Source organism: Falsiroseomonas sp. E2-1-a20 (assembly GCF_051433195.1).
In the GTDB taxonomy this organism is placed as follows: domain Bacteria; phylum Pseudomonadota; class Alphaproteobacteria; order Acetobacterales; family Acetobacteraceae; genus Falsiroseomonas.
The window spans coordinates 54,535-109,608 of the sequence record NZ_JBHMFT010000016.1; the positions used below are offsets into that span (position 1 = coordinate 54,535).

55 protein-coding genes and 2 tRNA genes (2 of these 57 cut by a window edge) are annotated in these 55,074 nt (G+C 71.2%); 31 read left to right on the forward strand and 26 right to left on the reverse strand.

The genetic code is table 11. The features are described 5' to 3' along the window. The 5 genes from ACFHPP_RS19070 to ACFHPP_RS19090 all read right to left on the reverse strand — a co-directional run. Window positions 1–215, reverse strand: the 5' portion of a protein-coding gene (locus tag ACFHPP_RS19070) for a hypothetical protein (RefSeq protein ID WP_437164822.1). The gene continues 82 nt to the left of window position 1, outside the view; the window shows 215 of its 297 coding nt (coding positions 1–215); the start codon lies at window positions 213–215; the stop codon falls past the left edge of the window. Window positions 216–262: 47 nt separating this feature from the next. Then, window positions 263–1,240: a Gfo/Idh/MocA family protein gene (locus tag ACFHPP_RS19075; RefSeq protein ID WP_437164823.1), complete on the reverse strand. Its 978-nt coding sequence runs from the start codon at window positions 1,238–1,240 to the stop codon at window positions 263–265. Between the two features lie 67 nt (window positions 1,241–1,307). Next, window positions 1,308–2,561 carry an MFS transporter gene (locus ACFHPP_RS19080; RefSeq protein WP_437164824.1) on the reverse strand — a complete coding sequence of 418 codons (1,254 nt, stop codon included), beginning with the start codon at window positions 2,559–2,561 and terminating at the stop codon, window positions 1,308–1,310. 13 nt (window positions 2,562–2,574) lie between these two features. Continuing rightward, entirely contained in the window at window positions 2,575–2,964 is a 390-nt protein-coding gene (locus ACFHPP_RS19085) for a hypothetical protein (protein WP_437164825.1), read from the reverse strand. A 24-nt stretch (window positions 2,965–2,988) separates the two neighbouring features. Then, a complete protein-coding gene (locus ACFHPP_RS19090; protein ID WP_437164893.1) occupies window positions 2,989–3,504 on the reverse strand; it encodes a hypothetical protein in 516 nt (171 codons plus the stop codon). Window positions 3,505–3,592: 88 nt separating this feature from the next. Here ACFHPP_RS19090 and ACFHPP_RS19095 point away from each other — a divergent pair, with 88 nt between their 5' ends. Together ACFHPP_RS19095 and ACFHPP_RS19100 are read left to right on the forward strand one after the other, a co-directional pair. Next, window positions 3,593–4,855 (forward strand): amidase, encoded by a 1,263-nt coding sequence (locus ACFHPP_RS19095; protein ID WP_437164826.1) that lies wholly within the window; start codon window positions 3,593–3,595, stop codon window positions 4,853–4,855. Then, complete coding sequence (locus ACFHPP_RS19100) at window positions 4,852–6,369, forward strand: glycosyltransferase (RefSeq protein WP_437164827.1); 1,518 nt, start codon at window positions 4,852–4,854, stop codon at window positions 6,367–6,369. Before ACFHPP_RS19095 ends, ACFHPP_RS19100 begins: the two co-directional genes overlap by 4 nt. 99 nt (window positions 6,370–6,468) lie before the next feature. Here the strand turns inward: ACFHPP_RS19100 and ACFHPP_RS19105 are convergent, their stop codons facing one another. Continuing rightward, complete coding sequence (locus tag ACFHPP_RS19105) at window positions 6,469–7,266, reverse strand: helix-turn-helix domain-containing protein (protein ID WP_437164828.1); 798 nt, start codon at window positions 7,264–7,266, stop codon at window positions 6,469–6,471. Window positions 7,267–7,379: 113 nt separating this feature from the next. Here ACFHPP_RS19105 and ACFHPP_RS19110 point away from each other — a divergent pair, with 113 nt between their 5' ends. Both ACFHPP_RS19110 and ACFHPP_RS19115 read left to right on the forward strand, forming a co-directional pair. Beyond that, a complete protein-coding gene (locus ACFHPP_RS19110; protein WP_437164829.1) occupies window positions 7,380–7,778 on the forward strand; it encodes a hypothetical protein in 399 nt (132 codons plus the stop codon). Next, window positions 7,775–8,584 carry an alpha/beta fold hydrolase gene (locus ACFHPP_RS19115; protein WP_437164830.1) on the forward strand — a complete coding sequence of 270 codons (810 nt, stop codon included), beginning with the start codon at window positions 7,775–7,777 and terminating at the stop codon, window positions 8,582–8,584. Before ACFHPP_RS19110 ends, ACFHPP_RS19115 begins: the two co-directional genes overlap by 4 nt. Here ACFHPP_RS19115 and ACFHPP_RS19120 read toward each other — a convergent pair. The 7 genes from ACFHPP_RS19120 to ACFHPP_RS19150 form a co-directional block, all read right to left on the reverse strand. Beyond that, window positions 8,565–9,770: a class I SAM-dependent methyltransferase gene (locus ACFHPP_RS19120; protein ID WP_437164831.1), complete on the reverse strand. Its 1,206-nt coding sequence runs from the start codon at window positions 9,768–9,770 to the stop codon at window positions 8,565–8,567. The two genes, ACFHPP_RS19115 and ACFHPP_RS19120, sit on opposite strands and share 20 nt — an antisense overlap. Continuing rightward, window positions 9,767–11,434 carry an NTP transferase domain-containing protein gene (locus ACFHPP_RS19125; RefSeq protein WP_437164832.1) on the reverse strand — a complete coding sequence of 556 codons (1,668 nt, stop codon included), beginning with the start codon at window positions 11,432–11,434 and terminating at the stop codon, window positions 9,767–9,769. The genes ACFHPP_RS19120 and ACFHPP_RS19125 overlap by 4 nt, the downstream gene beginning before the upstream one ends. Continuing rightward, a complete protein-coding gene (locus ACFHPP_RS19130; protein WP_437164833.1) occupies window positions 11,431–12,123 on the reverse strand; it encodes an XdhC family protein in 693 nt (230 codons plus the stop codon). Before ACFHPP_RS19130 ends, ACFHPP_RS19125 begins: the two co-directional genes overlap by 4 nt. 118 nt (window positions 12,124–12,241) lie before the next feature. Then, entirely contained in the window at window positions 12,242–12,565 is a 324-nt protein-coding gene (locus tag ACFHPP_RS19135; RefSeq protein WP_437164834.1) for an XdhC family protein, read from the reverse strand. Beyond that, window positions 12,562–13,785 (reverse strand): vWA domain-containing protein, encoded by a 1,224-nt coding sequence (locus ACFHPP_RS19140; protein WP_437164835.1) that lies wholly within the window; start codon window positions 13,783–13,785, stop codon window positions 12,562–12,564. The genes ACFHPP_RS19135 and ACFHPP_RS19140 overlap by 4 nt, the downstream gene beginning before the upstream one ends. After that, the gene (locus ACFHPP_RS19145) at window positions 13,782–14,687 is read right to left on the reverse strand and encodes an AAA family ATPase (RefSeq protein ID WP_437164894.1); all 906 of its coding nucleotides are present in this window, start codon (window positions 14,685–14,687) and stop codon (window positions 13,782–13,784) included. The genes ACFHPP_RS19140 and ACFHPP_RS19145 overlap by 4 nt, the downstream gene beginning before the upstream one ends. 2 nt (window positions 14,688–14,689) lie before the next feature. Continuing rightward, window positions 14,690–15,394 (reverse strand): SRPBCC family protein, encoded by a 705-nt coding sequence (locus ACFHPP_RS19150; protein ID WP_437164836.1) that lies wholly within the window; start codon window positions 15,392–15,394, stop codon window positions 14,690–14,692. A 177-nt stretch (window positions 15,395–15,571) separates the two neighbouring features. Here ACFHPP_RS19150 and ACFHPP_RS19155 point away from each other — a divergent pair, with 177 nt between their 5' ends. The 4 genes from ACFHPP_RS19155 (at window position 15,572) to prpB (ending at window position 19,086) form a co-directional block, all read left to right on the forward strand. Further along, window positions 15,572–16,978: a sodium:proton antiporter gene (locus tag ACFHPP_RS19155; RefSeq protein WP_437164837.1), complete on the forward strand. Its 1,407-nt coding sequence runs from the start codon at window positions 15,572–15,574 to the stop codon at window positions 16,976–16,978. Then, window positions 16,978–17,418, forward strand: a complete 441-nt coding sequence (locus tag ACFHPP_RS19160) for a nucleoside deaminase (protein WP_437164838.1) — start codon at window positions 16,978–16,980, stop codon at window positions 17,416–17,418. Before ACFHPP_RS19155 ends, ACFHPP_RS19160 begins: the two co-directional genes overlap by 1 nt. Window positions 17,419–17,477: 59 nt before the next feature. Beyond that, entirely contained in the window at window positions 17,478–18,053 is a 576-nt protein-coding gene (locus tag ACFHPP_RS19165) for a hypothetical protein (protein WP_437164839.1), read from the forward strand. Between the two features lie 115 nt (window positions 18,054–18,168). Then, window positions 18,169–19,086 (forward strand): methylisocitrate lyase, encoded by a 918-nt coding sequence (prpB, locus tag ACFHPP_RS19170; protein WP_437164840.1) that lies wholly within the window; start codon window positions 18,169–18,171, stop codon window positions 19,084–19,086. 15 nt (window positions 19,087–19,101) lie between these two features. Here the strand turns inward: prpB and ACFHPP_RS19175 are convergent, their stop codons facing one another. From ACFHPP_RS19175 to ACFHPP_RS19190, 4 genes are all read right to left on the reverse strand, one after another. Then, entirely contained in the window at window positions 19,102–19,800 is a 699-nt protein-coding gene (locus ACFHPP_RS19175) for an HAD hydrolase-like protein (protein WP_437164841.1), read from the reverse strand. 112 nt (window positions 19,801–19,912) lie between these two features. Further along, window positions 19,913–20,197 carry an MgtC/SapB family protein gene (locus tag ACFHPP_RS19180; protein WP_437164842.1) on the reverse strand — a complete coding sequence of 95 codons (285 nt, stop codon included), beginning with the start codon at window positions 20,195–20,197 and terminating at the stop codon, window positions 19,913–19,915. 202 nt (window positions 20,198–20,399) lie between these two features. Further along, a tRNA-Asn gene (locus ACFHPP_RS19185) sits at window positions 20,400–20,474 on the reverse strand. A gap of 71 nt (window positions 20,475–20,545) precedes the next feature. Then, window positions 20,546–20,616, reverse strand: a tRNA-Cys gene (locus ACFHPP_RS19190). Window positions 20,617–20,728: 112 nt separating this feature from the next. On the opposite strand from ACFHPP_RS19190, the gene ACFHPP_RS19195 reads away from it, so the two are divergent. The 4 genes from ACFHPP_RS19195 (at window position 20,729) to ACFHPP_RS19210 (ending at window position 26,226) form a co-directional block, all read left to right on the forward strand. Then, the gene (locus ACFHPP_RS19195) at window positions 20,729–21,439 is read left to right on the forward strand and encodes a protein-L-isoaspartate O-methyltransferase family protein (protein WP_437164843.1); all 711 of its coding nucleotides are present in this window, start codon (window positions 20,729–20,731) and stop codon (window positions 21,437–21,439) included. A 70-nt stretch (window positions 21,440–21,509) separates the two neighbouring features. Further along, complete coding sequence (locus ACFHPP_RS19200; RefSeq protein ID WP_437164844.1) at window positions 21,510–22,886, forward strand: TolC family outer membrane protein; 1,377 nt, start codon at window positions 21,510–21,512, stop codon at window positions 22,884–22,886. A gap of 75 nt (window positions 22,887–22,961) precedes the next feature. After that, window positions 22,962–23,480: a DUF2497 domain-containing protein gene (locus ACFHPP_RS19205; protein WP_437164845.1), complete on the forward strand. Its 519-nt coding sequence runs from the start codon at window positions 22,962–22,964 to the stop codon at window positions 23,478–23,480. A gap of 64 nt (window positions 23,481–23,544) precedes the next feature. Further along, window positions 23,545–26,226: a valine--tRNA ligase gene (locus ACFHPP_RS19210; protein WP_437164846.1), complete on the forward strand. Its 2,682-nt coding sequence runs from the start codon at window positions 23,545–23,547 to the stop codon at window positions 26,224–26,226. 9 nt (window positions 26,227–26,235) lie between these two features. On the opposite strand, the gene ACFHPP_RS19215 is transcribed toward ACFHPP_RS19210, so the two are convergent. Next, window positions 26,236–26,805 (reverse strand): Uma2 family endonuclease, encoded by a 570-nt coding sequence (locus tag ACFHPP_RS19215; RefSeq protein ID WP_437164847.1) that lies wholly within the window; start codon window positions 26,803–26,805, stop codon window positions 26,236–26,238. Between the two features lie 58 nt (window positions 26,806–26,863). Next, complete coding sequence (locus ACFHPP_RS19220; RefSeq protein WP_437164848.1) at window positions 26,864–27,352, reverse strand: hypothetical protein; 489 nt, start codon at window positions 27,350–27,352, stop codon at window positions 26,864–26,866. A gap of 151 nt (window positions 27,353–27,503) precedes the next feature. Here ACFHPP_RS19220 and ilvD point away from each other — a divergent pair, with 151 nt between their 5' ends. Together ilvD and ACFHPP_RS19230 are read left to right on the forward strand one after the other, a co-directional pair. Then, window positions 27,504–29,222 carry a dihydroxy-acid dehydratase gene (ilvD, locus tag ACFHPP_RS19225; protein ID WP_437164849.1) on the forward strand — a complete coding sequence of 573 codons (1,719 nt, stop codon included), beginning with the start codon at window positions 27,504–27,506 and terminating at the stop codon, window positions 29,220–29,222. A gap of 126 nt (window positions 29,223–29,348) precedes the next feature. Next, window positions 29,349–29,672, forward strand: a complete 324-nt coding sequence (locus ACFHPP_RS19230) for a hypothetical protein (RefSeq protein WP_437164850.1) — start codon at window positions 29,349–29,351, stop codon at window positions 29,670–29,672. A 3-nt stretch (window positions 29,673–29,675) separates the two neighbouring features. On the opposite strand, the gene ACFHPP_RS19235 is transcribed toward ACFHPP_RS19230, so the two are convergent. Together ACFHPP_RS19235 and ACFHPP_RS19240 are read right to left on the reverse strand one after the other, a co-directional pair. Next, window positions 29,676–30,449 carry an exodeoxyribonuclease III gene (locus ACFHPP_RS19235; protein WP_437164895.1) on the reverse strand — a complete coding sequence of 258 codons (774 nt, stop codon included), beginning with the start codon at window positions 30,447–30,449 and terminating at the stop codon, window positions 29,676–29,678. Window positions 30,450–30,498: 49 nt separating this feature from the next. Beyond that, window positions 30,499–30,846 carry a HesB/IscA family protein gene (locus ACFHPP_RS19240; RefSeq protein ID WP_437164851.1) on the reverse strand — a complete coding sequence of 116 codons (348 nt, stop codon included), beginning with the start codon at window positions 30,844–30,846 and terminating at the stop codon, window positions 30,499–30,501. Window positions 30,847–30,930: 84 nt separating this feature from the next. Between ACFHPP_RS19240 and ACFHPP_RS19245 the strand changes: the two genes are divergently transcribed. The 11 genes from ACFHPP_RS19245 (at window position 30,931) to serS (ending at window position 41,813) form a co-directional block, all read left to right on the forward strand. Beyond that, window positions 30,931–32,100 carry a deoxyguanosinetriphosphate triphosphohydrolase gene (locus ACFHPP_RS19245; protein WP_437164852.1) on the forward strand — a complete coding sequence of 390 codons (1,170 nt, stop codon included), beginning with the start codon at window positions 30,931–30,933 and terminating at the stop codon, window positions 32,098–32,100. A gap of 32 nt (window positions 32,101–32,132) precedes the next feature. Further along, entirely contained in the window at window positions 32,133–33,908 is a 1,776-nt protein-coding gene (gene argS / locus ACFHPP_RS19250; protein WP_437164853.1) for an arginine--tRNA ligase, read from the forward strand. After that, window positions 33,905–34,675: an SPOR domain-containing protein gene (locus ACFHPP_RS19255; RefSeq protein ID WP_437164854.1), complete on the forward strand. Its 771-nt coding sequence runs from the start codon at window positions 33,905–33,907 to the stop codon at window positions 34,673–34,675. The genes argS and ACFHPP_RS19255 overlap by 4 nt, the downstream gene beginning before the upstream one ends. A 1-nt stretch (window position 34,676) precedes the next feature. Then, window positions 34,677–35,693 carry a beta-N-acetylhexosaminidase gene (gene nagZ, locus ACFHPP_RS19260; protein WP_437164855.1) on the forward strand — a complete coding sequence of 339 codons (1,017 nt, stop codon included), beginning with the start codon at window positions 34,677–34,679 and terminating at the stop codon, window positions 35,691–35,693. Beyond that, complete coding sequence (locus ACFHPP_RS19265) at window positions 35,690–36,388, forward strand: site-2 protease family protein (RefSeq protein ID WP_437164856.1); 699 nt, start codon at window positions 35,690–35,692, stop codon at window positions 36,386–36,388. The genes nagZ and ACFHPP_RS19265 overlap by 4 nt, the downstream gene beginning before the upstream one ends. Further along, on the forward strand, window positions 36,385–37,155 hold the full coding sequence (locus ACFHPP_RS19270; RefSeq protein ID WP_437164857.1) for a segregation and condensation protein A: 771 nt from the start codon (window positions 36,385–36,387) through the stop codon (window positions 37,153–37,155). Before ACFHPP_RS19265 ends, ACFHPP_RS19270 begins: the two co-directional genes overlap by 4 nt. Beyond that, a complete protein-coding gene (scpB, locus tag ACFHPP_RS19275; protein ID WP_437164858.1) occupies window positions 37,139–37,765 on the forward strand; it encodes an SMC-Scp complex subunit ScpB in 627 nt (208 codons plus the stop codon). The genes ACFHPP_RS19270 and scpB overlap by 17 nt, the downstream gene beginning before the upstream one ends. Before the next feature lie 163 nt (window positions 37,766–37,928). Beyond that, the gene (locus ACFHPP_RS19280; protein WP_437164859.1) at window positions 37,929–38,996 is read left to right on the forward strand and encodes an ABC transporter ATP-binding protein; all 1,068 of its coding nucleotides are present in this window, start codon (window positions 37,929–37,931) and stop codon (window positions 38,994–38,996) included. A 103-nt stretch (window positions 38,997–39,099) separates the two neighbouring features. Continuing rightward, window positions 39,100–39,642 carry a Sec-independent protein translocase protein TatB gene (tatB, locus tag ACFHPP_RS19285; protein WP_437164860.1) on the forward strand — a complete coding sequence of 181 codons (543 nt, stop codon included), beginning with the start codon at window positions 39,100–39,102 and terminating at the stop codon, window positions 39,640–39,642. An 18-nt stretch (window positions 39,643–39,660) separates the two neighbouring features. Beyond that, window positions 39,661–40,452: a twin-arginine translocase subunit TatC gene (gene tatC / locus ACFHPP_RS19290; RefSeq protein ID WP_430667351.1), complete on the forward strand. Its 792-nt coding sequence runs from the start codon at window positions 39,661–39,663 to the stop codon at window positions 40,450–40,452. An 83-nt stretch (window positions 40,453–40,535) separates the two neighbouring features. Then, window positions 40,536–41,813 (forward strand): serine--tRNA ligase, encoded by a 1,278-nt coding sequence (gene serS / locus ACFHPP_RS19295; protein ID WP_437164861.1) that lies wholly within the window; start codon window positions 40,536–40,538, stop codon window positions 41,811–41,813. Here the strand turns inward: serS and ACFHPP_RS19300 are convergent. Together ACFHPP_RS19300 and ACFHPP_RS19305 are read right to left on the reverse strand one after the other, a co-directional pair. Next, entirely contained in the window at window positions 41,803–44,034 is a 2,232-nt protein-coding gene (locus ACFHPP_RS19300; protein ID WP_437164862.1) for a hypothetical protein, read from the reverse strand. The genes serS and ACFHPP_RS19300 overlap by 11 nt on opposite strands. Before the next feature lie 196 nt (window positions 44,035–44,230). Continuing rightward, window positions 44,231–45,121: an ATP-binding protein gene (locus ACFHPP_RS19305; protein ID WP_437164863.1), complete on the reverse strand. Its 891-nt coding sequence runs from the start codon at window positions 45,119–45,121 to the stop codon at window positions 44,231–44,233. Window positions 45,122–45,226: 105 nt separating this feature from the next. Here ACFHPP_RS19305 and yajC point away from each other — a divergent pair, with 105 nt between their 5' ends. Further along, a complete protein-coding gene (gene yajC, locus ACFHPP_RS19310) occupies window positions 45,227–45,583 on the forward strand; it encodes a preprotein translocase subunit YajC (protein WP_430667355.1) in 357 nt (118 codons plus the stop codon). A 155-nt stretch (window positions 45,584–45,738) separates the two neighbouring features. Here yajC and ACFHPP_RS19315 read toward each other — a convergent pair whose 3' ends face one another. Continuing rightward, window positions 45,739–46,377 (reverse strand): superoxide dismutase, encoded by a 639-nt coding sequence (locus ACFHPP_RS19315; protein WP_437164864.1) that lies wholly within the window; start codon window positions 46,375–46,377, stop codon window positions 45,739–45,741. A 125-nt stretch (window positions 46,378–46,502) separates the two neighbouring features. Between ACFHPP_RS19315 and ACFHPP_RS19320 the strand changes: the two genes are divergently transcribed. Together ACFHPP_RS19320 and ACFHPP_RS19325 are read left to right on the forward strand one after the other, a co-directional pair. Next, window positions 46,503–47,324, forward strand: a complete 822-nt coding sequence (locus ACFHPP_RS19320) for a squalene/phytoene synthase family protein (protein WP_437164865.1) — start codon at window positions 46,503–46,505, stop codon at window positions 47,322–47,324. A 165-nt stretch (window positions 47,325–47,489) separates the two neighbouring features. Continuing rightward, the gene (locus ACFHPP_RS19325; RefSeq protein WP_437164866.1) at window positions 47,490–48,323 is read left to right on the forward strand and encodes a hypothetical protein; all 834 of its coding nucleotides are present in this window, start codon (window positions 47,490–47,492) and stop codon (window positions 48,321–48,323) included. Window positions 48,324–48,329: 6 nt separating this feature from the next. On the opposite strand, the gene uvrA is transcribed toward ACFHPP_RS19325, so the two are convergent. After that, window positions 48,330–51,206 carry an excinuclease ABC subunit UvrA gene (gene uvrA, locus ACFHPP_RS19330; protein ID WP_437164867.1) on the reverse strand — a complete coding sequence of 959 codons (2,877 nt, stop codon included), beginning with the start codon at window positions 51,204–51,206 and terminating at the stop codon, window positions 48,330–48,332. Between the two features lie 192 nt (window positions 51,207–51,398). Here uvrA and ssb point away from each other — a divergent pair, with 192 nt between their 5' ends. Together ssb and ACFHPP_RS19340 are read left to right on the forward strand one after the other, a co-directional pair. Next, window positions 51,399–51,944 (forward strand): single-stranded DNA-binding protein, encoded by a 546-nt coding sequence (ssb, locus tag ACFHPP_RS19335; protein WP_437164868.1) that lies wholly within the window; start codon window positions 51,399–51,401, stop codon window positions 51,942–51,944. A 70-nt stretch (window positions 51,945–52,014) separates the two neighbouring features. Next, window positions 52,015–52,911, forward strand: a complete 897-nt coding sequence (locus ACFHPP_RS19340) for a metal-dependent hydrolase (RefSeq protein WP_437164869.1) — start codon at window positions 52,015–52,017, stop codon at window positions 52,909–52,911. 12 nt (window positions 52,912–52,923) lie between these two features. Here the strand turns inward: ACFHPP_RS19340 and ACFHPP_RS19345 are convergent, their stop codons facing one another. Further along, complete coding sequence (locus ACFHPP_RS19345) at window positions 52,924–53,781, reverse strand: class I SAM-dependent methyltransferase (RefSeq protein ID WP_437164870.1); 858 nt, start codon at window positions 53,779–53,781, stop codon at window positions 52,924–52,926. Between the two features lie 244 nt (window positions 53,782–54,025). On the opposite strand from ACFHPP_RS19345, the gene gyrA reads away from it, so the two are divergent. After that, on the forward strand, window positions 54,026–55,074 hold the start of the coding sequence (gyrA, locus tag ACFHPP_RS19350; RefSeq protein ID WP_437164871.1) for a DNA gyrase subunit A. Its footprint extends 1,738 nt past the window's final position; only the first 1,049 of its 2,787 coding nucleotides appear in the window; the start codon lies at window positions 54,026–54,028; the stop codon falls past the right edge of the window.

Here is a 55,074-nt window from a genome sequence, read left to right on the forward strand (position 1 = left end):
GCCAGTTGGGAGGCCAGTTCGGGCGGCACCGGCCGCCCCCCCAGCATCCGCGCCAGCTCCGCCTCCAGCGCCGCGTGGCTGTCCGTGGCCGTGCAGCCGGTGCCGTATTCGGCGGCGATGTCGGCGGAGGGCGCCTCGAGCCGGAAGGCCTGCGCCGCCGCGGGAAGGGCTGCGGCGGGAAGGCAGGTCAGCAGGGCGCGGCGGTGGGTCGACATGCGCCGAGCCTACCGCAGCACGCGGCCGCTACGCCACCTCGGCGTAGCTACGCCACGACGGCGTAGCTGCTGCCGGATGCCGCGGCACCGATCATCGCCTCGAACACCGCGACGCCGTGGATCGCCTCGGCGACCGGCAGCGGGTAGGCCGGGCCGCCCGCGACGGCGGTCGCGAATGCTGCAAGTTCAGCGGCTTCGATGTCGGTCTTCGGAAAATTCTTCACCCAGGGCTCGCCTTCGCGCGGGGTGAAGCTGAGGCTCTCATGGCCCTGCAATTGCAAGATACCCTCCGTCCCGAACAGCGCGACGCGCCAGAAGGAGGGTGTCAGCGCCAGGGTCGCGAAGTTCAGCGTCGCGCCGCTTTCCAGCTCCGCCAGCATCGCCGTGGTATCGTCGATGGTCTTCGAGACCTGCGCCTTGCTGATGACGGAGACCTGCCGGAAGCGCCCGGCCAGGTGGATGATCATGTCGATCATGTGGATGCCCATGCCGCCCATGCCGCCGAGCGGGCTCTCCGCCCGGTCCGCGCGCCACATGCCGGGCTGGTAGGCGCGGGCGCCGGGGCCGCTGAACTGGCCCTCGACATGCAGCAGGGTGCCGAGCTTGCCCTCGGCCAGCATGAACTTCATCAGCGCGACCGAGGGCAGGAAGCGCCGGTTGTGGCCGAGCGCCATCACCACGCCGGCCTTCTCGCAGGCCGCCACGGCGGCGGCGGCGCTGGCGCGGTCCAGGGTGAAGGGCTTCTCGCAGAACACGTGCTTGCCGGCACGCGCGGCGGCGATCACCTGCTCCGCATGCTGGGCGTGCGGCGTTGCCAGCACCACCGCCTTTACCTCCGGGTCCGCCAGCACGGCGGCGAAATCGGGCAGCAGGCGCAGCTTCTGCTCCCCGGCCCAGGCGCGCGCCTTGTCGGGAGACCGGGTGGTGCCGGCGACGAAGCGGATCGGCGCCCCCTGCTGGCCCTGGACGCTGTTGACCAGCACCTGGCCCCAGCGGCCCATCCCGACGATGGCTGCGTTTAACATTCTGTTCGCTCCCAAAGCATTTTCAAGTCCGGCGGATTCGCCGGACGATTCGGAAAATGCGACTGCATTACCGGCTCGCCGAGGATGCCGGCTCGCCTTCCAATTCGCGTTCCATCCGGCGCAGCCGCGTCAGGCCCCAGGCGAAGACGCCGAGGAACAGCGCCACCGCCACCAGCGTCGGCCATTGCAGCCCGAACAATTCCCCGGCCGCGCCCAGCGACAGCGCGCCGAGCGCCGGGAAGGCGCGGGTGATCAGGCCCCAGAGGCTCAGCATCCGGCCCCGATAGGTCGTGTCCGTCGCGCTCTGGATCAGGGTCTGCACGCTGATGCCGTGGATCGAGGCGGTGCCGCCGATCAGCGCCGCGCAGAGCATGCCGAAGGGGAAGAAGCTGGTGGCGACGAAGCCCACGGTTGCCACCGCCTGCGCCAGCCCGGCGAAGACCGCAAGCCGTGTGGTACCCTCCAGCCGCCCGCGGGACGCCACCCAAAGGCCCGCGACCAGCGCGCCGACGCCGAAGCAGGCGGTCAGGATCGCCAGGCTCTCTGCGCCGCGGCCGAACAGGCGCTCGACGAAAGGCGGCAGGATCTCCTGCACGCCGCGCAGCAGCAGCGCACCCAGCGCGGCATACAGCAGGATCGGGCCGAGGCCCGGATGCCGCGCGGCATAGCGCAGCCCCTCCATCACCTCGCCGAACAGGGAGGCCGAGGCGGGGTGGCCGCGGCGTTCCTTCGGGTCGATCCGCAGCAGGTAGATGGACAGGCAGGCGAACATGTAGCCCACCGCATTGCCCGCAATCGCCGGCACCACGCCCCAGATGGCGATGACCGGGCCGGCGATGGCGGGGCCGATGAAGCGGGCGGTGGCGAAGCACAGCGAATTGGCGGCGACCGCGGCCGGCAGGTCGGCGCGCGCCACGATGCCGGGCATCAGCGTCTGCCGCGCCGGCTGGGCGAAGCTGGCGGCGACGCCGCCCAGCACCTCCAGCACCAGCAGGATGGCGATGGTCATGTGGCCGCTGAAGGTGATGCCGGCGACGAGCGCCGATTGCAGCGCGATGGCCAGTTGCGTCCACATCGCCAGCTTCACCCGGTCCACCCGGTCCGCCATCGCGCCGGCCAGCGGGCTGATGAACACCGCCGGCGCCAGGTCGCAGAACGCCACCATGCCGACCCAGAAGGCGCTGCCCGTCAGTTCCCAGGCGAGCCAGGACACCGCGATGCGCTGCATCCACAGCCCGGTCCAGGCGACCATGGAGCCGGAGAAGAAAAGCCTGGAATCGCGCGTGGCAAGCGCGCGGACGAGGGCGCTGGAGGAAGCCACCCGGGAGGCCGGGTCAGCGCACCCGTCGCGGCGTGGCCGGCGGCGCCCCCGGTGGGGCCGGGGCGGCGGTGGGCGCGGTCGGCGCGCGGCTCAGGCATTCGGCGATCAGCCGGTCGCGGTCGATCTGCGCCGCGCCGCGATCCGATTCGAGCCGGCTGAACGGCGTGACGCCGAGGGTGCCGCGACTCGACTCGGACTCATCCGTCCGCATCAGCTGCCCGCGCTCCCGGTACTGCACCACGCGCGTGGCCTCGGTCCGGCAGGCCTCGTAGCGGCTGTCGCGCTGGCCCTGCGGCACCGGCGCCGGGGCAGCGATCGGTGTCGGCAGATTGCCGGGCAGGGCAATGTTGCAGGCCGCCAACGGCAGGGTGAACAGCAGGAAAATCGGCAGGCGGCGGGGCATGTCGGGAACCTTCGGGGCGGCGGATCAGGCCAGGACGCGGGGGCCCGCCTCGGGTGGGCCGGGCAGGGTGCGTGACAATAGCCCGCGAAGTTCCTCCGCGTCGAACCTGGCCCCGGCATCGAGCGGCTGGGCGGCGGCGGCGCGCAGAAGGGACGGGTGCAATTCCACGCCATCGGCGGTCACCGCGAACAGCCCGGCCATCCAGGCGCTGCGCCCCATCACCTCCACCAGCGCCAGCAGCCGCAGGCACAGCGCCAGGCCGGGCAGCGTCTCGAGCCCGGCGCGGCGGTCCACCGCCTCGGCCCAGGACCGTGCGTCGCGGTCGGCGATGGACAGCACGGTGGCGCTGCCGTCCGAGCGGCGGAACAGCAGGGTGCGCGTCGGCCCCCACTGGCCGGCATGGGCGCGGTCCCGCGCCGCATCCCAGGCGGCGAGCAGGGCCGTAGGCGTGACGGCGGGCAGCGCCTCGGGCGCGACGGGGACGGCGTAGGACAGGCTGCCGTCTTCGGCGGCAGCGACCTGGATCTTGGCATGCGGCATCTTGTTCAATGTGGCATCGCCGCCGCGCCGTGACACCCATCGCGGATGGCATCTTCGCAAAGCGTGCCGGGCATGGCGTGATGCGGCCATGGAACCGAACCGCCTCACCGCCCTCGACGCCGCCCGCGCCATCGCCGCCGGCCGGCTTTCCGCCACCGACCTGATGGAGGCCTGCCTGGCCCGCGCCGCGGAACGCGAAGGGGTGGTGCACGCCTTCGTCCACCTGGACCGCGGCCTGGCCCGCCGCGCCGCGACCCGCGCGCGGCCGGGGCCGCTGTCGGGCCTCCCGTTCGGGGTGAAGGACGTGCTGGATACGGCGGACATGCCGACCGGCTACGGCTCGCCGATCTGGGCCGGGCATCGGCCGCGCGGCGATTCGGCGGTGGTGGCCGCGGCGCGCGCGGCGGGCGCGGTCATCATGGGCAAGACCGTCACCACCGAATTCGCCACCCGCAACCCCGGGCCGACCACCAATCCGCACAACCCCGCGCATACGCCGGGCGGATCCTCCTCCGGCTCCGCCGCCGCGGTCGCGGATTTCATGCTGCCGCTGGCCTTCGGCACGCAGACGGCCGGCAGCATCATCCGCCCCGCCGCCTATTGCGGCGTCGTCGGCTTCAAGCCGAGCTATGGCAGCCTGCATCGTGGCGGCATGAAGGTGTGCTCGGAGGGTCTCGACACCATCGGCGTCATGGCCCGCAGCGTCGCCGATTGCGGGCTCGCGATCGGCGCGATGACCGGGATGCCGATGGACCCGGAGGCGAAGCTTTCCCGCCCGCCGCGCCTCGGCCTCAGCTTCGGCCAGGCGCCGGAGGCCGCGGCGCCGGAGACGGTGGCGCGGCTGCACGAGGTGGCGGAGGCCGCGCGCCGCGCCGGGGCGGAGGTGGTGGAATTCGCCCTGCCGCCGGCGCTGGAGGAGGCCGCCGCGCTGCATGCCCACATGATGAACATGGAGACCCGCCAGGCGCTGGCCTGGGAATGGGCGGTGGCGCGCGCCGAAATCTCCCCGGTGCTGCGGGAGAGGCTGGAGTGGGCGGAGGCGCAGCCGGCCGAGAAGCTGCTTGAATCGCGGGTGGCCGCGAAGGCGGCACGCGCCGCCTTCCTGGATGCGACCCAGGGGCTCGACGCCATATTGACGCCCAGCGCGCCGGCCGAGGCGCCGGAAGGGTTGGGCTATACCGGCGATGCGACCTTCAACCTGCTCTGGACCCTGCTGTGGGGGCCGAACGTGACCATTCCGGCCGGGACCGGCCCGAAAGGACTTCCGCTCGGCGTGCAACTGGTCGGGCGCATCGGCGAGGATGCGGGGCTGCTCGCCACCGCACGTTGGGTACAGGCTGCGATCGGTTGACGGAGGACGTTGCGGCCGAGGCGCTGGGCCGCGCGCGGCACCTGCTGGCCTTGCCCGACCCGGTCGCGGCGATCGCGCCGCTGGAGGCGGCGGCGGCCGCCACCGGCCTGACCCAGGTGGAGGCGCTGCGCGCCCTGGTCCGGCTGCGTACCGGCCTCGGCCAGGATGCGGTGGCCGCGGCGCATGGGCGGACGCTGCTGGCGCTGCGGCCGGAGGATGACCAGGCGCGCTTCCTGCTCGGCCGGTCGCTGCACCTGCTCGGCTGGCCAGACCTGGCGCTGCGCTGCTTCCGCGCCCTGCGCGCGCCGGTGCCGGCCTGGTGGGTTGCGATGACCCACGACGTGGCGGCGGAGCTTTCGGCCGCGCGGCTGGAGGCGTTGGCGGCCTGCCGCGCCTGGCGCCGCGGCCGTCGCGACGCGCAGAAGCTGGCCCGGCTGCTGCTGCGCGCCGGCCATCCGCGCGCGGCCGAGGCGGTGCTGGCCGCACGTCCCGTGGACCAGCGCGGCGACTGGGCGGAGGCGCTGGTCCGGCTGCGCCTGGCGGAGGGCGCACCCGATGCAGAATTGCGCGCCACCCTCCGCCACCCGCCGGCGCTGAACTGGCGGGATGCCCTGGCGGCGGCCCGCATGCTGCTGCAGATCGGCGAGGTGGCCGCAGCGGAAGCCATGCTGGCGACACTTCCGGACCACCTGTCCAGCCCTGCCGGCGCGCTGCTGCGGACCCGGCTGCTGCTGCTGGCCGGCGAGGTGCCGCGCCTGCGGGCCGTCACGGCCGCGGCCTTCGCCGCCAAGCCCTACCGCAGCGACCCGGCGCGGCAGGCGGTGACGGCGCTGGTGCTGGACCGGGCGATCCCGATCTGGCGCGGCCCGGACCCTGCCGCCGGGTCGCCGCTGACCGTGCCACTCGTGCAGTACTGGGACACGCCCGACCCGCCGTCCGATGTGCTGGAGGTGATGGAGAGCTGGGTGCGCCACCACCCCGGCCTGCCCCTGGCGCGTTTCCATGCGGCGAGTGCGCGGGATTTCCTCGCCGGGGTGGGGGCGGAGGCGCTGGCCGCCTTCGAGTCCTGCCGCCACCCCGCCATGCAATCCGACGTGCTGCGCATGGTGTTCCTCGCGCGCCATGGCGGGCTCTGGGCGGATGTGGATGAGCGCTGCCTGCGGCCGGTCTCCGAATGGCTGGCGCGGCTGCCCCGGCTCGGGCTTCTGGCGGCGTTCTCGGATGAGATTCCCTACTACGTCCACAGCTATGTGCTGGCGGCGCCGCCGGGCAGCGGCGTGATGGCGCGGCTGGTCGCGCGGATGCTGCCGCCGCTGGTTGCCGCCGCCCGCCGTGGCCAGCAGGTGCGCATCTGGGAGGCGACGGGGCCGGGGCTTGTAACGCGCGCGGTGGCGGCGGAGGCCGATCCCTCGGCGGTGGCACTGCTCGAGCCCGGGTATTTCCGCGGCTTCGTCGGGGCGGTCGAGGATCTCGGCTACCGGCGCACGGCGGCGGGGAACTGGCGGCTGGCCTAGGGCCGTTTCACCTGCGCCATGCACAGGTGAAACGGCCCTAGCTGTTGATTTGGCGCATTTACCGAGCCGTCAGGCGTATCCGCCTGACTTGAAAATGCTCTAGATGCTCCGCAGCCACGCGGCGGTCTCGGGATCGGCCGGATAGAAGGATTCTATCGCAAGCTCGGACAGGGTGACTTCGGCGGGGTTGCCGAAGACCGTGGTGGTGGACAGCAGCGTCAGCCGCCCGGCCGCAGTTTCCAGCACCAGCGGCACCACGACCCCGCCCGGGATCAGGGCCGGGATGGTCGGCACGGCGCGTGGCGGCGCGGGCAGCGCCTGCAACTCGGCCAGCAGCGCGGCCAGCACCGGATCGCCGCCAGCGTCCACCTGCCGGCGCAGCCGTTCCAGCAGGTGCGACCGCCACTCGACGAAATTGCCGATGCGCGGCGCCAGCCCGCCCGGATGCAGGCTGAGCCGCATGGCGTTCACCGGCGGTGCCAGCAGGGACGGCTCGGCGATCCCGGCCAGCAGCGGCGCCACGGCGGCATTCGTCGCCACGATCTGCCAGTGCCGGTCCACGGCCAGCGCCGGGTTCGGCGCCTGCGCCGCCAGGATCATCTCCAGCGCCTGGCGCGCGCCGGCCATGGCCGGGTCGGCCAGCGGCGCGTCGCGGTAGGCGGGGGCGTAGCCGGCGGCGAGCAGCAGCGTGTTGCGGGCCCGCAGCGGCACGTCGAGCTGTTCCGCCAGGCGCAGCACCATCTCCCGGCTCGGGCTGGCGCGGCCGCTTTCGACGTAGCTGAGGTGCCGGGTCGAGACCTCCGCATCCAAGGCGAGGTCGAGCTGGCTGCGGCGCCGGCGCTGCCGCCATTCGCGCAGCAGCAGGCCGATGGGTGGGGATGGGGCTGGGGCTGACATGGCGCCGATCCTAGCCAGCATGGCGCCGGCTTCCCATGACCTCCGAGGTTATCGCGCGGCGGCCTCGGACGGGTGTTGGTTGGCGGCATCGGAAACCGAAGGAGGACATCCCGATGCCGAATATGCGGATGCTGCGGCTGGCGCTGCTGGCCGATGCGGCGGCCTGCGCCGCCTGCGGCGTGGTGCTGGCGGCCGGCGCCGGCGCGCTGGCCGGCCCGCTTGGCCTGCCGGAGCCGCTGTTGCGCTGGGTTGGCCTTGGGCTGCTGCCCTGGGCGGCCTTCGTCGGCCTGACGGGCTGGGCGGCCAGCCCCTCGCGCCGCGCCGCCTGGGCCATCGTCGCGCTGAACGCGCTCTGGGTGCTGGACAGCCTGCTGCTGGCGGCGGGCGCCTTCGGCCTGGCCCCGACCGGGCTGGGCGTCGCCTTCATCCTGGCCCAGGCCACCCTCGGCGGTGGCTTCGCGGTGGTGCAGACGCTGGCGCTGCGGCCTGTGCAGTCGGAGGGCGTGGCATGATCCGCACCCGCGACGGCGTCGGCCTGTTCCACCGCAGCCTTGGCGCCGGCTCGCCGGTGGTGTTCCTGGCGAGCTGGTCGCTGCCGGGCGACAGCTGGTTCGGACAGATGATGGCGATGCGCGATGCCGGCCGGCGCGCCGTGGCCTATGACCGCCGTGGCCATGGAAGGTCGGAGGACCCCGGCCAGGGTTTCGACTACGACACGCTGGCCGACGACCTCGCCGATGTGCTCGCCGCACTCGACCTGTCGGCGGTCACGCTCGTCGCGATGTCCGGCGCGGCGGGGGAGGCGGTGCGCTACCTGACCCGTCATGGCACCGGGCGCATCGCGCGGCTGGCGCTGGTCGGCCCGACGACGCCGCTGCTGGCGCAGCGCCTGGACAATCCGGCCGGCATCCCGGCCGAGGTTCTTGCCGCGCTGCGGGAGGAATTGCGGCGGGATTTCCCGCTGTGGCTGGCCCGCAACGTGCGGGCCTTCGGAGGCCCGGACGCCTCCGATGCCACGCTGGAGTGGGTGTGCCGGCTGGCGTCCCAAGCCTCGCTGCCGGGGCTTCTGGACTTCCACCGCAACCTGGCGGAGACGGATTTCAGGGCCGAGCTGGCGGCGCTGCGCCTGCCCGTGCTGGTAATCCAGGGCGAAGCCGATGCGACCTGCCCGATCGAGCTGACCGGCCGTCCGACGGCCGCGCTTGTGCCGGGCGCCCGGCTTGTGGAGATTCCGGGCGCGCCGCACGGCCTGATCGTCAGCCACCCGGAGCGCCTGTCCGCCGCGCTGCTGGACTTCGTCAGCCCGGCGGCAGGGTAAGCCGATGCCCGAGGCCGGGTTCGCCGAACCAGCGGACATGCTCCGCCACCAGGTCGATCGAAAGCTCGGCCTCGGGCGGCAGCGTCACGGTCAGGTCGACCTCCGCCACGCCGCCCGGCGGCAGCGGTGCCGTCAGGAAACGGTGGCGCTTCCAGTTGCGGTTGGCGAGGCTGCCGTCCGGCCTGAGCAGCAGCAGGCCGAGGTTGACGCAACCCTTCTCCGAGCCGGAGGGCAGCCAATCCACCTCGCCGGTGTTTTCCAGACGCAGCACCAGCCGCAGGCCGTCGGCGCCAGTTTGCAGCAGGCGGACGCCGATCTGCGCGGCAAGCCCCTCGCGCCGCAGGCTGCTCGGGCGGTCGCTGGCTTCCTGGCCGCGATGCAGCACGAACATCCGGAAACCCTGCAGCACCGGCAGGGCCAGGTCGCGATAGGTGGCGGAAGGTGGCGGCGTGGGCGCGGCGAGCCCCTCCATCTCGTGGCCGTACAATTCCATGAAGCGTCCGAGCGGCAGCATCAGGGGACGGATGCTGAACAGGCCGACCTCGATCCGCGCGAAGCCGCATTCCTGCGCGGCGGCCCAGATGTCCTGGATGCGGATGTCGTTCTCGATCACGCCATGGCGGTGCATCTCGTGCTGCGAACTCTCGGCGCCGGAATGCTGCGGGCCGGGTTCCATGAACACGGCGCGGCCGGTCGGTGCCAGCAGCCGGGCGAAATCCGCCAGCACGCCGCCCTGGTCCGGCACGTGGTGGAACGCCTCGTGGCACAGGATGCGATCGAAACTGCCATCGGGCAGGTCGAGGCGGATGCCGTCATACGGCACGTAGCGCAGCCGCGTCGCCAGCTCCGGCCAGTACCGGGCATCATGCGCGGCGGCGGCCTCCAGCGCGGTGGGGGAAATGTCGGTCGCCACGACCTCGCAGCCCGCCTCGGCCAGCCGGCGGCCGAGCCAGGCGACGCCACAGCCGAACTCCAGCACGCGCAGGCCGGGGAACAGCTCCGCCGCCTCCAGCATCGCGCCCAGCCGGGTCAGGTTGGGACCCACCTTGGCCAGCGGCGCGAAGGGCTTGCGGAAGCTCCAATGGTCCGGCGTGACATCGGCGTGGGAGGCATCGGCGCGGGCGGCGTGTTCCTCCAGCGGCAGGTCCGCGATCAGGCGGCGGACGTCGATCGGTGAGACGCTCATCGCTTGCCGGCGAATTCGGGCAGGCCCTTGAGGCTTTCCGTCGTGTCGAAGTCGCGCAGCACGGCGTCGCTGGCCATCTCCACCTCTACCATCCGCGCCGCGTGCTGGGCCGCCAGGTGGCGCGCGCCGATGTCGCCGGTGATGGTCAGCATCTGCGGCAGGAATTCCCGCGCCCACAGCATCGGGTTGCCCTGCTTGCCCCGGAAGGTCGGCTGCACGATGGCGCGGCGCTCCTCCGGGTCGAAGGCCTGCATCAGGCGGTCCAGCATCGCGGCCGAGACCAGCGGCATGTCGCCGAGGCAGACCATGATGCCCTCGGCTTCCGGCGGCACCGCCGCCAGCCCCGCCTTGAGCGAGGCGGACAGGCCATCCGCGTAGTTTTCCGCATGGGCGAACAGGACCGGCCGGCCGGCCAGTGCTTCCTCGATCCGCTCCCGCTCATGGCCCGTCACGACGATCACCGGCGAGGCATGCGAGGCGAGCACGTTGTCGACCACCCGCAGAATCATCGGGATGCCCTTGTTGTCGGGCACCAGCAGCTTGTTCAGCGGCGCCATGCGGCGGGACCGCCCGGCGGCCAGCACCAGGGCGCAGACGGTACGGGCCCGGCGCGGGGCGCTGGTCAGCGGCGGGGTGCGCGGGGCCTCGGCGCGGGGCAGGGGGCGGGTCTCGATCTCCTTCAGCAGTCCGCCGACTCCCATGCCCATGACGTCCTTCGCCGTCACCTTGCGACCCGCGAAGATGCGGGCGAGCACCCAGTCGAAGCCGTTCAGCTTCGGGCTGCGGGCGCAGCCCGCCAGCACCAGGGCCGGCGTTTCACCGATGCGGCCGAGGCAGATCAGGTTGCCGGGGTCCACCGGCATGCCGAAATGCTCGATTGTGCCGCCGGCGCGGACGATGCCGGCCGGGCCGACATCGCGCCGGTCCACCACGGCGGAGGCGCCGGCGACCAGCAGCAGGTCGGCGCCGGCGCGCTTCAGCCGGGCCAGCGCATCGGCGACCGGGCCTTCCTCATGCCGCACGCGTTCCACCGGTAGCAGCGTGCCGAGCAGGGCGCGGATGCGCGTCTCGGTCGCCTCCACCGCGCCATCCATGACGCTTTCCTTGATGCCGGGCAGTTCCGTCAGCACCAGGCCGACGCTAAGTGGCTGGAACGGATGCACGCCAAGCGCGCCGTTCGTCTTGCGGCCGACGCCGACACCCTTGGCGATCGCCTCCACCACCGCCAGCACGCGGCCAGGGACGGCGAAGGGGATGATCTTGATGGTCGCCAGCATCTCCTTCGTGTCGACCACGCTGTGGTTCGGCAGGGTGGCGATGGTGACGCTTTCGTCGACGGCGTTGATGCGCTCGATCAATGCCGCATCCAGGGTGAACAGGCCGGGGCTTTCGGCGAACAGGTTCACCCGGCCGGTCGCGGCGCGGGACCGGGCGATAAGGGGCGCCATCAGCGCATCGGCGATGCGATCGGCCGCCTCATCCTCCGGCACGTCGCCGGATTCGAGGCGCGCCGTGATGACATCGCGCCGGCCGGCCTCCCGCAGCAGCGTGATGGCGGCCTCGTCCAGCACGGTGCCTTTCTTGATCACGCGCCCGGGCAGGCGGACGGTGTGGGCGAGGATGGCGCCGCGCGCTTCGTCCAGTGGGGTCGGGCCGAAATTCATGATTTGGGAACTTTCGGTCCACGCCGCGCCGCGACGATCTGCGCCATGATGGAGACGGCGATTTCGGGCGCGGTGACGGCGCCGATGTCGAGGCCGACGGGCGCGTGGATTCGTGCCATCTCAGCCTCGGTCAGCCCCGCCTCACCAAGCCGGTCGAGGCGCTTGGCGTGGGTGCGGCGGCTGCCGAGGCAGCCGATGTAGAAGGCGGGGCTGCGCAGCACCACCTCCAGCGCCGGGTCGTCCAGCTTCGGATCGTGCGTCAGGGTGACAACGGCGGTGCGGGTATCCGGCGCCAGCGCGGTCATCGCCTCGTCCGGCCAGTCGCCGGAGATGGCGACGGACTGGCCGAGGCGTTCCTCCGTGGCGAAGGCGCGGCGCGGGTCCACCACCGTCACGGCGAAACCCAGCGTCGCGGCCATCGGCACCAGCGCCTGGGCGATGTGGACGGCGCCGACCACGATCAGGCGCAGCGGCGGGTTCTGCGGCTGGATGAACCAGCTTTCCTCCCCCAGCGCGGCGTTGCGCGCGGCATCGGCCGCCAGCGCCGCCTGCGCCTCGGCGGCCAGCGCCGCCGGCACATCGTCGTCCGGATACAGAAGCTGCGCGCCATCCGGCAGCCGTGTCAGCAGCGCCACCGGGCGCTTCGCGTCGCGGGCGGCCGTCAGGCGGGCCAGAAACTCCGGTGTCATGACTCAAGTACCCCTTGCGGCCGGCAGCGCCGGCCGAGGCCGCGAAGGCGGCCCGCCACCAGTGTGGCGAGCCAAGCCGCCGGAGGCGGCGCCGGGCCCTTGAGGGCATCAAGATGCTTCATCCGAGTTTCTCGACGAAGACCTTCAGCTTGCCGCCGCAGGCCAGCCCGACTTCCCACGCACGGTCGTCGGAGATGCCGAAGTCGAGCAACTGCGGCGCGCCGCTTTCCATGGTCTGCTTCGCCACGTCCGCCACCGCTCCCTCGATGCAGCCGCCGGAGACGCTGCCCTCCATGCGGCCGGAGGCGGTGACCACCAGGCGCGACCCCGCCGGGCGCGGCGAGGAGCCCCAGGTCTCGACCACGGTGGCGATGGCCACCTGCTCGCCTTCCGCGACCCAGCGGGCGGCGGTAGCGAGGATGTCTTCGGACGATGCGCTCATGCCGCGCTCCTCATTCGGCCGGCGCGCGGGTCCGACAGGACGGTGACCAGGTCGCGCAGGCTCGCAAGATTATGCACCGGGCGGAATTCGTCCACATGCGGAAGCATCGCCCGGATGCCCTGGGATTTGGGCTGGAAGGCCGCGTAGCGCAACAGGGGATTGAGCCAGATCAGGCGGCGGCAGGACCTTTGCAGCCGGTCCGTGGCCTCCGCGAGACCGCGCGCCCCTTCGCGGTCCAGCCCATCCGTGATCAGCAGCACCACGGCGCCCTGGCCCAGCACGCGGCGCGACCACAGCCGGTTGAACAGCTCCAGCGAATCGCCGATGCGGGTGCCGCCGGACCAGTCCGGCACGGCATGGGCCACCGCCTCGAACGCCACTTCCGCGTCGCGGTGGCGCAACTGGCGGGTGACGTTGGTCAGGCGCGTGCCGAACAGGAAGGTGTGGACACGCTCGCGGTCATTCGCCACGGCGTGGAGGAAGTGGATCAGGATCTGCGCATAGCGCGCCATGCTGCCGGAGATGTCGCACAGCGCCACCAGCGGCGGCGGGCGCACGATGCGGCGGCGCCGCGCGATGTCCAGGATCTCGCCGCCGGTCCGCAGGCTTTCGCGGGTGGTGGCGCGCAGGTCCCAGGCGGGGCCGGAGGGGTCGGCGCGGAAGCGGCGCGTCGGGCGGGCATCCAGCGGCAGGACCAGCTTGCGGATCTCGCGCTTGGCGTTGGCGAGGTCGGCGGCGGACATCGCCTCGAAATCCATCGCCTGCAGGCGCTCGCGCTCGCTGACGGTGAAGGTCATGTCCACCCGTTCCTCGGGCGGCTTGTCGTCCGGCCGGGGCGGCTTCGGGCGGTCGCCCTGCATCGCCTCCGCCAGGCGGCGCTGCGCCGGGGCGGGCTTGGCGGGCTCCTGCATCCCCTCCATCAGCGCCATGGCGCTGGCGTGGCGGGCGGCGTCGGGGTCGCGCCAGAACATGCCGAAGGCCTGGTCGAACAGCAGGAAGTGCTCGTGGCGGTGGATCATGGTGGCGCGCAGCGCGGCATGGACCTGGGCGCGGTCGCCGAGCTCCACCTGAGTCAGCGCCTCCGCCCCCGCCATGCTCTCGACCGGGCCGACCGGCACGCCGGCGCGACGCAGCAGGCGGCCGAAGGCGAGCAGGTTGAAGGCCAGCGCCGCGCCGGGGGCCGCGGACGGCAGCGACAACGCCGCCTTCGGCGGAATCACGCCGCCGCCTGCTTGGCCTCGGCCACCAGCCGGGCGGCCTCGGCACCGCGGATCTTGGCGATGTCGTCCTGGTATTTCAGCAGCGCGCCGAGCGTCTCATCCACCAGGGTCGGCTCCAGCTCCCGCGCATCGAGCGCCGACAGCGCCGCGGCCCAGTCGATGGTCTCGGCGACGCCGGGCGGCTTGAAGGTGTCCGCGCCGCGCACCGCCTGGACGAAGGCGACCACCTGGGCGGACAGCGCATCGCCGACCTGCGGCGCGCGGATCTTCAGGATGGCCCGTTCGCGGGCGGCGTCGGGGTAGTCCACCCAATGGTACAGGCAGCGGCGGCGGATGGCGTCATGCACCTCCCGCGTCCGGTTCGAGGTGATGATGACCAGCGGTGGCGTTGCCGCCTTCACCGTGCCGAGTTCCGGGATGCTGATCTGGAAGTCCGCCAGGATTTCGAGGAGGAAGGCCTCGAAGGGTTCGTCGGCGCGGTCCAGCTCATCGATCAACAGGACGGCGGGTTCGCCCTCCAGCGCGTCCAGCAGCGGGCGGGATTGCAGGAAGCGGCGGTCGTAGATGCCGCGCTCCAGCGCCTCCCGGTCCCCCGCGCCGCCGCTGGCCTCGGCGAGCCGGATCGCCATGAGCTGGCGGGCGTGGTTCCATTCATAGGCGGCCGACGCCAGGTCCATGCCGTCGTAGCATTGCAGGCGGACCAGGCGGCGCGGCAGCTCGGCGGCCAGGACCTTGGCGATCTCGGTCTTGCCGGTGCCCGGCTCCCCTTCCAGGAACACCGGGCGGTTCATGCGCAGCGCCAGGTGGATGGTGGTGGCGAGCTGGCGATCGGCGACGTAGCCGCCTTCCGCCAGCAGGCGCTGCGTCGCGGCGACGTCGGCCGGTCCGGTTGAGGCGGGCACGCTCACGTCAGGAAGATCAGCGCGAGGACGATCAGCATCGCGCCCAGGCCGAACCAGACCTGGAACGGGAAGCCGAGGAAATCCTGGGTCAGCAGGCGCAGCGGCAGCGGCATCTCGCCCGAGGTCGGGTTCGGCCGGTGCACCGGCCCGCCCGGGGACATGCCCTCCGCGCCGTGCTGGGTCAGCGGCGCGGCGGTGGCGGGTTCGGCCAGGTATTCGGTATCCGTGCCGGAGACGGCGACCGGTTCCGGGTGCTCCGCCAGCGGCGGCGCGACGATGGCGGCGAAGCGGTCGAAGAACTGGTCGGCCATCGACTTCGCGGTGCTGTCGATCAGCCGGGCGCCGAGCTGCGCCATCTTGCCGCCGACCTGGGCGCGCACGGCGTAGCGCAGCACGGTCGCCTCCGGCCCGTCTTCCTCCAGCGCCACGTCGGCGCCGCCCTTGGCGAAGCCCATGGCGCCGCCGGTGCCCTCGCCGGAGATGGTGTAGGAGACCGGCGGGACGATGTTGGACAGCGTGACCTTGCCGCCGAACTTGGCGGACATCGGGCCGAGCTTCATCGACACCTTGGCCTGGAACTGGTCTTCCCCGATCCGTTCCACGCTTTCGCAGCCGGGAATCGCCGCCTGCAGCACCTGGGGATCGTTCAGGGCGTCCCAGACCCGTTCCCGGGGCGCTGCGATGCGCCGTTCGCCGGTCATTTCCATGCGCGAGTTCTCCGCTTTGCGGCGCCGAAGGTAGGCCGGGCGGGGCTTGGCGGGAAGGGCGGGCGGCGGGATCGTGAGGCGACGGGCCGATTTCCTGCCCGCTGGCGGCCCGGTGACGCGGAAAGGGTAAGCGTCTATGGGCTGTTCGTGGTGCTGGCGAAATAAGGACTCCGGGACATGAGGGGGAAGGTTCTGCGCAGCCTTGCCGCGGCGCTGCTGCTGGCGCCGAGCCCGGCGATGGCCGCCGGCGTGCCGGGGGCGCAACTGTCGCTGGCCTGGGGCATTCCCTTCGTCGGCATCCTGCTGTCCATCGCGCTGATGCCGCTGGTGGCCGCGCATCTGTGGCACCACCACTACGGCAAGATCGCCGCGATCTGGGCGGCGCTGTTCCTGCTGCCCTTCGCCGCCACCTTCGGCTTCGATGCGGCCTGGTACGAATTCGCCCATGTCATGGTGCTGGAATACGTGCCCTTCATCGCGCTGCTGCTGGCGCTGTACACGGCGGGCGGCGGGGTGCTGCTGCGCGGCTCGCTGGTGGGCACGCCCACGGTGAACACGGCGCTGCTGGCCATCGGCACCATCCTGGCCAGCATGATGGGCACCACGGGGGCGGCCATGCTGCTGATCCGCCCGGTGCTGCGCGCCAATGCCTTCCGCACCCGCAAGACCCACACCTTCGTCTTCTTCATCTTCCTGGTCGCCAATATCGGCGGCAGCCTGACCCCGGTGGGTGACCCGCCGCTGTATCTCGGCTTCCTGCGCGGCGTGTCCTTCTTCTGGCCTACCACCCACCTGTTCGCCGAATTCGCGACCTGCGCGGTGATCCTGCTTGCGGTCTACTGGCTGCTGGATACGCTGGCCTGGAACCGGGAGAAGCCGGTGCCGCCGGTGATCGCCAAGGAGGCGGTCGGCATCGAGGGTTGGCTGAATGTCTGGCTGGTGCTGGCCATCGTCGCCGTCGTCATCGGCATGGGCTACGTCAAGCTCGGCAGCATGAACGTGCTGGGCCAGGTGATGGAGGTGGAGCGGGTGGTCGGCATCGGCCTGTTCCTCGCCATCACCGGCCTCTCCGTCGCCTTCACCACGCCGGCGCTGCGGGAGGCGAACGGGTTTGCCTGGGGCGCGATCCTGGAAGTCGCCAAACTGTTCGCGGCGATCTTCGTCTGCATGGCCCCGGTGCTGGCCATCCTGCGGGCCGGCAGCCAGGGCGCGGCGGCGGGGCTGGTGGCACTGACCTCCGGCCCGGATGGGGCGCCGATTCCCTGGGTGTACTTCTGGATGAGCGGGGTGCTGTCCAGCTTCCTCGACAATGCGCCGACCTACATCGTGTTCTTCGAATTGGCCGGCGGCGACCCGGTGACGCTGATGGGGCAGGGGGCGCTGACGCTGGCGGCGATATCCTGCGGCGCGGTGTTCATGGGGGCCAATTCCTACATCGGCAACGCGCCGAACTTCATGGTGAAGGCCATCGTCGAGGAGAACGGCGTCCGCATGCCGTCCTTCTTCGCCTATTGCGCTTGGGCGGTGGTGTTCCTGGTGCCGCTGTTCGTGCTGATCACCTTCATCTTCTTCCGGACGCCCTGATGGACGACGCCGGCTTCATGGCGCTGGCCCTGGCGCAGGCGCGGACGGGCTTCGAGGAAGGCGGCGTGCCGGTGGGTGCCGTGCTGGTGGGGGTGGAGGGGCGGCTGCTCGGCGCCGGGCGGAACCGGCGGGTGCAGCAGGGCGACCCGATCGCGCATGGCGAGATGGACTGCCTGCGCCAGGTCGGACGCCGCCCCGGCTATGCCGGCACCACGCTCTACACCACCCTGACGCCTTGCATGATGTGCGCCGGCACCATCGTGCAGTTCGGCATTTCCCGGGTTGTCATCGGTGAGAACCGCAGCTTCGCCGGCAACGAGGATTTCCTTCGGGATCGCGGCGTGCAGGTGACGGTGCTGGATGATCCGGCCTGCGTCGCCCTCATGCAGCGCTTCCAGGCCGAGCGGCCGGAGGTCTGGGCGGAGGATATTGGCGCGTAGATTCGGCAGGCGACGCGACAAAGCTACTGAGGGCCAATCCTGCCGTACGGAGGCAGAAAATGATGGCATGGAACCGGCTTCTCGAGCTGCTCGCTTTCCCGGCTCGCGTCGTGAGCACTATCCTTCGACTTCCGTCCGGTGTCCGGATTGGGCTGCACAGGATTGTTCGGCGCAGCGATACCTACGATGACTTCATGAGCCGCGAGATCAGGTTGAAGGATGACGAGAAGACAAAGGTTCTTTATGACCGCCTCTATGCTGACCTTTCGATCCTGGACACCAAGGGCGGGGCGCTGCTTCAGTTCATCTCCCTGATTGTCACCGTCTTCTCCCTGATCCTCAGCCCCTCGATCGGGCAGACCGGCCGGGTCAGTATTCCCGAGGGTCTGCTGGAGCGGCCCTATACGCAGCTTTTCCTCGTCGTCGGCGCCGCCTTTGCATACGCGTCCGCCGCCGCCGCCTTCGTGGTGATCTGGGTCCGCTGGGCGAGTAGCGACGACGCCCCGGAGAGGCGGGCGCGCCACATCTTCAGGGTTCGCAAGGTGCGGACCCGGGCCTATCGCTGGGCCTGCCGTCTTTCCCTGGCCAGCCTTTCGTGCCTGGTCGTGCACCTGGCACTGGCCAACCTGCCGTGAGCGTTTGGGGGGCCCGGGTGCCGCGAAGTCGCACCCATCGGGTGCCCTTCCCCACATGGTCCGGTGCTCTATACCTGGCGCAGCAATGCGGCCGACCTCCATCCGGAGCCAAGACATGCCCTATGTGATCGCCGACGACCTGCCCGACGCCCCCGCGGGCCAGCGCTTCCGCGCCCTGCTGGACCGGCCGCAGATCCTGCAGATGCCCGGCGCGCATCTCGGCATCGCCGCGCTGCTGGCGAAGGAGGCGGGGTTCGAGGCGCTGTACATGTCGGGCGCCGCCATGTCCGCCACCATGGGCCTGCCCGACCTCGGCATGATCACGGTGGATGACGTGGCCTTCCACATCCGCCAGGTCGCCCGCGCCGCCTCCCTGCCCATCCTGGTCGATGGCGACACCGGGTACGGGGAGGCGCTGAACGTTATGCACATGGTCCGGACCTTCGAGGAAGCCGGCGCCGCCGCCGTGCACCTGGAGGACCAGCTGCTGCCGAAGAAGTGCGGCCACCTGAACGACAAGAAGCTGGCCGATGCGCGCGACATGGCCGCCAAGGTCGCGGCTGCCCGCAAGGCTCGCAAGCACCTGTACATCATCGCCCGCACGGATGCCGTGGCCAGCGAGGGCATGGATGCGGCGGTCGACCGGGCGCAGCTGTACCTGGACGCCGGCGCCGACGCGATCTTCCCCGAGGCGCTGGTAACCCGCGACATGTTCGCCGAATTCGCCCGCCGCATGCCGGGCGTGAAGCTGCTGGCGAACATGACGGAGTTCGGCCGCACGCCGTTCTTCACGGCGCAGGAATTCCAGGACCTCGGCTACGCCATGGTGATCTGGCCGGTCAGCCACCTGCGGGTCGCGGCACGGGCGATGGAGGAACTCTACGCCGCCATCAACCGCGACGGTGGCACGATGAAGATGCTGGACCGCATGCAGACCCGGGCGCAGCTCTACGCCACGATCAAGTACCATGAGTACGAGGCGCTGGATTCCAGCCTGATCCAGACCGTCATCCCGGACGGCATGCCGCAATAGCCTTGGACGGACGGCTCAGGCGGCGAACCAGGCCGGGATCTCCGCCATGCTGCTGAACAGGATGTCCGGCTGCGCCGCCGCCAGGGCGGAGGGCACGGCGTAGCCCCAGGCGACCGCGCCGGCCTGCACGCCGGCGCTGCGGGCCGCGGCGATGTCGCGCAGCTCGTCGCCGATCGCCATCGCCTCCGCCGGCAGTCGCCCGCTGCGGCGCAGCACCTGGCGGAAGCGGGAAGCCTTGCCGAACAGGGTGGCGTCGCAGGCCCAATGGGTGAAGCCCGCGGCGGCCTCGCCCAGGGCCCGGCGGGCATTCGCCTCGCTGTTGGAGGACACCAGCGCCAGCGTCACCCCCGCCAGCCGCAGCCGCTCCAGCATGGCGCCGGCGCCGGGGAACAGCGGCGGCGGCGGGGCGGCGGTGGCCAGCGCCTTCACATGGGCGGCGATGCGCGGCAGCTTCCATAGCGGAACATGCAGCGCGCGCAGGATGGCCCGCGCATCGCGGTCGCGCAGCGATTCGGCCTCCGCCTGGTCGATGCGGCGGAAGCCGAATCGGCGCGCGGCATCGTCCAGCGCCTCGAACATCAGGGCGCGGCTGTCGGCCAGCGTGCCATCCAGGTCGAACACCGCCAGGCGCGGTGGTGGCAGCGCGCCCCTTGGGCCCTCCCTGGAAAATGCCTGCAGCGGCAACCTCGGGGTCGGCCCGATCCGGCTCAACATGCGGCGTCTCTGTCGCGGGGCTGGCGCGGCGGGGGGGTCACATGCGGGCCTTGGGCGGTTGCGGGATCAGGACAACGCCAGCGGAGGGGGCGCCGTCAAGCCATCACATCGCTCACCCACGCGGTTCCGGCTTGAATCTGCTGAGCAGGTAGAGGGTCAGCACGCCGAAAAGGCGGATCACCACCGCCACGTCATGGGCGGTGACCGCGACGGCGACCCCGATGGCCCAGAGCGAGGCGGCCGTTGCGGTGCCGTGCACCTGGCCGCCATCCTTCAGGATGGCGCCGCCGCCGACGAAGCCCATGCCGGTTATGACGCCCTCGATGATCCGCGCCGCGGCCTCGGGCTGCCCGGCGGTCAGGCTCTCCGTCGCCTGGACGAAGCCGCAGGAGGCCACGGCGACGAGGGAAAGGTGCGCAGTCCGGCGCTGCGATCCTTCCTTTCCCGGTTCCAGCCGATCAGGAAGGCGAGGGCGTATGCGATGGCCAGGTCGCGCAGATGCGGCAGCAGGCTGAGCTGGCGCACGCTGGGCAGCAGGTCGGCGAGGTCCGTGCGCCGCAGAACGCGCTGGAACGCCGGTGGTTCTGTCGGGGGAAGGTTGGCTCCGGCGGTAGGATTCGAACCTACGACCAACGGATTAACAGTCCGCTGCGCTACCGCTGCGCCACGCCGGATCAGCCAAGGTGCCGGGCTATAGCGACCGCCCGGCCCGGGGTAAAGCCCCCAAGCGAGGAGGGGGTCGGAAAGGCCGCGGCCGGAATCGAACCGGCATATACGGATTTGCAGTCCGCTGCATCACCACTCTGCCACGCGGCCGTGACACGATGGCGCCTCTATCCGGCAGGGCGCGTCGCTGGTCAAGGCACACGCGATCCGAGGCGCGGAACTGCGACTTGGCCGGCGCGCGGGCCGCCCGTATAAGCGCGCCATGGACAAGGCAGCGACGATGGACCTGGATCGCGCGACAGGCGCAAGGCCGGATATGGCGGCAGCGCGCCGCTTCATGGTCGATGGCCAGTTGCGGCCGAACAAGGTCACGGACCCGCTGCTGCTGGCCGCCATGGGCGACCTGCCGCGGGAGCGCTTCCTGCCGCCCGGCCTCGCCGCGCGCGCCTATGCCGACGAGGATGTGCGCCTGCCCGGCGGCCGCGCCCTGATCGAGCCGATGGTCATCGCCCGCCTGCTGCAATTGTTGCGGCTGCGGGAGGGGGATCGGATGCTGGTGCTCGGCGCCGGCACGGGCTACGCGGCGGCGGTCGCGGTGCGCTGCGGCGCGCGCGTTACCGCCGTCGAATCCGATCCGGCGCTGTTCGGCCATGCCCGCGATGCGGTCACCGGCCTGCTGCCGGCCGGCGTGCTGCGCCTGGTCCAGGCCGACCCGTCGCTCGGCCATGCGCCCGGCGCACCCTATGACGCCATTCTGATCGAGGGCGAAATTCCCGAAATTCCGGCGGCGATCGCCGAGCAACTGGCGGAAGGCGGCCGCCTGGCGACGGTCCTGGCGGCGGCGGAACGCGGCCTGTCCTCCCGCGCCGTGCTGGGATTGCAGCAGGGCGGCAGCTTCAGCGTGACGGATGCCTTCGATTGCGCCACCCTGCCGCTGCCTCAGTTCCAACCGGCGCCGGGCTTCGCCTTCTGAAGCCCAGGTCAGGCCGGCGTGCCCTTCGTCTCCCCCGCCCCGCGGCGTGGGCATCTGGAGTTTCGACGCGATGATGTCCTCCCGTTCCGCCCTCGCCCTGATGCTGCTGGCCTCTCCGGCCGCCATCATCGCACCCGCCGCGGCGCAGCCGTTGCAGGAAGCGCTGGCGTTGGCCTACGCCAACAACCCCACCCTGCAGGCGGCGCGCGCCGAACTGCGTGCCGTCGATGAAGGCGTGCCACAGGCGCTGTCGGGATGGCGGCCCACGGTGCAGGTCACCGGCAGCTACGGCACCGCGACCGGCCGCGCCACCGCAAGCGGCGCCAGCCGCAACGTTGACCGCGACCCGGCCGCCATCCAGGCCGGCGTGACGCAGCCGCTGTACCGCGGTGGTCGCACGGTCGCGCAGACGCGGCGGGCCGAGAACCTGGTGCTGGCGCAGCGCGCCCGGCTGATCGCGACCGAACAGCAGGTGCTGGGGGATACCGTGAATGCCTATGTCGCGGTGATCCGCGACCAGGAGGAGGTCCGCCTCAACATCAACAACGAGCAGGTGCTGAACCGCCAGCTCAGCGCCACCAACGAACGGTTTCGCGTCGGCGAGATCACCCGCACGGACGTGGCGCAGGCGGAAAGCCGGCTGGCCGGCACCCGCGCCGCCCGCGCCGACGCCGAGGGCCGCCTGCAGCAGTCCCGCGCCACCTTCACCCGCCTGGTCGGCCAGCCGCCGCAGCGCCTGGTCGCGCCGCAGCCGCTGCGCGCGCCGGTGGCGAACGCCGCCGAGGCCGGCGCCGTGGCCAGCCGCAACAACCCGGCCGTGGTCGCCGCCCTGTTCGGCGAGGCGGCAGCGCGGGACCTGGTGGACGTGAACTTCGGCACGCTGCTGCCGCAGGTCAGCCTGAACGGCACCACCTTCCGCAACGACAACAGCCAGGCCCCGGACAGCCGCGCCACCGGCAGCCAGCTGACGGCGAACCTCACCGTGCCGCTCTACCAGGGCGGTTCCGAGTATTCGCAGGTGCGCGAGGCGCGGCAGCGGGCCCAGCAGGCGCGGCAGGTGGTGGCGGACCAGCGCCGCGCGGCCTCGCAGCAGGCCACCTCGGCGTGGGAGACGCTGAATGCGGCGCGTGCGCAGGTGGACAGCGTGCGCGCGCAGATTCGCGCCGCCGAGATCGCGCTGGACGGCGTGCAGCGGGAAGCCATCGTCGGCAGCCGTACCACGCTGGATGTGCTGAACGCGGAACAGGAACTGCTGAATGCCCGCGTCAGCCTGGTTCGTGCGCTGGCGAATGTGATCACCGCCTCGCACGCGCTGGCGGCCTCCGTCGGCCGCCTGACGGCGCAGGATCTCGGGCTGCCGGTGCAGATGTATGACATGGAGGCGTATTATCGCCAGGTGCGGAACCGCTGGGTCGGCCTTGGCGACTATGCCGAGCAGGGGCGCTAACGGATGAGTGGTGCGGGCAAGGGGCCTGGAGGTGGTGGTCCCGGTGGCGGGACGGGCGGGGGAAACGACCCGGCGATGGACGATATCCTCGCCTCCATCCGTCGCATCCTGAACGAGGACGAGGCGCAGGACACGTCGTCACCGGCCGCCAAGGGTGATGCGCCGGAGGATGAGCCGCTGGACCTGACCGAGGCGATGCTGGTCGGCCCGCCCGTTCCGGAGACGGTGGCTAGGCCGGAGCCGGCCGCGCCCGTTCTGCCGCCGCCCCGTGCCGCCACGCATGCACACGAACCGACGCCTGAACCGCCCGCGCCGGAACCACCCATGACGGTCGCCAACGTGATGACCGCGGCGGAGGGGCTGATCGCGCCCGCCGTCGCGGCCGCCACCACGCAGACCCTGGCCACGCTGCTGCGCAGCGTCGCCAACGAACGTTCTGCCACGGTGCACCGCGGCGGACCGTCGATCGAGGATGTGGTGCGGGAGGAAATCCGGCCGCTGCTGAAGGAATGGCTGGACCAGCACCTGCCGCCGCTGGTCGAGCGCCTGGTGCGGGTAGAGATCGAGCGGGTGATCGGGCGCGCCCAGGGCTAGGCGCAGGGCTGACGCCCGGACCCGCCCCTTGACGGCAGCCCTTCCGCGGGGAAGGGATGCCGCCATGCTCGACAAGACCTTCGACCCCGCCAGCGTGGAACCCCGCCTGTACCAGGGATGGGAAGATTCCGGCGCCTTCGCCGCGCAGCCGGACAGCGCGCAAAAGCCCTTCACCATCATGATCCCGCCGCCCAACGTCACGGGCAGCCTGCATATCGGCCACGCGCTGACCATGACGGTGCAGGACATCCTGACCCGCTGGCGCCGGATGCAGGGCCGCGATGCGCTGTGGCAGCCGGGCACGGACCATGCCGGCATCGCGACGCAGATGGTGGTGGAACGCCTGCTGGCCTCCCAGGGCCAGAAGCGGCAGGAGATGGGACGGGAGGCGTTCCTGGAGCATGTCTGGGACTGGAAGCGCCAATCCGGCGGCACCATCACCCGCCAGCTCCGCCGCCTCGGCGCCAGCCTGGACTGGCCGCGTGAGCGCTTCACCATGGATGAGGGCCTGTCCGAGGCGGTGCGGGAGGTGTTCGTCACCCTGCACGGCCAGGGCCTGATCTACCGCGACCGCCGCCTGGTGAACTGGGACCCGGTGTTCCAGACCGCCATTTCGGACCTCGAGGTCGAGAGCCGGGAGGTCAAGGGCCAGATCTGGACCCTGAACTACCCGATCGAGGGCGCGCCGGGCGAGTTCCTGCAGGTGGCGACGACGCGGCCGGAGACGATGCTGGGCGATGTCGCGGTGGCGGTGCATCCGGAGGATCCGCGGTTTGCCGGGCTGGTGGGCAAGTTCCTCGTCCTGCCGCTGGTCGGGCGGCGCATCCCGGTGGTGGCGGATGCCTATTCGGACCCGGAGAAGGGCACCGGCGCGGTGAAGATCACCCCGGCGCATGACTTCAACGATTTCGAGGTCGGCAAGCGGCACGGGCTCGGGATGCCGTCGGTGCTCGATGCCGATGCCAGGGTGACGCTGGCGGAGATCGGCGGCGACTGGGCCGAGCCGGAGTTCGTCCACAGCCTGGACGGGCTGGACCGCTTCGAGGCCCGCAAACGGATCGTGGCGAAGCTGGAGGAGCTCGGTCTGCTGGCCAAGGTCGAGCCGCATGTGAACCAGGTGCCGCATGGCGACCGCTCCGGCGTGCCGATCGAGCCGCGGCTGACGCTGCAATGGTATGTCGATGCCAAGACCTTGGCGCAGCCGGCGATCCGCGCGGTGGAGACCGGCCAGACGCAGTTCGTGCCGCGCCAGTGGGAGAACACCTTCTTCGCCTGGATGCGCGACATCCAGCCCTGGTGCGTCAGCCGGCAGTTGTGGTGGGGCCACCAGATCCCGGCCTGGTACGCGCCGGATGGCGAGGTGTTCGTCGCGAAGACGGAGGCCGATGCGCGCGCCGCGGCACGCCAGAAGTTCGGCCGGGACGTCGAGTTGGTGCGCGACCCGGACGTGCTGGACACCTGGTTCAGCAGCGCGCTGTGGCCATTCTCGACACTTGGCTGGCCAAACAGGACGGCGGAACTGTCGAAATACTACCCCGGCGACGTGCTGGTGACCGGCTTCGACATCATCTTCTTCTGGGTCGCCCGGATGATGATGATGGGGCTCCACTTCATGGACGGGCAGGTGCCCTTCGAGAAGATCTACATCCATGGCCTCGTCCGGGACGAGAAGGGCCAGAAGATGTCGAAGTCCAAGGGCAACGTCATGGACCCGCTGGAACTGATCGAGGCCTACGGCACCGATGCGCTGCGCTTCACCATCGCCTCGCTCACCGGCCCGGGGCGGGACGTGAAGCTCGGCCGCAAGCGCGTCGAGGATTTCCGGTCGTTCGGCACCAAGATCTGGAACGCGGCGCGGTTCCTGGAGATGAACGGGATCGCGGCGGATGCGTCCTTCGACCCGGCTTCGGCGAAGCTGCCGCTGTCGCGCTGGATCCTGGATGGCGCGAATCGCGCGGTGGCGGAGGCGACGGCGGCGCTGGAGGCCTTCCGTTTCGACGACTACGCCGCGGCGAGCTATCGCTTCGTCTGGGGCAGCTACTGCGACTGGTTCCTGGAATTCGCCAAGCCGGTGCTGAACGGGCCGGACGGCGCTGCCAAGGACGAGGTGAAGGGCGCCGCGCAGCATGTCTTCGGCACCATCCTCCGCCTGCTGCACCCGGTGATGCCCTTCATCACGGAGGAACTGCACGCGCATTTCGGCTACGGCGCGCCGTGCAGCCTGATCCGCGCGGACTGGCCCGGCGCCGTCGAGGTGACCGGCGCCGAGGCGGCGCGGGAGGAGTTGGACTGGGTGGTGGCGCTGATCGGCCAGGTGCGCGGCGTGCGGGCGGAGATGAACGTGCCGCCTTCCGTCACCGTGCCGCTGCTGCTCTCCGGCGCCTCCGCCACCAGCCTGGCGCGGGCGGAGGCCTGGGTCGACGTGATCCGCCGCATGGCCCGCGCCACCGAGATCCGTGCCCTGGACGGCGCGGCGCCGGGTGGCGTGGCGCAGGTGGTGGTGGGGGAGGCGACGGTGATGCTGCCGCTGGCGGAAGTCATCGACCTGGCCGCGGAACGCGCACGCCTCGCCAAGGCGCGCGGTCAGGCGGAGACCGAGGCGGGCAAGATCGCCCAGAAGCTCGGCAATGCCGATTTCGTGGCCCGCGCGAAGGAGGAGGTGGTGGAGGAAAACCGCGAACGCCTCGCCGCTGCGCAGGCGGAGATGGCGCGGCTGGACGCGGCGCTGGCGCGGATCGCGGGCTGACGCCGCCGCTCAGTCCGGCGGCGGGAACAGCGCCTCGACCTGCAGGGCAAGGCCCGGCGGGTCGAGGCTAAGCGGGCCACCAGGCAGGATGGCGGTGGCGATGCTGCCATCCTCGGCCTTCCGGTGGTGCACCAGGACGCGCTTCACCGGATCCAGGATCAGGTAGTGCCGGATCGCGTCCTGCCGCAGGTAGTCGGCCAGCTTGGTCACGCTGTCCTTGCGGGCGGTGGAGGGCGAGGCGACCTCCACGACGATGACGGGGTCGGGCACGGCGATCCGGTTGCCGTCGAGCCGGGCGCCGCACGCCACCATGACATCGGGTTCGTAGGCGGTGTCGTGGCCAATCTCGAGCGCGGGACCATCGATGAAGGCCTCGCAGGGCAGGCCTGCGGCGGCGATGGCGTCTGCGAGAGCGCGGCAAGCTTGATATTTCGTCCGCGCATGCACCAGCCGCTCGGGCGCCATGGCTTCCACCCGGCCGTCGATCAGCTCGAAACGGCCGCGCGGCTGGCGCTCCACCCAGGCGTAGTAGTCCGCGCGGGTCATGCGATGGTCGGGCGTCTTCGGCAGGTCGGACATGGGGCCTGACATGGGGTTCGGCGCAGCCTACGCCAACGCGATCCGCAGGCGGTAGCGCTCAGCGCCGAAGCTGCTCCAGGAAGCGCTGGTTCTGCTGGTCGAACTGGTTCTGCTGCTGGCGCATCCGGTCCTGGTGCTGCTGGAACTGGTTCTGCTGCTGCCGCATCCGGGCCTGATGGTCCTGGGTCATCTGCTGCGTCGAATACCCCTGGCCGCCGCCCTGGGCATAGCCGCCGCCCAGCATGCCCGCCCGCTGCTGCTGCTGGTAGGCGCCGAAGACCTGCTGCGCGCCTTCCTGATAGGCCTGGCAGGCCTGGCCATTGCCCTGCTGGCAGGCGCGCTCGGCCTGGCTCAACTGCATCTCCCGCCGCTGGATCGCCTGCGCGGCGTTGCAGGCGCCGCCATTGCCGGCCTGGCATTGCTGCATGGCGGCCTGGAACATGGACTGCAAGGGCCCGGCCAGCCGCGGGTCGAGATGGTCGGCTGCCGCCGGCAGGGCGAAGGCCGAGAGCAATGCCGCGAGGCGGAGGGAGCCGGTGCGGGTCATAAATCGGTATCCTTCGCTCATTCCGAGACCGCGATCATGGCGGGGGCGCAACCGCCACCCGAATCACGTGTCCGGCAGCCGCCCTGGCCCTGGCCGAGCGGCCGGCTCTGTGGCACCCCAGGGGCCGAGACGCCGCTGGGGAAAACGCGCCATGACCGAATGGGACAAGTCCAGGCTGCCAAGCCGCCACACCACGGTGGGGCCGGAAAGGGCGCCGCACCGCAGCTACTACTACGCGATGGGCCTGACGCAGGAGGATATCGCCAAGCCCTTCGTCGGCGTCGCCACCTGCTGGAACGAGGCCGCGCCCTGCAACATCGCGCTGTCGCGCCAGGCGCAGTCGGTGAAGGTCGGCGTGAAGGAGGGCGGCGCGACGCCGCGCGAATTCACCACCATCACGGTGACGGACGGCATCGCCATGGGCCACCAGTCCATGAAGTCCTCGCTCGCCTCGCGCGACGTCATCGCGGATTCGATCGAGCTCACCATGCGTGGCCACTGCTACGATGGCCTGGTCGGCGTGGCGGGCTGCGACAAGTCGCTGCCGGGCGTGATGATGGCGATGGTGCGGCTGAACGTGCCGTCCGTGTTCATGTATGGCGGCTCGATCCGCCCCGGCCGCTTCCAGGGCCGCGACGTGACGGTCGTGGACGTGTTCGAGGCGGTGGGCCAGCACGCCGCCGGCAACATGTCGGACGCCGACCTGCTGGAGCTCGAACAGCATGCCTGCCCGGGGGCGGGCGCCTGCGGCGGGCAGTTCACAGCCAACACCATGGCCTGCATCTCGGAAGTGCTGGGCCTCGCCCTGCCGGGTTCCGCTGGCGCGCCGGCGCCGGACGAGTCGCGGGATTTCTTCGCCGTGCAGTCCGGCCGTGCTGTCGTCGACCTGATCCGCAAGAACCTGCGGCCGCGCGACATCGTGACGCGGGATGCGCTGTTCAACGCCGCGGCCATCGTCGGCGCCACCGGCGGGTCCACCAACGCCGCGCTGCACCTGCCGGCCATCGCGCATGAATGCGGCATCAAGTTCGACCTGCACGACGTGGCCGAGATCATGCGTGCCACGCCGCATATCGCGGACCTCAAGCCCGGCGGGCGCTACGTGGCGCAGGACGTGTTCCACATCGGCGGCGTGCCGGTGATCATCAAGGCGCTGCTGGAAGGCGGCTACCTGCGCGGCGACGCCATCACCGTCACCGGCAAGTCCCTGGCGGAGAACCACCGGGAGGTGATCTTCCCCAAGGACCAGGACGTGGTGCGCCCGACCAGCGACCCGATCAGCCCGATCGGCGGCGTGGTTTCGTTGAAGGGCTCGCTGGCGCCGGAAGGCGCCATCGTGAAGATCGCCGGCATGTCCAAGCTGCGCTTCGAGGGCACGGCGCTGTGCTTCGACTGCGAGGAGGATGCCTTCAAGGCGGTGGACATGCGCGCCTACAAGGCCGGCGACGTCATCATCATCCGCTACGAGGGCCCGAAGGGCGGCCCGGGGATGCGGGAGATGCTGTCCACCACCAGCGCGATCTACGGCCAGGGCATGGGCGACAAGGTGGCGCTGATCACCGATGGCCGGTTCAGCGGCGCGACGCGCGGATTCTGCATCGGCCATGTCGGGCCGGAAGCCGCCGTCGGCGGGCCGCTGGCGCTGCTGAAGAACGGCGACCGCATCATCATCGACGCCGAGGCCGGCACCATCGACGTGGACCTGCCGGAAGCCGAGATGGCGGCCCGCCGCGCCGCCTGGACGCCGCGCAAGACGCAGTACACCTCCGGCGCATTGTGGAAATACGCGCAGACGGTGGGTCCGGCCTCGCAGGGGGCGGTGACGCATCCGGGCGCGGCGGAGGAATCGCACGTCTACGCGGATCAATAAGGCGCGGCCGCCGCAAAGGTCTCGCCAGCGCCGCGATCGCGCCCGAACCGCGACATGAGGCGGGTGTTAAGTGAGCATGAAGCGGCGGGCAGCCCCAACAAGGCCCGCTGCACGGGAGTTCCCACCATGCGCCGCCTCCGCGCCCTTGTCCTGCTGCTGCCGGTGCTGCTGTTCGCGCCGGGCTGCGTCGTCGCTGGTGGTGTCACGCCGGTGGGCGGCTACGGATATGGCTACGGCTATGCCCAGCCCTACTACGCCCCGCCGCCGCCGCGCTACTTCGCACCGCGCCCGGTCTACCGGCCCTACTACGCCCCGGCGCCCCGCTACTATGCTCCGCCGCGCCATTTCAGCCAGCGCGGCTGGGGCGGGCACGACCGTGGGCGCGGCTACGACCGGGGGCGCGGCCAAGACCGCGGTCGCGGGCATGGCCGGGGGCGCGACTGGCGCTGAGGGTCAGTCCTCGAGGTCGATGAGAATCGGCGTGTGGTCGGAGGGCTGTTCCTCCGCCCTCGGGTCCACATCGACCGTCACCGCGGAAAGCCGCTCGGCGAGGTCGGCGCTGAGCAGGGCATGGTCGATCCGCAGCCCGGCATTGCGCTCGAAGGCGGAGCCGTAGTCCCAATAGGTGTAGATGCGCACCGGCGCCGGGTGCAGGGCGCGCAGCGCGTCGGTCAGGCCGAGATGCTCCAGCGCCCGCCAGGCGGCCCGCGTCTCCGGCCGCACCAGGGCATCGGTCGGGGGCAGGGCGCCCGGGGCGAGGTCATCCGCCGTCGGGCAGACGTTGAAATCGCCGAGGATGGCGAGCGGCGTGAAGGCCGCCAGCCGCGACTCGGCCAGCCGGCGCAGGCGCTCCATCCAGGTCAGCTTGTAGAGGAAGCCCTCGGCGCCGCCGGAGTTGCCGTTGGGCAGGTAGATGCCGGCCGCATGCATTCCGGCCGCCGCAACCTCGATGTAGCGGGCCTGGTGGTCGGGGTCGTCGCCCGGCAGCGACTCGGCCACGATCTCGAACGGAATCCTTGAGAAGACAGCGACACCGTTGCGGCCGCCATCCTGGCCGATGGCGTGGACCTGGTAGCCGGACCCGGCGAACTCCTTGGCCGGAAAGTCGGCGGTCTTGCACTTCAACTCCTGTAGGAACAGCAGGTCCGGCTGTTGCCGGGCCAGGAAGCGCAGGATGTGCGGCGCCCGCTTGCGGACGGAATTCACGTTGAAGCTGGCGAGGCGGATCATCCTCCCGAGTCTGCCCGGCGCAGGCGCGCTTGGCTACCCGGGTCGATCACGCGACGCTGAAGCTGGTGCCGCAGCCGCAGGCGCTGACGGCCTGGGGGTTCTTGACCGCGAAATGGGCGCCGATCAGCGCCTCCGTCCAGTCCAGCTCCGCGCCGGCCAGGTATTCCAGGCTGACCGGATCGACGAAGACGCGGCCGGGGCCGTCCTGCACCACCAGATCATCCGGGGCCGGCGCATCCTCCAGGTCGAAGCGATACTGGAAGCCGGAACAGCCGCCGGCATCCACCGCCAGGCGCAGGCCGGCGGTGGGGCGGCCCTGGCGCGTGGCGATATCGGCCACCTGCGCCGCGGCGCGCGGGGTGACGCGGAACGGAGTGAGTGCTGGGGTGTCCATGGCAGGCGGGTGCTCCTTGCAGCGGAACATAGGACGGAAGCGCCAGACCTTCCAGGGCGGTCGGGCGGGTGCTAGGCCAGGGCGATGGATCCGAAGCGGCTTCCGGACGGGCTCGCACCCTGGGCGGTCCGGGCCTCCCACTCGCGCGGACGGCTGCATGCCGAGCCGGGCGGCGGCGCGCGCTCGCCCTACCAGCGCGACCGGGACCGCATCATCCACTGCACCTCCTTCCGGCGGCTGCAATACAAGACCCAGGTCTTCGTCTACCACGAGGGCGACCACTTCCGGACGCGCCTGACCCACAGCCTGGAGGTGGCGCAGATCGCGCGCTCCATCGCCCGCGAACTGGCGCTGGAGGAGGATCTGGCGGAGGCGCTGGCGCTGGCGCACGACCTGGGCCACCCGCCCTTCGGCCATGGCGGGGAGGATGCGCTGGATTCGATGATGAAGCCGCATGGGGGCTTCGACCACAACGCGCAGTCGCTGAAGGCCGTGACCCGCCTGGAAACGCGCTATGCCGGCTTCGATGGGCTGAACCTGACCTGGGAGACGCTGGAGGGCCTGGCCAAGCACAACGGCCCGCTGCGCCGCCCATCCCCCTACATCGCCGAATACGACAGCCTGCATCCGCTGGAGCTGACCAGCCATGCCAGCGCCGAGGCGCAGGTGGCGGCCCTGGCCGACGACATCGCCTACAACAACCACGACCTGGACGACGGCATCCGCGCCGGCCTGTTCACGCTGGAGGAAGCCGCCAGCCTGCCGCTGGTGCGGGAAGCCTTTGCCGAGGCGATTCGCGACAATGCCCACCTGCCGCCGGACCGCGCGACGGGGGAGGTGGTGCGGCGCGTGATCAACGCCATGGTCAACGACACGGTGGCCGAGACTCGCCGCCGCATCGCGGCCCTGGCACCGGGCAGCGCCGCCGACATCCGCGCGCATGACCGGCCGGTGGTGGCGTTCTCGGAGGCGATGATGGAGGCGAACAACCAGCTCCGCGCCTTCCTGTTCCAGCGCATGTACCGCCACTGGCGCGTCAACCGTACCACGCAGAAATGCAAGCGCGCGCTGCAACTGCTGTTCACCCTTCTGCATGGCGAGCCGCGCCAGCTGCCGCCCGGATGGCACGCCAAGGCAGGCGAGCCCGGCAGCCAGGCGGCGGCCCAGGCGGTCTGCGACTACCTGGCCGGCATGACCGACCGATTCGCGCTGGAGGAGCATCGGCGCCTGACCGATCCCTCCATTCCGGGCTAAGAGCCCCTTATTCGATTCCGGATCAGCTTTTCATGACACCGACCGCCGACCTCTTCGCCACGATGCGCGCCCATGTGGTGGATGCGCTGCGCCAGATCCTGCCCGAACTGCCGGCGGAGGCCTTCACGCGCGTCCTGGTGGAGCCGCCAAAGGATCTGGCGCATGGCGACATGTCGACCAACGGCGCGATGGTGGTGGCCAAGCTGGCGAAGATGCCGCCGCCGAAGCTCGCCGCATTGCTGTGCGAGAAGCTGGCCGCGCTGCCGATGCTGGTGGAGGCAACGCCCGCCGGACCAGGCTTCGTGAACCTGCGGCTGGATGCTGGCTTTGTGCGCGGCGTGGTGCCGGCGGTGCTGATCGCCGGGCCGGCCTATGGCGACGGGCCGGCGCGGCAAGGCGGGCCGGTGAACGTCGAATACGTCTCCGCCAACCCGACCGGGCCGATGCATGTCGGGCATTGCCGCGGCGCCGTGGTGGGCGACGCGCTGGCGCTGCTGCTGCGCAAGGCCGGCTTCGACGTGACGCGGGAGTACTACGTCAACGATGCCGGCGCCCAGGTCCTGGCGCTCGCCTATGCCACCTACTGGCGCTACCTCCAGGCGCTCGGCACCAGCATGACGGAGGAGGAGTACGCGCAATCCGTCCCCGGCGGGCTGCAGTACAAGGGCGAGTACCTGGTGCCGGTCGGCAGCGCGCTGCGCCAGATCTTCAAGGAGACCCTGGCCGAACCGGGCGCCATGCCGGCAGCCGCCACGCACTGGCTGGATACGGTGCGGGATTTCACCGTGGAAGCCATGATGTCCTCGATCCGGGAGGATCTGGCGGCGCTCGGCGTGCAGCACGACGTCTTCATCAGCGAGCGCAGCATCGTGGCGGAGGGCTGGCTGGAGAAGGCCGAGGCGACGCTGGCGGCGAAGGATCTGATCTACACCGGCGTGCTGGAGCCGCCGAAGGGCAAGACGCCGGATGACTGGGAGCCGCGGCCGCAGACCCTGTTCCGCGCGACCTCCTATGGCGACGACGTCGACCGCCCCCTGCGCAAATCCGATGGCTCCGGCACCTACTTCGCCAATGACGTGGCGAACCACCTGGCCAAGATCGAGCGCGGCTTTCCGCAGCTGGTGCAGGTGTGGGGCGCCGACCATGGCGGCTACGTCAAGCGGATGCAGGCCGCCGTCGCGGCGCTGTCGGACCGCAAGGTGAGCCTCGATGTGGTGCTGACGCAGATCGTGCATGTGGTGAAGGATGGCGAGCCGGTCCGCATGTCGAAGCGCGCCGGCACCTATGTGACGCTGCGCGACCTGATCGACGAGGTCGGAAAGGATGCCGTCCGCTTCACCATGCTGACGCGCAAGGCGGATGCGCAGATGGAGTTCGACCTGAACAAGGTCATCGAGCAGTCCCGGGACAATCCGGTGTTCTACGTGCAGTACGCGCATGCCCGCTGCCGGTCGGTGCTGCGATCCGCCGGCGATCCGGAGGTATCGGCGCTGGCGGAGGCGCCGCTCGATTCGCTGGTGGATGCCACGGAGCTGGCGCTGATCCGCCGCATGGCGGCCTGGCCGCGCACGGTGGAGGCGGCTGCTGCGGCGCGGGAGCCGCACCGAATCGCGTTCTTTCTCCAAGACTTGGCCAGCGACTTTCATGTATTGTGGAACAGGGGACGCGACGATGCGACGTTGCGCTTCATCCGGGCGGAGGAGCCGGGGGCGACCCGGGCGCGACTGGCGCTGGTGGCCGCGACGTCGGTGGTCCTGCGCTCTGGCCTCGCGGTGATGGGGGTCGAACCCGTCGAGGAGATGCGATGAGCGATGCGATGGTGCCATCCTACCGGGTGCAGCGGGATCGCCCGGGGGTTCCATGGATGATGCTGGCCGCGGCCGGGGGGCTGCTGGCCGTGGGGGGCGTGGCAGCCGGCGGCTGGTGGGCGTTCCAGAGCATGGGCGGCAGCGGCGTGCCGGTGGTGGAAGCCGACCCACGCCCCTTCAAGGTGCGCCCGGACGATCCCGGCGGGCTGCGCGTGCCGAACCAGAATGCGCTGGTGCTGGAACGCCCCGGCAACCGGCAGGCCCAGGCAGCGCCGCGCGCCGATGGCTTGGTGCCGGAGGCCGAGGCGCCGAACCTGGCGCTGCTGCGCGCCGCCGTGGCGCCGCCGCCGGTGATCGCGCCGCGGCCGGTGCCCACGCCGCAGTCGGATGCCGTGGTGGCGACCGAGGCGCCGGAGGAGGAGGTGACGCTGGCCTCCCTGCCATTCCCGCCGCCGGCCGCGCCCGAACCGCCAGGCGCCGCGACGACGGTTGCCGCCGCCGTGCCGGCGCCGGTTGCTGGCGGCCGGGCGCTGGTGCAGCTCGCCGCGGTGGGCAGCGAGGAGGCCGCGCGCGGCGAATGGGACCGGCTGGCGCGGCGTGCGCCGGAGCTGTTCCAGGGCCGCAGCCCCGTGGTGCAGCGGGTGGAGCGCGAAGGCGGCTCGCCGCTGTTCCGCCTGCGCGCCAGCGGCTTCGCCGATTCGGATTCGGCTGCGCAGTTCTGCGAACAGGCCCGCGCCCGCAGCCTCGCCTGCATCCTGGTGCGCTGAGTTGACACCGAGGGCGGCCATCGTCGGCATCGCCGGCACCACGCTGGCGGCGGAGGAGGTCGCGCTGTTCCGGCGCTGGCGCCCGGCCGGCGCCATCCTGTTCCGCCGCAATGTCGAGACGCCGGCGCAGGTCACGGCGCTCTGCGCGGCGCTGCGTGAGGAATTGGGCGCGGAGGCACCGATCCTGGTGGACCAGGAAGGCGGTCGCGTCGCCCGGCTCCGGCCGCCGCATTGGCCGGATTTCCCGCCGGCGGCGCTGTTCGAGGAGGCGCCTTCCATGGCGGCGGAGGCGAATGCCACGCTGCTCGGGCTGGAATGCGCGCGGCTCGGGCTGGACGTGGTCTGCGCGCCGGTGCTCGACCTGCGGCTGGCTGGCGCGCACCAGATCATCGGCGACCGTGCCTTCTCGGACCAGCCGGCGGAGGTCGCGCGGCTGGGCGCGGCCTGGGTGCGCGGGCTGCAACAGGCCGGGTGCATCCCGGTGGTGAAGCATATTCCCGGGCATGGCCGGGCGCAGGTCGACAGCCACGAATCGCTGCCCCGCGTCGCCGCGGACCGTGCCGCGCTGGCGGCGGACCTGGCGCCGTTCCGGGCGCTGGCGGCGGCGGATGGCGGGACCGGGCTTTGGGCGATGACGGCGCACATCCTGTATGAGGCGCTGGATGCGGCGCTGCCGGCGACACTCTCGCCCGGGATCATCCGGGACGTGATCCGCGGCGAGATCGGCTTCGACGGCGTGCTGGTCTCGGACGATCTGGCGATGGGGGCGATGGCGGGGCTTTCGAAGGATCTGCCGGCGGCGACCATCGCGGCGGGCTGCGACCTGGCGCTGCATTGCACCGGGGTGCTGGCGGAGTCCGCCGCGCTGCTGGAAGCCTGCCCGGCGCTCGGCACGCGGGCGGCGCACCGGATGCAGGCGGCGCGCGATGCCATGCTGGCAGCCAGGCGCACGCTGGACCCGATATTGCTGGCGGAGATCCGCGACCGCCTGCTGGCCACGAAGACGGCCTTCGCGTGATCGGCGAAATCGCGGCGATCGCGGTGGCGGCCATCCTGGCCATCACCCTGCACGAGGCGGCGCATGGCTATGCGGCGCGCGCGCTGGGCGACGACACGGCCTGGCGGCTCGGCCGGGTCAGCCTGAACCCGCTGCGGCATGTGGACCCGGTGGGCACGCTGCTGGTGCCGGGCCTGCTGCTGGTGACGCAGTTGGCGACGCTCGGCCGGGTGGAGGCGATGTTCGGCTGGGCGAAGCCGGTGCCGGTGGACATCTGGCGGCTGCGCGACCCGCGCTGGGGCATGGTGCTGGTGGCGGCGGCCGGGCCGGGCATCAACTTCGCCCTGGCCTTCGGCTTCGGGCTGTTCGCCCATGTGGTGACCGCGGCGGATGGCGTGCTGCCGCTGGCTGCCGGGGACTGGCTGCTGCGCATGGCGGCGCTCAGCATGTTGTACAACGTCATCCTGGCCTGCTTCAATCTGCTGCCGATCCCGCCACTCGATGGTGGCCGCATCCTGGTCGGCATCCTGCCGGCCCCGGCGGCGCGGGCGGTGGCGGGGCTGGAGCGGTTCGGGCTGCTGATCGTGCTGGGGCTGATCTTCCTGGTGCCCTATGCGATCCCGGGCTTCGATCCGCTCGGCATCCTGATGCGGGAGGTGGCGTTTCCGGTGCTGCGGGTGATCTTCACGCTATCCGGCCATGGGGGGGCGCTATGACCGACCCGGTGCTGCACCTGCGGCTGGACGGCTACGAGGGCCCGCTCGACCTGCTGCTGGACCTGGCGCGGGCGCAGAAGCTGGACCTGGCCGGCATTTCCATCGTCGCACTGGTCGACCAGTACCTGGCGGTGATCGATCAGGCGCGAGGCATGCGGCTGGAATTGCAGGCGGATTGGCTGGTGATGGCCGCCTGGCTCGCCTGGCTGAAATCCCGCCTGCTGCTGCCCAAGGAAGAAGCCGGGGAGGATGAGGACCCGGAGGCGCTGGCCAGCCGCCTGACCGACCGGCTGGCGGAGCTGGAGGCGATGCGCGCGGGTGCCGGGTGGCTCGGCCGTTGCGACCAATTGGGGCGCGACGTGTTCGGCCGTGGCGCGCCCGAGAACCTGACGGTGGAGGATCGCTCCGGCCTGCGGGCGGACCTGGCGGCGCTGTGCCAGGCCTATGTCGCGGGGCGGCGGCGCGCCCTGGCCCTGCGGCCCTACCGGCCCAAGCCGCGGCGGCTGTGGTCGGTGCAGGAGGCCATCGCGCGGATGACCCGCGTGCTCGGCGACCTGCCGTCCTGGGCCGTGCTGCAACGCTTCCTGCCGGATGGCGCGGAGCTGGATGCAGTGGAACGGCGCGCGGCGCTGGCCAGCACCTTGATCGCGAGCCTTGAGATGGCGCGTGGCGGCGGGCTCGATTTGCGGCAGGACCGCGCCTTCGGGCCGATCCTGCTGCGCCGCGCCGAGAACGCGGAGAAGGCGGGCGATGTCAGAGCCGCCTGAGAACGGGCTGCCTGAGAACGGGCCGCCCGAGACGGAAGCCCCGCCGGTCAGTGCCGCGGCGATCCGGCTGGCGGAGGCGCTGGTCTTCGCCTCGGACCGCCCCGTGACGCCCGCGCGGCTGCAACCGCTGCTGGCGGAAGGCGAGCAGGCGGAGGCGGTGTTCCGCGAATTGTCCCGCGCGCTGGAAGGCCGTGGCGTGGTGCTGACCGAGGTCGGCGGCGGCTTCGTGCTGCGCACCGCGCCCGACCTCGCCAGCGCGCTTACCCGGGTGATCGAGGTGCCGCGCCGGCTGCCGCGCGCGGCGATGGAGGCGCTGGCGGTGATTGCCTGGCACCAGCCCTGCACCCGCGCCGAGATCGAGGAGATCCGCGGCGCAGGCCTGGCGCAGGCGACGCTCGAATCGCTGCTGGAACACGGGCTGGTGGCGCCGCGCGGGCACAAGGAGGTGCCGGGTCGGCCGACCTTGTGGGGCACCACGTCGCGCTTCCTGGAGCAGTTCGGCCTGAAGTCGCTGCGAGACCTGCCGCGGCGGGAGGAGCTGGTCAGCGGCGACGCCGCGCCGCTGTTCAGCACACAGGACGCGCCGCCCAAGACGCCGGAAGGCGACTGACGATGCTGATCCTGGTGCACCCCTGCGACCCGCCGGCTTCCGGCGGGGCGAGCGCCCGGTCGCGGCACTGCCGCGACGCGCAAGCCGCAAGTGCGGCGAGCCAAGCGTCCGGATGGACGCGCCCGGCGCTTGAGGGGCGTCGGCTCGCCGACGCACAGAAAAATTGAGTATCCGGTTCGAAGGCGTGTCGCACCACTACCCGGAGCGTGGGGTGGTGCTGCGGGATCTGGACCTGGAGGTCGGCCCGGGGGAGATCCTGTGCCTGCTCGGCCCCTCCGGCTGCGGCAAGACCACGCTGCTGCGCCTCGCCTCGGGGCTGGAGCCGTTGCAGGCCGGGCGCATCACGCTGGATGGGCAGTTGATCGCGGAGCCGGGGCGGGAGACGCCGCCGGAAGCCCGTGGCGTCGGCTTCGTGTTCCAGGACTACGCGCTGTTCCCGCATCTGACGGTGGCGGAAAACGTCGCCTTCGGGCTGCGCTTCGTGCCGCGCGGCCAGCGCAAGTGGCGGATCATGGATTCGCTGGCGCGGGTGGGGCTGGAGGCCTTCGCCGAATCCTGGCCGCACATGCTCTCGGGCGGTCAGCAGCAGCGCGTGGCGCTGGCCCGGGCGCTCGCGCCGCGGCCCGCCGTGTTGCTGCTGGATGAAGCCTTCGCCAGCCTCGATGCAAGGCTCCGCGAACAGGTGCGCGACGATACGCTGCACGTGCTGCAACAGGCCGGCATCGCCACCCTGATCGTGACGCATGATTCGGAGGAGGCGATGTTCATGGCCGACCGGATCGCGCTGATGAATGCGGGCCGTATCGAGCAGCTCGGCGCGCCCTCCGCCCTGTATCTGGCGCCGCGCAGCCGCTTCGTCGCGACCTTCCTGGGCGAGGTGAACCGGATGCCCGCGCGGGTGCGGGACGGCCAGGTGGAAACCCCGATCGGCGGCCTGAAGCTGCGCGAGACGGATGGCGTGCGGGAAGGTGAGGCGGCGGAGGTGCTGCTGCGCCCCGAAGGCCTGCGGGTGATGGCGCCGGAGGCCAGCAACGGCACGCTGGCGGAGGTCGAGGCCTGCCGGCTGCTCGGCGCCACCACGCTGGTGCACCTGGCGGTGGCGGACGGGCAGGGCGGCCTGCTGCACCTGCACGCCCGGCTGCCGCCCGGCGCCTGGCTCAGCCGGGGTGATCGCGTGGCCGTTGCGATGGACCCGGAACGGGCCTTCGTATTCCCGGCCGAGGCTCCCTAGATAGGGTGTGCGGGTTGCGACTGGATTGGCGTTGGGCGGCGTTCCTGCTAACGGGTTCGCCCCGCCTGGCCTGCATGCCGCATGGCGTCGGGGATGAGGATTCATGCTGGGTCTCGACTGGACCGAACTCGCGCTGATCGCCGTTGTCGCTGTGGTCGTCATCGGCCCCAAGGACCTGCCGGATGCTGTCCGCAGCATCGCCAAGGGCATCCAGAAGCTGCGTCGCATGGCCGGGGAGTTCCAGGGCCAGGTGGACGAGGTGGTGCGCGAGGCGAAGCTGGAAGACGTGCGCAACCAGATCAACGATATCCGCAACTTCAACGTGCGCGACATCGTGGAAAAGGAGGTCGACCGCGACGGTTCGCTGCGGAAGACCTTCTCGGAGGACCCGCTGCGCGAGGCCTTCGACACCCGCCCGCCGGTGCATGGTGCCGAGGTGACGCCGCCGCCCGTGGCAGCCCCCGCGGCCGATCCGCCGCGGGCCGAGGCGCCGGCCTTCATTCCGCCTGGCGCCACGCCACCGATCGCGGCCGAACCCATGGCCACACCGGTTGCCCCCCCGGCACCCGAAGCCGCGCCGGCCTTCGTGCCACCCGCGGCCGAGGCGAAGCCACCCACCGGCACCCCCGCCGGCACCGCCACCTGACAGACGGATCCCCCCACAGTGCCGCGTGATCCGACCGACGAGATCGACGACAAGCCGATGCCGTTGATCGAGCACCTGATGGAGCTGCGCACGCGGCTCCTCTGGTCGCTCGGTGCCTTCATCATCGCCTTCGCGGTCTGCTACTACTTTTCCCGCCAGATCTACGGCTTCCTCGCCGCGCCCCTGGCGGACATCCTGCAGGCGCAGGGGATGGGCGAGCGCCGGATGATCTTCACGGCGCTGTACGAGGCGTTCTTCACCTACCTGAAGGTCGCCTTCTTCGGCGCCACCTTCTTCAGCTTTCCGATGTGGGCGACGCAGCTTTGGCTGTTCATCGCGCCCGGGCTCTACAAGAGCGAGAAGAACGCGATCACGCCGTTCCTGGTGGCCTCGCCCTTCCTGTTCGTCATGGGCGCGGCACTGGCCTACTATTTCATCTTCCCGATGGCCTGGAGCTTCTTCATCAGCTTCGAGACGCCGCAGGAAGCCGGCACCGTCGCCATCCAGCTGGAGGCCAAGGTCAGCGAGTACCTGTCCCTGGTCATGCACATGATCCTGGCCTTCGGCATCGCCTTCCAGTTGCCGGTGGCACTGACGCTGATGGCCCGCGTCGGCATCGTGACCGTGGATGGGCTGCGGCGCGGCCGGCGCTATGCGATCGTCGGCATGTTCGTGGTCGCCGCCATCATCACGCCGCCGGACATCATCAGCCAGATCGGCCTGGCCGTGCCGATGATCCTGCTCTACGAGATCTCGATCCTGGCCGCGGTCTGGATGGGGCGGAAGAAGGACGCGGCGGCGAAGACCTGAGGGGCGCGGCCCCTCGGCGCCTTCATTGACGGCCGCGCCCGGCTGCCCTAGCCGCAGGTCCGCAGTCTTTCGGGTCCAGTTCCATGCATGACATCAAGGTGGTGCGCGCCGATCCGGCGGCGTTCGATGCGGCACTCGCGCGGCGGTCCCTGCCGCCGGTGGCGGCCGAGGCGCTGCGCCTCGACGATCTGCGCATCGAGGCGGTGCGGCTGACCCAGGCGGCGCAGACCACGCGCAACGAGCTGTCGCGCCAGATCGGCGCCGCCATGAAGGCCGGCGACCCGGCGCTGGCGGAGCGGCTGAAGGCGGAGGTCAAGGCCGCCATGGATGCCGCCGCCGCCGCGACGCCGGAGGCGCATGAGGCGGCGCGCGACGCCCTGCTGGCCAGCCTGCCCAACCTGCTGGCGGCCGATGTGCCGGACGGCGCCGACGAATCGGCCAATGTCGTGCTGCACACCCATGGCAGCCCGCGCAATTTCCCCTTCGCGCCGCGGCAGCATTTCGAACTCGGCGAGGCGCTGGGGATGGATTTCGGCACCGCCGCGAAGCTGGCCGGCGCCCGCTTCACCGTGCTGCGCGGGCCCCTGGCACGGCTGGAACGGGCACTCGGCCAGTGGATGCTGAACCTGCACACGGAGGAACACGGCTACACCGAATGCGCCGTGCCGTTGCTGGTGAACGACGCCTCCATGTACGGCACCGGGCAGTTGCCGAAGTTCAAGGAGGACCTGTTCGGCACGACCGATGGCCGCTGGCTGATCCCGACCGCCGAGGTGCCGCTGACCAACTTCGTGCGCGGCGACATCCTGGCCGAGCCGGCGCTGCCGCTGCGCCTGGCCGCGCTGTCCCCCTGCTTCCGGTCCGAGGCCGGCTCGGCCGGGCGCGACACCCGCGGCATGCTGCGCCAGCACCAGTTCCCCAAGGTGGAGATGGTTTCCATCACCCACCCCGACCAGTCCGAGGCGGAGCATGAGCGCATGACCGCCTGCGCCGAACGCGTGCTGACCGAGCTCGGCCTGACCTGGCGGCGCATCGTGCTGGCATCCGGCGACACCGGCTTCGGCGCCGCCAAGACCTACGACCTGGAAGTCTGGCTGCCCGGCCAGCAGGCGTGGCGGGAGATTTCCTCCTGCTCCAACTGCCGCGACTTCCAGGCGCGCCGGATGGAGGCGCGGTTCCGGCCGGCCAGCGCCAAGGGCACCGAATTCCTGCACACGCTGAACGGCAGCGGCGTCGCCGTCGGCCGGGCCCTTATCGCGGTGCTGGAGACACACCAGGCCGAGGATGGCAGCATTGCCATCCCCGAGGTGCTGCGCCCCTACATGGGTGGCGCGGAGGCGCTACGCCCGGCTACTGCCTGACCGTTCCGCCATCCGGCCCGGCGCCCTCGCCTGAGCGTGGCGAGGCTTCCGCGCCGGTGCGGGAGGGCTGCATGTCCAGCGCCTGACGCTCCCGCGCCAGGCTGACCGCAAGCTGCGCCAGTTCCTGACGCTGCTGCTGCAGCCGGGCCTCCACCGTCGCGACCTCGGCCCCGAGTTCCTGGCGCCGGCGCTCCATGGCCGCGACCTCGTTGCGGAGCGCCTCCGCCTGGTCGCGCAGCCTTGCCTGTTCCTGGCGCGCGCCCTCGGTGCCCTGGGTGATCTCCCGCAGCCGGGTCCCGGCGGTCTCGTTGGCACGGTTGGCCTCGGCGAGGCGGGCCTCCGCCTGCGCCAGTTCGGCACGGCGCGACTGCAACTCGCTGCCGGCCGCCTGCGCCTCGGCGCGCGCCTCCTGCAGGCGGCGTTCCTCCGCCGCGGTGCCGGTGCGAAGCTCGGCCAGGCGACGCTCGGCAGCGCCGACCTCGTTGCGCAGCTCGGCGCTGCGGGCTTCCAGGCTGCGCAGGGTCGCCGCCGCTTCCTCCCGCGCCGTGCCCAGCCGGTCCAGCTCGGCCTGCGCCTGTTCCACCTGGCCGCGGCGCTCGGCCAGCGTGGCCTCGGCCGTGGACAGGGCATCGCGCAGGCTGGCGAGGCGCCGGTCCTGGTCGGCGGTACGGGTGTCCAGCTCCGCGGCGCGGGTCTCCAGGGCGCGGACGCGGGCCGTGGTGTCGCGCTCCGCCTGCGTCACCTGGCCCAGCCGCTGCTCGGCCTCGGCCAGGGCGGCGCGGCGGTCGGTCAGGCTGCGCTCGGCCTCCTCCAGCGTGGCGCGCAGGCCGGTCAGGCGGCGGTCGGTCTCGCCGGTCACCTGCTGGCGTTCCGCCAGCGCCTGCTGCGCCTGGGCGATGCCGCCGCGCAGCGTTTCCAGCCGCTGCGCCTCGGTCGTCGCCTGTTCGCGCAACTGCGCGAGGCGACGATCCTCGTTGCCTGCGGAGTCGCGTAGTCCGGCCAGGCGCCGTTCCTCCGCCTGGCCCTGTTCGCGCAGCCCGGCGAGGCGGCGCTCGGCCTCGGTCGACTGGCCGCGCAGCCCGGCTACCCGCTGGTCTTCCGACTGCGCCTGCTCGCGCAGCCCGGCCAGCCGGCGCTCCGTCTCCGTCGCCTGCTCCCGCAGCCCGGCGAGGCGCTGGTCTTCCGACTGGGCCTGCTCGCGCAGCCCGGCCAGGCGGCGCTCGGCCTCGTTCACCTGCTCGCGCAGCCCGGCGAGGCGCTGGTCGGCCGTCTGACCCTGTTCCCGCACGCCGCCGAGGCGGCGTTCGGCCTCCGCCAACTGGGTCCGCAGGCCGGCGAGGCGCTGGTCCTCCGCCTGCGCCTGCTGCGTCAGGCCACCGAGGCGGCGCTCCGTCTCCGTCACCTGGTTGCGCAGGCCGGCGAGGCGCTGGTCCGCGGCCTGGGCCTGGTTGCGCAGCGTGTTGAGGCGGCCCTCGGTTTCGCCGACCTGGCCGCGCAGGCCGGTCAGGCGCTGGTCTGCGGCCTGGCCGCCCTGGCGCAACTCGGCCAGGCGACGCTCCTCGGTCGCTGCCTGCTCGCGCAGCCCGGCGAGGCGGCGTTCGGATTGCGTGGCCTGGTCCTGCAGGGCGGCCAGCTGGCGTTCCTCGGCGCTGCGGCGCTCGCCGAGCGAGGCGAGGCGGCCATCCTGGGCTGCGGCCTGGTCGCGCAGCTGGGCGAGACGGCGCTCCGCGGCCTGGGCGTCGTTGCGCAGCCCGGCAAGGCGCGCCTCGGCCTCGGTGAGGGAGGCCTGGGTCTGGCTGGTGGACTGCTGCAGGTCGCCGGACCGGCCCTGAAGGCTGGCAAGCTGGCCTTCCTCCTGCGCGATCTGGGCGCGCAGGCGGTGGGCTTCCTGGTCGGCATTGGCGCGCGCCCGCTGGGCGCTGCTCAACGCGCCGCTGGCCTGGCGGAGGCGTTCTTCGAGGCTGGCGAGGTCACCGGCCGCGGCGCGTTCCTGCGCCAGCGTGGCCTCCAGCTGGGAGACCCGCTGCCGCAGCGTGGTGCCGGTGGCCTCGGCGCTGGCCAGCGCGCGCTGGTTCGCGGTGATGTCCGCGTTGCGCTGCACCGTGTAGCCGCAGCCGGCCAGCGGGGCGAGCACCAGCGGCGCGATGACCAGCGTGGACGGCCTGCGCCAATTCGAGATGGGCCAGCGCGAGATGGATGGCATGAAGAACCCCGTTGCCATGATCGGCCGCCTTTTCGCGGCACGCGCCCCCCTGGCGCGCCGGGATGGCAACCCGTCCGCCGGACAACGTCAACCTCCGCGCGGGGCGCAACGCGCCTCCTGCAATCACGTTACAGATGGGCGTCGCGCCGCCTGCGCAGAGGTCTGTTCGGGCAGGACTTCAGCGCAACGAAGCTGCGCCCGGGTCATGCGACGGTCAGGCGTTCGTCCTGACCCCGAGCCGCCCGGCCATGTCCTGGACGAACTGCCAGGCCACGCGGCCGGAGCGTGCGCCGCGAGTCACGCTCCACTCCACCGCCGCGCGGCGCAAATCGTCCTGGCTCACCGGCAGGCCGAAGCTGGCAGCATAGCCCTCGACCATGGCGAAGAAGGTGTCCTGGTCGCAGTTGTGGAAGCCGATCCAGAGGCCGAAGCGGTCCGACAGCGAAACCTTTTCCTCGGTCGCCTCGGAGGGGTTGATGGCGGTGCTGCGCTCGTTCTCGATCATGTCGCGCGGCATGAGGTGGCGGCGGTTGGAGGTCGCGTAGAACAGGACGTTGGCGGGGCGGCCTTCGATGCCGCCATCCAGAACGGATTTCAGCGCCTTGTAGTCGGCGTCCTCACGCTCGAAGGACAGGTCGTCGCAGAACACCAGGCAGCGGCGGGCCCCCCCGCGGAGCGGGTCCTGATGATCGGCGCGCAGGACGTTCAGCAGGTCGGGCAGGGTGCGGACATCCTCGCGCTGGATTTCCACCAGGGCGATGGCGCCGGGAACCTCCGCATTGGCGGCGGCGTGGGCGGCCTTGACCAGGCTGGACTTGCCCATGCCGCGGGCGCCCCACAGCATGGCGTTGTTGGCCGGCAGGCCGCGGGCGAACCGCAGCGTGTTCTCCAGGATCAGCGCCTTCTGGCGCTCCACGCCCTGCAGCAGCGTGATGCCGACGGCGGCGACCCGCGGCACCGGGTCCAGCCGCGCGGGCGGGCCGGGGTGCCAGACGAAGGCATCGGCGGCCCCGAGGTCGGGCGCGGCGGGGGCAGGGGGGGCCAGGCGTTCCAGCGCCTCCGCGATGCGGGCGAGCGTGGGCAGCAGCGGATGGCTATCGGACAAGGTGCGTGGACCCGGATGATGTATTGACGGAAAGGTCGCGGAAGCTAGGTTGCGGGCCGATGCCCCGCAACCCCGGGGCGCCCCTCCCTTTCTGGACGCCGCCCCATGTTCATCTCCCCCGCCTATGCCCAGGACGCCGCCGGTGGCACCGCCGCCGTGGTGATGCAGCTGCTGCCGCTGATCCTCATCTTCGCCGTCTTCTACTTCCTGCTGATCCGCCCGCAGCAGAAGAAGATGAAGGAGCACCGCACCATGCTGTCGGCGCTGAAGCGCAACGACAAGATCATCACGGCCGGCGGCCTGGTCGGCACCGTGACGAAGGTGCGGGACGACAGCGACGAGGTCGAGGTCGAGATCGCACCGAATGTGCGGGTGACGGTGGTGCGCGGCACCATCGGCAGCGTCATCAAGCCGCCGGCGCCGGCGAATGACGCCAAGGCGACGGACGTGGCGAAGAGCTGATCCGCCACCGCGAGCACGCAAAAGGCGCCGGGGGAGATCCCGGCGCCTTTTCTGATCCAGGCGGCCCGGTCACGGGCCGAGCGGCCGAATGGCCGCCGCGGCTTATGCCGCGAAGCCAAGCGCGCGGAGCGCGCGCCCGGCGTCTGAGGGTAGGATCAGGCGCTCTGGCCGGTGGTCAGGCCGCCCTTGTCCATCAGGCCGGCGACGACCTCCCAATCGACCAGCTTGTTCAGGAAGTTGTCGAGGTAGTTCGGGCGGACGTTGCGGAAATCCAGGTAATAGGCGTGTTCCCACACGTCGCAGCCAAGGATCGGCGTGCCTTCGCCGGTCGAGACCGGGTTGGCGCCGTTCGGGGTCTTCGTCACCTTCAGCTTGCCGTCGCTGCCGATGATCAGCCAGGCCCAGCCGCTGCCGAACTGCGTCACGCCGGCCTGCTTGAAGGCGTCCTTGAAGGCCTGGAGCCCGCCCAGGTCGCTGTCGATCTTGGCCGCCAGCGCGCCCGGCAGCTTGTCGCCGCCGCCCTTGGGCGACATCACCTGCCAGAACAGCGCGTGGTTCCAGTGCTGCCCGGCCTGGTTCAGCACCGGCAGGCCATCGGCACCGGCCTTGCCGGCCTCGGCCACGATGGTCTCCAGCGACTTGCCGGCGAGGCCCTTGGATTCGATCAGCCCGTTCAGCGCCGTGACATAGGCGTTGTGGTGCTTGCCGTGGTGAAGCTCCAGCGTCTCCTGGCACATCCCCTGGGCGGCGAGGGCGGAGGTGTCGTAGGGCAGCGGCGGCAGGGTGAAGGGCATGGGGTCTCTCCCGTTGGGCTTCGCGTCGCCGGGGGGAGCCCTGCGACCGTCGCCTGACCTAGGCGTGGCCCGGAGGAGCGTCAACCGCACTTGCGGCCTGCCCCCGCGACCGTCATCTGGCCGCCATGGCCGCCCCCCCCTCGCTTTCGCCGATCGGTGACTTCGCACGGAAGCACGACCCGGACCGCTACCTCGCCGCCCTGTTCGCACCGGCGGAGCGGCGGGAGGCGCTGTTCGCGCTGATCGGCTTCAACCATGAACTGGCCCGGGCGCGGGAGGCGACGACGACGCAGATCGCCGCCCTGATCCGCCTGCAATGGTGGCGCGACGCGGTGGCGGAGGCCGCGGCCGGCCAGCCGGCGCGACGGCACGAGGTGGCCGAGCCCCTGCACGCGGCCATCCGGAGCGGCGCGCTCGATCCTTCCGACCTGACGGCGCTGGTCGATGCGCGGGAGGCGGAGGCTGACCCCGAGGGCATTCCGACGCGGGAGGCTTTCGGCGCCTGGCTGCGCGCCGGGGCCGGTGGCTTCGCGGTGGCGGCGGGGCGCCTGCTTGGCGCGCCGGATGCCGCGCTGCCGGCGCTGCAGCGGCGCGGGGCATTGGTGGGCATGGCGGGGGTGCTGCGCAGCATACCGGCCCACTCGGCCCAGGGTCGCTGCCTGCTGCCACAGGACTCGCTGGCCGAGGCGGGGCTGAACGCCGAGGGTGTGGTGGCGCAGCCCGCCGTGGCGGAGCCGTTGCGCCGCGCCATGGCGGAGGAGGGCGGCGCGATGCTGGCGCGCGAACGCCAGGTGGCGCTGCCCCGGCAGGCGCTGGCCGCCGCGCTGCCGGCGGTGCTGGCGGGGCGGGATTTCCGGCGCATGGCCGCGGGCAGGGACGTGCCCGCGACGCGCGGGCTGGGGGATCGGCTGGCGGTGGCCTGGGCGGGGTTTCGCGGCACCGCCTGAGCGTGGCAATCTGCCGGCCGGACCACCGAGCCGGTCCGAGAGGAGTTGCCCCATGCCCACTCGCTGCCGCCTGCCGTCCCTGTCCGCGACCCTGGTTCCACGGAAGGTTCAGGCGCTGGATGCGGTGGCGCCCCATGTGGCCGCAACCAGCGGCCGGTGCGGCTGATGTCCGACATACTGCTGTACCAGACGGCGGATGCCGACCGCTTCTTCCCGATGATCTCGGCGACCATGCAGTGCAACCGCGCCTTCTGCCTGCGCCGCGACGTCAGGATGGAGGTGTTCATCGGCGTCCGGCGCGGCATCCATCCCTGGCAGGCCACCTACAACCGGCTTGGAATGCTGGGGGACCTGTTGGCGCGGGACTACGACGGTTGGCTGATCTACCTGGACGCCGACGCCTTCGTGCCCAGCCCTCGTTTCGAAATTCGCGGGTTCCTGAAGCAGCACGCGGACAGCGCGATGATCCACCCGGTGGGCGGCGGCAAGGGGCCGTGGGACGTCAATGCCGGGGTGTTCCTGTGGAACTTCGCGCGTCCCGAAACCCGGGAGGTGGCGCGCCGGTGGATTGCGGCATTCGAGCAGGTAACCGACCAGCAACTGCGCAATGCGGCCGACCCGGTCTTCCTGATGAACGACCAGACCATGCTGCACGCGGTGCTGCGTGATGCGCCGGAACTGACAGCGTGCGTGGCCCTGGAGGCGCACGATGTCATCGGCTACCCGCATTCCCGCCTCATCAAGCAATTCGTTCCCAACGGGCAGCAGACGCTGGAGGAACGCACGGCGCGGATCGTGGAGGCGGTGGAGCAGGCGCGGCGGCGCAGTGGCGCGGCCGCGGCGCAGGGCGCCGACCAGGTGCGGCGGTCCGCGATGGCGCTGATCGATGCGCCGCAGGATGTGCTGGAGGCGCATCTGCCGCGGCACGAGGCGGCGGCGCTGGGCCAGGCGATGGCGCAGTTGCTGCGCCATCATCCCGTGTCGGACGGCTTCGCCTGACCGGGTTCAGGCGCGGCGGCGCTTCCTGACCACCAGCGGTTCCGCCACCGCCCCCTCCCGCGCCAGGATCGGGCCGAGGAAGCGGCCGGTGTGGCTTTCCGGCACCGCGGCCACCTGCTCCGGCGTGCCTTGCGCCACGATGCGGCCGCCGCCCTCGCCGCCTTCGGGGCCGAGGTCGAGCACCCAGTCGGCAGTCTTGATGACCTCCAGGTTGTGCTCGATCACCACCACCGTGTTGCCGGTGGCGACCAGCGCGTGCAGCACTTCCAGCAGTTTCCGGACGTCCTCGAAGTGCAGGCCGGTGGTGGGTTCGTCCAGGATGTAGAGCGTTCGGCCGGTGGCGCGGCGGGACAGTTCCTTGCTCAGCTTGATGCGCTGCGCCTCGCCGCCCGACAGCGTGGTCGCCTGCTGGCCGAGATGGATGTAGCCGAGGCCGACGTCGCGCAGCACCACAAGCTTGTCCCGGATCGCCGGCACGGCGGAGAAGAAGTCGCAGCCTTCCTCCACCGTCATGTCCAGCACGTCCGCGATCGACTTGCCGCGGAACTTCACTTCCAGCGTCTCGCGGTTGTAGCGCTTGCCCTTGCAGGTGTCGCAGGTGACGTAGACGTCGGGCAGGAAGTGCATCTCGATCTTCAGCACGCCGTCGCCCTGGCAGGCCTCGCAGCGGCCGCCCTTGACGTTGAAGCTGAAGCGGCCGGGCGCGTAGCCGCGGGCGCGTGAATCGGGAAGCTCCGAGAACCAGTCGCGGATCGGCGCGAACAGGCCGGTATAGGTGGCGGGGTTGGAGCGCGGCGTGCGGCCGATCGGCGACTGGTCGATATCGATGATCTTGTCGAGGTGTTCCAGCCCCTCGATCCGGTCATGCGGCCCCGGCACCTGGCCGCTGCCCATCAGGCGGCGGGAGGCGGCCTTGAACAGCGTCTCGATCACCAGCGTCGACTTGCCACCGCCGGAGACGCCGGCGATGCAGGTGAAGGTGCCGAGCGGGAATTCCGCCGAGACGTCCTTCAGATTGTTGCCGCGCGCGCCGACGACGCGGATCATCCGCTTCGGGTCGATTTTTCTCCGAACGTCCGGCATGGGAATCCGGCGCTTGCCGGACAGGTATTGGCCGGTGATGCTCTCGGGGTTCGCCTCGACCTCCGCCGGCGTGCCCTGGGCGATGATGCGGCCGCCGCCCTTGCCGGCGGCGGGGCCGATGTCGATCAGGTGGTCGGCACTGCGGATCGCATCCTCGTCGTGTTCCACCACCAGCACCGTGTTGCCGATGTCGCGCAGCCGGCGCAGCGTCTTCAACAGGCGTTCGTTGTCGCGCTGGTGCAGGCCGATGCTGGGCTCGTCCAGCACGTACAGCACGCCGGTGAGGCCGCTGCCGATCTGGGACGCCAGCCGGATGCGCTGCGACTCGCCGCCCGACAGCGTGGCGGAGGACCGGCCGAGGCTGAGGTAGTCCAGCCCGACATCGACCAGGAACTGCAACCGCTCCTCGATCTCGCGCAGGATGCGGCGGGCAATTTCCTGGCGCTGCGGCGTCAGCGTCTCCATCACCCCGGCGAACCATTTGCGCGACTTGATGATGGACAGGTCATTGACCATGCCGATGTGCTCGCCGGCGATCTTCACCGACAGGGATTCGGGCTTGAGGCGATGGCCGTTGCAGACGGGGCAGGCGCGGGAGGCCTGGTAGCGGGACAGGTCCTCCCGCACCCACGGGTTGTCGGTCTCGCGGTAGCGGCGCTCAAGGTTCGGGATGACGCCTTCGAACGCCTTCTTCACGTCATAGGCGCGCAGGCCGTCCTTGTATTTCAGCGTCACCACTTCGGCGCCGGTGCCGTGCATCACCACATGCTGGAACGCCTTGGTCAGGTCGCCCCACTGGCTGGTCATCGAGACCTTGTAGTGCCGCGCCAGGCTTTCCAGCGTCTGGTCGTAATAGGGCGACTGCGCCCCGGCCCAGGGCTGCACCGCGCCGTCCTTCAGCGACCTGGTGTCGTCCGGCACCACAAGCTGCGGGTCGAAGAAGCTCTGCGTCCCGAGGCCGTCGCAGGTCGGGCAGGCGCCCTGCGGGGAGTTGAAGGAGAACAGCCGCGGCTCGATCTCCTCGATGGTGAAGCCGGAGACGGGGCAGGCGAACTTCTGGCTGAATACCGTCCGGCCTTCGCCATCCGCGTTCTCCGCATAGGCGACGCCATCGGCCAGGGCGAGCGCGGTCTCCAGGCTGTCGGCCAGGCGCGCCTCGATGCCCTCGCGGACCACGATGCGGTCCACCACCACCTCGATGTCGTGCTTCAGCTTCTTCGACAGGTTCGGCACCTCGGCCACCTGGTACAGCGTGCCGTTGACCTTCACGCGCTCGAAGCCGCGGCGCTGGAACTCCAGGAAATCCTTCTTGAACTCGCCCTTCTTGCCCTTGGCGACCGGGGCCAGCAGCAGCAGGCGGGTGCCTTCCGGCATGGCCATGATTCGGTCGACCATCTGGGAGACCGTCTGCGCCTCGATCGGCAGCCCTGTGGCCGGCGAATAGGGCACGCCGACGCGGGCCCAGAGCAGGCGCATGTAGTCGTGGATTTCCGTCACGGTGCCGACGGTGGAGCGCGGGTTGTGGCTGGTGGTCTTCTGCTCGATCGAGATCGCCGGCGACAGGCCCTCGATGCTGTCCACATCCGGCTTCTGCATCAGTTGCAGGAACTGCCGCGCATAGGCCGAGAGGCTTTCGACGTAGCGGCGCTGGCCCTCGGCGTAGATGGTGTCGAAGGCGAGCGACGACTTGCCGGAGCCGGACAGGCCGGTGACGACCGTCAGCGTGTCCCGCGGGATGTCGATGTCGACATTCTTGAGATTGTGTTCCCGCGCGCCGCGGACGCGGATCTGGCCGGTCATGGTGGTCCACCGATGGATGGGCGCGCGAAGCCTCCCGAGGGACGCCACGTTCGCATTGTGTTCTGGGGGTTTTGCCACCATATAGGTGGGGCGGAAAGAGGTTTTACGAGGCCTGTCGCGCGCAGCCCAGACCTGTCTGGTCGGCGCGGCAGCGTCGGGCTAGCTTCCGCGGTTCAGATCGAGGGGCCGGCGATGGCAGGCGTGAACAAGGTGATCCTGGTTGGCCGTCTGGGGAAGGACCCGGAGGTGCGGAACTTCCAGAATGGCGGCCGGGTGGTGAACCTGCGCCTGGCGACCTCCGAGCGGTACAAGGACCGCGAGGGCAACCAGCAGGAGCGCACCGAGTGGCATTCGGTGGCCATCTTCAACGAGAAGCTGGGCGAGATCGCGGAGAAGTACCTGAAGAAGGGCTCCGAGGTGTATGTCGAGGGCCAGCTCGAGACCCGGAAGTGGCAGGACCAGTCGGGGCAGGACAAGTACTCGACGGAGGTCGTGCTGCGCCAGTTCCGCGGCGAGATCGCCCTGCTCGGTGGTCGTGGCGGCGGCGGGGCTGACCCGGGCGAGGGGGATACGGGCGGCAGCTACGGCGGTGGCGGTGGCGGCGGTCGCTCCTCGGCCCCGGCGCGGTCCGGCGGTGGCGGGTGGGACAACAGCGGTGGCGGTGCCCGCGGCGGCGGCGGCGGTCGCAGTGCGCCGCCGAAGGGCGGCAGCGACCTGGATGACGATATCCCGTTCTGACGTCCGGCCTACCCTGGGCGCCGGCCATCCGACCTTGAAAAAACCGTAGTGCATCCGCAATGTCTTTCGCGTGACCGCATCGCCCCCGCACCCGCGCGAGACGCGCATCGACATCATCCGTCGCCGGGTGCGGCTGGCTTATGACTCGGCGGCGGCGAGGGCCTGGACCCGGCTGCCGCGGGTCTCGGAGGATGGGCTCAATGCGATCTCCTTCCTCTTTCCGCTGGGCGAGGCCTTCTTCTGCCGGTCCGTCGCCCATTACCGGGACCGGATCACCGACCCGGCTTTGAGGGACGCCGCGGACCGCTTCATCCACCAGGAAGCCAATCATTCCCGCGAACATGCGCGCTCCAACGCCGCGCTGCGGGAAGCCAATGTGCTGGGTGCGGAGCTGGAGTCGGTCGCCCGCATCCTGCTGGCCATCGCCAAGACCATCTGGCCGCGCGCCACCCAACTCGCCATCACCTGCGCGCTGGAGCATTTCACCGCCATGCTGGCGGCGCGGCTGCTGAGCAAGCGGCTGCTGTACAAGGAGGGCACGGATCCTGCCTTCGCCCATCTCTGGCTTTGGCACGCGGCGGAGGAGATCGAGCACAAGGCCGTCTGCTTCGACGTCTACGAGCACCTGTTCGGGCGCGGCGTCTGGGCCTGGCTGCACCGCATCCTCGGCATGGTCATCGTCACGGTCTCGGGCGGGATCGGCCTGCTTGTGGCCTTCACGGTGGTGCGGCTGAGGCTTCTGTTCCGCCCGCGCCGTCCGGCATCGGCCGCCGCGGCGGGTGGCGCACCCAGCGGCCCGAGCCTGCGCAACCTGTTCGGCAGCCTGCCGGTCAGCGACTACACCGCCTATTACCGCCGCTCCTTCCACCCGTGGGAGCAGGATGACCGGGCGCTGCTGGAGGCCTGGAAGCTGGAGCATCCGGGCTTCGGGTTGCCAGAGCCGCACCCCCACGCCGCCGCGGCCTGACCTGAAGGCGGCTCAGGACCGCTCGAATTTCAACAGGCTGTAGCGCAACAGGCCGGTCCGGCCGACGAAATCCAGCATGGCGAGCCCGGCCTGCCCCCAGCGCTCCGCCACCCCGCGCCGGCCGCTGGCCCGCAGCATCCGGCCGAGGAAGGCGTAGGTCGGCAGGGTGTGGCGGGTGATGTCGCGCAGGGTCGTCAGGGCCAATCCGGATTCCGCTGCCAGTCGCCGGTAGCCGGCGGCGGAACAGGTCACGTCGCAGGTGCCGAACAGGTTCACCCGGTCGAACCACGGCGCGCGGGCCAGCCGCGTCACCGGCACCCAGGCGGAGGCCGGGACGAAATCCGACAGCACCAGCACGCCGCCCGGCCGCAGCACGCGCCGCACCTCCGCCAGGAAGGCGGCGCGGGAGGGGAAGTGGAAGATGCACTCCACCGCCAGCACGCGGTCGAAGCTGGCATCGGCGAAGGGCAGGGTGCAGGCGTCGCCGGCGGTGAAGGCGATGGTGGTGCCGGGCCTGGGATGCACCAGCCCAGCGGCGCGTGCCAGCTGGCGCGGGTCGATGTTCAGGCCGACCAGGTCCAGCGGATGCATCCGCTCCTCGAGGCAGGCGAGGGTGCCGCCGAAGCCGCAGCCGGCATCGAGCACGCGCATCCCCGGCGCGATCCCGGCCAGGGCGAGCAGTTCCAGGCTCAGCCTTTCGGCCGCGGCGGCATAGTCCTCCGCCGAGTCCGGGCGGGCCAGTGCGGGCTCGGGCCAATAGCCCCAGTGGATGTGGCGGCCGAAGCTTTGTTCCAGTTGCGGGTTGCCGCGCGCCAACTGGCCCAGCAGCAGGTCGATATAGGGCAGCGTCACCGGCCAGCCGCCCGCCACGGCGTAGCCGCCATGCCAACTCGCCGCATCTCTGCCAACCTCCTGCGACCCATATCCAGCCGGTATCTTTAGGCCCGTATGGGCCGCAGGCGAAACGTCGGGGCGCAACAAACGGCACATTGCGGGCCGTTTCGGGCCGGGAATCGGCCTTGGAAGGGGCTGCACCCTTCCGCCGGGGCCCGGAATTGCCTAATCCACAACCCGCGAGACCCGGCTGCGTCCGGCCAAGCATGAGGATTGCGCGTTGAGCGACACGTCACCGCCGCCTGGAGACCCGAAGGGGCCGGGCCACGACATCGCCCCGGTGGGTCTCGAGACCGAGATGCGCCGGTCCTACCTCGACTACGCCATGTCGGTCATCGTGGCCCGCGCCCTGCCGGATGCGCGGGACGGGCTGAAGCCGGTGCACCGGCGCATCCTCTATGCCATGCACGAATCCGGCTACACGGCGGACAAGCCGCACCGGAAATCGGCCCGCGTCGTCGGCGACGTGATGGGCAAGTATCATCCGCATGGCGACGCCTCGATCTACGACGCGACGGTTCGGATGGCGCAGTACTTCTCGATGCGCGTGCCGCTGATCGACGGGCAGGGCAATTTCGGCTCGATGGACGGCGATCCGCCGGCGCAGATGCGCTATACGGAGGTCCGCCTGGCGCGCGCCGCGGCGGCGCTGCTGGAGGGGATCGACGAGGACACCGTCGACTTCCAGCCGAACTACGACGAATCGGAAAGCGAGCCGCGCGTCCTGCCGGCCTCCTTCCCGAACCTGCTGGTCAACGGTGCCCAGGGCATCGCCGTCGGCATGGCCACCAACATCCCGACGCACAACCCGGGCGAGGTGATCGACGCGGCGCTGGCCCTGATCCGGGAGCCGGATACCAGCCTCGACGAGCTGATGAAGATCATGCCCGGGCCGGACTTCCCGACCGGCGGCCTGATCCTCGGCCGGTCCGGCATCCGCAACGCCTTCGAGACCGGGCGGGGTTCGATCCCGCTGCGCGCGCGCGCGACGATCGAGGAGATGCGTGGCGGGCGATCCATGATCGTGGTCACGGAAATCCCCTACCAGGTCAACAAATCCACCCTGATCGAGAAGATCGCGGAGCTGGTGCGGGCCAAGGCGGTGGAGGGCATCTCCGACCTGCGCGACGAGTCCGACCGCGACGGGCTGCGCATCGTCGTCGAGCTCAAGAAGGACGCGACGCCGGAGGTGGTGCTGAACCAGCTCTACCGCTTCACGCAGTTGCAGACCTCCTTCGGCGTGAACTTCGTGGCGCTGGATGAGGGCCG

Coding starts and splice junctions, on each gene's coding strand:
- ACFHPP_RS19075 (WP_437164823.1), bottom strand. CDS start 1,240: ATGTTAAACGCAGCCATCGTCGGGATGGGCCGCTGGGGCCAGGTGCTG.
- ACFHPP_RS19085 (WP_437164825.1), bottom strand. CDS start 2,964: ATGCCCCGCCGCCTGCCGATTTTCCTGCTGTTCACCCTGCCGTTGGCG.
- ACFHPP_RS19090 (WP_437164893.1), bottom strand. CDS start 3,504: ATGCCGCATGCCAAGATCCAGGTCGCTGCCGCCGAAGACGGCAGCCTG.
- ACFHPP_RS19095 (WP_437164826.1), top strand. CDS start 3,593: ATGGAACCGAACCGCCTCACCGCCCTCGACGCCGCCCGCGCCATCGCC.
- ACFHPP_RS19105 (WP_437164828.1), bottom strand. CDS start 7,266: ATGTCAGCCCCAGCCCCATCCCCACCCATCGGCCTGCTGCTGCGCGAA.
- ACFHPP_RS19110 (WP_437164829.1), top strand. CDS start 7,380: ATGCCGAATATGCGGATGCTGCGGCTGGCGCTGCTGGCCGATGCGGCG.
- ACFHPP_RS19115 (WP_437164830.1), top strand. CDS start 7,775: ATGATCCGCACCCGCGACGGCGTCGGCCTGTTCCACCGCAGCCTTGGC.
- ACFHPP_RS19120 (WP_437164831.1), bottom strand. CDS start 9,770: ATGAGCGTCTCACCGATCGACGTCCGCCGCCTGATCGCGGACCTGCCG.
- ACFHPP_RS19125 (WP_437164832.1), bottom strand. CDS start 11,434: ATGAATTTCGGCCCGACCCCACTGGACGAAGCGCGCGGCGCCATCCTC.
- ACFHPP_RS19130 (WP_437164833.1), bottom strand. CDS start 12,123: ATGACACCGGAGTTTCTGGCCCGCCTGACGGCCGCCCGCGACGCGAAG.
- ACFHPP_RS19135 (WP_437164834.1), bottom strand. CDS start 12,565: ATGAGCGCATCGTCCGAAGACATCCTCGCTACCGCCGCCCGCTGGGTC.
- ACFHPP_RS19150 (WP_437164836.1), bottom strand. CDS start 15,394: ATGGAAATGACCGGCGAACGGCGCATCGCAGCGCCCCGGGAACGGGTC.
- ACFHPP_RS19155 (WP_437164837.1), top strand. CDS start 15,572: ATGAGGGGGAAGGTTCTGCGCAGCCTTGCCGCGGCGCTGCTGCTGGCG.
- ACFHPP_RS19160 (WP_437164838.1), top strand. CDS start 16,978: ATGGACGACGCCGGCTTCATGGCGCTGGCCCTGGCGCAGGCGCGGACG.
- ACFHPP_RS19165 (WP_437164839.1), top strand. CDS start 17,478: ATGATGGCATGGAACCGGCTTCTCGAGCTGCTCGCTTTCCCGGCTCGC.
- prpB (WP_437164840.1), top strand. CDS start 18,169: ATGCCCTATGTGATCGCCGACGACCTGCCCGACGCCCCCGCGGGCCAG.
- ACFHPP_RS19175 (WP_437164841.1), bottom strand. CDS start 19,800: ATGTTGAGCCGGATCGGGCCGACCCCGAGGTTGCCGCTGCAGGCATTT.
- ACFHPP_RS19195 (WP_437164843.1), top strand. CDS start 20,729: ATGGACAAGGCAGCGACGATGGACCTGGATCGCGCGACAGGCGCAAGG.
- ACFHPP_RS19200 (WP_437164844.1), top strand. CDS start 21,510: ATGATGTCCTCCCGTTCCGCCCTCGCCCTGATGCTGCTGGCCTCTCCG.
- ACFHPP_RS19205 (WP_437164845.1), top strand. CDS start 22,962: ATGGACGATATCCTCGCCTCCATCCGTCGCATCCTGAACGAGGACGAG.
- ACFHPP_RS19210 (WP_437164846.1), top strand. CDS start 23,545: ATGCTCGACAAGACCTTCGACCCCGCCAGCGTGGAACCCCGCCTGTAC.
- ACFHPP_RS19215 (WP_437164847.1), bottom strand. CDS start 26,805: ATGTCCGACCTGCCGAAGACGCCCGACCATCGCATGACCCGCGCGGAC.
- ACFHPP_RS19220 (WP_437164848.1), bottom strand. CDS start 27,352: ATGACCCGCACCGGCTCCCTCCGCCTCGCGGCATTGCTCTCGGCCTTC.
- ilvD (WP_437164849.1), top strand. CDS start 27,504: ATGACCGAATGGGACAAGTCCAGGCTGCCAAGCCGCCACACCACGGTG.
- ACFHPP_RS19230 (WP_437164850.1), top strand. CDS start 29,349: ATGCGCCGCCTCCGCGCCCTTGTCCTGCTGCTGCCGGTGCTGCTGTTC.
- ACFHPP_RS19240 (WP_437164851.1), bottom strand. CDS start 30,846: ATGGACACCCCAGCACTCACTCCGTTCCGCGTCACCCCGCGCGCCGCG.
- ACFHPP_RS19245 (WP_437164852.1), top strand. CDS start 30,931: ATGGATCCGAAGCGGCTTCCGGACGGGCTCGCACCCTGGGCGGTCCGG.
- argS (WP_437164853.1), top strand. CDS start 32,133: ATGACACCGACCGCCGACCTCTTCGCCACGATGCGCGCCCATGTGGTG.
- ACFHPP_RS19255 (WP_437164854.1), top strand. CDS start 33,905: ATGAGCGATGCGATGGTGCCATCCTACCGGGTGCAGCGGGATCGCCCG.
- ACFHPP_RS19270 (WP_437164857.1), top strand. CDS start 36,385: ATGACCGACCCGGTGCTGCACCTGCGGCTGGACGGCTACGAGGGCCCG.
- scpB (WP_437164858.1), top strand. CDS start 37,139: ATGTCAGAGCCGCCTGAGAACGGGCTGCCTGAGAACGGGCCGCCCGAG.
- tatB (WP_437164860.1), top strand. CDS start 39,100: ATGCTGGGTCTCGACTGGACCGAACTCGCGCTGATCGCCGTTGTCGCT.
- serS (WP_437164861.1), top strand. CDS start 40,536: ATGCATGACATCAAGGTGGTGCGCGCCGATCCGGCGGCGTTCGATGCG.
- ACFHPP_RS19300 (WP_437164862.1), bottom strand. CDS start 44,034: ATGGCAACGGGGTTCTTCATGCCATCCATCTCGCGCTGGCCCATCTCG.
- yajC (WP_430667355.1), top strand. CDS start 45,227: ATGTTCATCTCCCCCGCCTATGCCCAGGACGCCGCCGGTGGCACCGCC.
- ACFHPP_RS19315 (WP_437164864.1), bottom strand. CDS start 46,377: ATGCCCTTCACCCTGCCGCCGCTGCCCTACGACACCTCCGCCCTCGCC.
- ACFHPP_RS19320 (WP_437164865.1), top strand. CDS start 46,503: ATGGCCGCCCCCCCCTCGCTTTCGCCGATCGGTGACTTCGCACGGAAG.
- ACFHPP_RS19325 (WP_437164866.1), top strand. CDS start 47,490: ATGTCCGACATACTGCTGTACCAGACGGCGGATGCCGACCGCTTCTTC.
- uvrA (WP_437164867.1), bottom strand. CDS start 51,206: ATGACCGGCCAGATCCGCGTCCGCGGCGCGCGGGAACACAATCTCAAG.
- ssb (WP_437164868.1), top strand. CDS start 51,399: ATGGCAGGCGTGAACAAGGTGATCCTGGTTGGCCGTCTGGGGAAGGAC.